This window comes from Clostridium sp. AM58-1XD (assembly GCF_003464085.1).
GTDB lineage: Bacteria > Bacillota > Clostridia > Lachnospirales > Lachnospiraceae > Lachnoclostridium_A.
Genome location: NZ_QSDR01000004.1, coordinates 115,343 through 173,013, shown reverse-complemented (window position 1 = coordinate 173,013; position 57,671 = coordinate 115,343). Strand labels below are relative to the sequence as shown.

The 57,671-nt window shown below is 46.6% G+C and carries 50 protein-coding genes, 5 pseudogenes and 2 riboswitches (2 of these 57 running past the window's edge); of the genes and pseudogenes, 47 read left to right on the top strand and 8 right to left on the bottom strand.

Annotated features, from left to right (window positions below; translation table 11 throughout):
* From DXA13_RS03670 to DXA13_RS03660, 3 genes and pseudogenes are all read right to left on the bottom strand, one after another.
* Nucleotides 1-478, bottom strand: the beginning of a protein-coding gene (locus tag DXA13_RS03670) for a 6-phospho-alpha-glucosidase (RefSeq protein ID WP_118241972.1). It extends 854 nt beyond the left edge of the window; 478 of the gene's 1,332 nt are visible here — the first part of the coding sequence; the start codon lies at nucleotides 476-478; the stop codon falls past the left edge of the window.
* A gap of 143 nt (nucleotides 479-621) precedes the next feature.
* Nucleotides 622-1,107: a hypothetical protein gene (locus tag DXA13_RS03665; RefSeq protein WP_118241971.1), complete on the bottom strand. Its 486-nt coding sequence runs from the start codon at nucleotides 1,105-1,107 to the stop codon at nucleotides 622-624.
* 51 nt (nucleotides 1,108-1,158) lie between these two features.
* Nucleotides 1,159-2,756, bottom strand: a pseudogene (locus DXA13_RS03660) (alpha-glucoside-specific PTS transporter subunit IIBC).
* A 344-nt stretch (nucleotides 2,757-3,100) separates the two neighbouring features.
* Here DXA13_RS03660 and DXA13_RS03655 point away from each other — a divergent pair.
* From DXA13_RS03655 to DXA13_RS03600, 12 genes and pseudogenes are all read left to right on the top strand, one after another.
* On the top strand, nucleotides 3,101-4,264 hold the full coding sequence (locus DXA13_RS03655; RefSeq protein ID WP_118241970.1) for a GGDEF domain-containing protein: 1,164 nt from the start codon (nucleotides 3,101-3,103) through the stop codon (nucleotides 4,262-4,264).
* Nucleotides 4,265-4,395: 131 nt separating this feature from the next.
* A complete protein-coding gene (locus tag DXA13_RS03650) occupies nucleotides 4,396-4,776 on the top strand; it encodes a VOC family protein (protein WP_118241969.1) in 381 nt (126 codons plus the stop codon).
* A 438-nt stretch (nucleotides 4,777-5,214) separates the two neighbouring features.
* Nucleotides 5,215-6,759: a ribosomal protection-like ABC-F family protein gene (gene abc-f, locus DXA13_RS03645; protein WP_118241968.1), complete on the top strand. Its 1,545-nt coding sequence runs from the start codon at nucleotides 5,215-5,217 to the stop codon at nucleotides 6,757-6,759.
* A 32-nt stretch (nucleotides 6,760-6,791) separates the two neighbouring features.
* Entirely contained in the window at nucleotides 6,792-7,253 is a 462-nt protein-coding gene (gene bcp / locus DXA13_RS03640; protein WP_118241967.1) for a thioredoxin-dependent thiol peroxidase, read from the top strand.
* 40 nt (nucleotides 7,254-7,293) lie between these two features.
* Nucleotides 7,294-7,794 carry a pyridoxamine 5'-phosphate oxidase family protein gene (locus tag DXA13_RS03635; protein ID WP_118241966.1) on the top strand — a complete coding sequence of 167 codons (501 nt, stop codon included), beginning with the start codon at nucleotides 7,294-7,296 and terminating at the stop codon, nucleotides 7,792-7,794.
* A gap of 269 nt (nucleotides 7,795-8,063) precedes the next feature.
* A complete protein-coding gene (locus DXA13_RS03630) occupies nucleotides 8,064-8,942 on the top strand; it encodes an AraC family transcriptional regulator (protein ID WP_118241965.1) in 879 nt (292 codons plus the stop codon).
* Between the two features lie 865 nt (nucleotides 8,943-9,807).
* Nucleotides 9,808-11,136, top strand: a complete 1,329-nt coding sequence (gene rsxC, locus DXA13_RS03625; protein ID WP_118241964.1) for an electron transport complex subunit RsxC — start codon at nucleotides 9,808-9,810, stop codon at nucleotides 11,134-11,136.
* A 15-nt stretch (nucleotides 11,137-11,151) separates the two neighbouring features.
* Nucleotides 11,152-12,147 carry an RnfABCDGE type electron transport complex subunit D gene (locus DXA13_RS03620; RefSeq protein ID WP_118241963.1) on the top strand — a complete coding sequence of 332 codons (996 nt, stop codon included), beginning with the start codon at nucleotides 11,152-11,154 and terminating at the stop codon, nucleotides 12,145-12,147.
* A 1-nt stretch (nucleotide 12,148) separates the two neighbouring features.
* Nucleotides 12,149-12,772 (top strand): RnfABCDGE type electron transport complex subunit G, encoded by a 624-nt coding sequence (locus DXA13_RS03615; RefSeq protein WP_118241962.1) that lies wholly within the window; start codon nucleotides 12,149-12,151, stop codon nucleotides 12,770-12,772.
* Nucleotides 12,773-12,783: 11 nt separating this feature from the next.
* Nucleotides 12,784-13,587 carry an electron transport complex subunit E gene (locus DXA13_RS03610; protein WP_118241961.1) on the top strand — a complete coding sequence of 268 codons (804 nt, stop codon included), beginning with the start codon at nucleotides 12,784-12,786 and terminating at the stop codon, nucleotides 13,585-13,587.
* Nucleotides 13,588-13,599: 12 nt separating this feature from the next.
* Nucleotides 13,600-14,188 (top strand): annotated as a pseudogene (locus tag DXA13_RS03605) (RnfABCDGE type electron transport complex subunit A).
* A gap of 15 nt (nucleotides 14,189-14,203) precedes the next feature.
* Nucleotides 14,204-14,995: an RnfABCDGE type electron transport complex subunit B gene (locus tag DXA13_RS03600; RefSeq protein ID WP_118241960.1), complete on the top strand. Its 792-nt coding sequence runs from the start codon at nucleotides 14,204-14,206 to the stop codon at nucleotides 14,993-14,995.
* A gap of 157 nt (nucleotides 14,996-15,152) precedes the next feature.
* Here the strand turns inward: DXA13_RS03600 and DXA13_RS03595 are convergent, their stop codons facing one another.
* Entirely contained in the window at nucleotides 15,153-16,292 is a 1,140-nt protein-coding gene (locus tag DXA13_RS03595; protein WP_118241959.1) for an alanine--glyoxylate aminotransferase family protein, read from the bottom strand.
* Nucleotides 16,293-16,425: 133 nt separating this feature from the next.
* Nucleotides 16,426-16,518, bottom strand: a riboswitch (glycine riboswitch).
* 255 nt (nucleotides 16,519-16,773) lie between these two features.
* Nucleotides 16,774-16,868, top strand: a riboswitch (glycine riboswitch).
* Nucleotides 16,869-17,012: 144 nt separating this feature from the next.
* Between DXA13_RS03595 and DXA13_RS03590 the strand changes: the two are divergent.
* The 3 genes and pseudogenes from DXA13_RS03590 (at nucleotide 17,013) to recQ (ending at nucleotide 21,069) form a co-directional block, all read left to right on the top strand.
* Nucleotides 17,013-18,379 (top strand): annotated as a pseudogene (locus tag DXA13_RS03590) (sodium:alanine symporter family protein).
* A gap of 33 nt (nucleotides 18,380-18,412) precedes the next feature.
* Entirely contained in the window at nucleotides 18,413-19,054 is a 642-nt protein-coding gene (locus tag DXA13_RS03585) for a hypothetical protein (RefSeq protein ID WP_118241958.1), read from the top strand.
* Nucleotides 19,055-19,233: 179 nt separating this feature from the next.
* On the top strand, nucleotides 19,234-21,069 hold the full coding sequence (gene recQ, locus DXA13_RS03580; protein ID WP_118241957.1) for a DNA helicase RecQ: 1,836 nt from the start codon (nucleotides 19,234-19,236) through the stop codon (nucleotides 21,067-21,069).
* A gap of 97 nt (nucleotides 21,070-21,166) precedes the next feature.
* Here the strand turns inward: recQ and DXA13_RS03575 are convergent, their stop codons facing one another.
* Nucleotides 21,167-22,807: a GGDEF and EAL domain-containing protein gene (locus DXA13_RS03575; RefSeq protein ID WP_118241956.1), complete on the bottom strand. Its 1,641-nt coding sequence runs from the start codon at nucleotides 22,805-22,807 to the stop codon at nucleotides 21,167-21,169.
* A 192-nt stretch (nucleotides 22,808-22,999) separates the two neighbouring features.
* On the opposite strand from DXA13_RS03575, the gene DXA13_RS03570 reads away from it, so the two are divergent.
* Both DXA13_RS03570 and DXA13_RS03565 read left to right on the top strand, forming a co-directional pair.
* The gene (locus tag DXA13_RS03570; RefSeq protein WP_243008951.1) at nucleotides 23,000-23,725 is read left to right on the top strand and encodes a YkgJ family cysteine cluster protein; all 726 of its coding nucleotides are present in this window, start codon (nucleotides 23,000-23,002) and stop codon (nucleotides 23,723-23,725) included.
* Entirely contained in the window at nucleotides 23,726-24,247 is a 522-nt protein-coding gene (locus tag DXA13_RS03565; protein WP_118241955.1) for a Gx transporter family protein, read from the top strand.
* Here DXA13_RS03565 and DXA13_RS03560 read toward each other — a convergent pair.
* Nucleotides 24,152-25,564: an MATE family efflux transporter gene (locus tag DXA13_RS03560; RefSeq protein WP_118241954.1), complete on the bottom strand. Its 1,413-nt coding sequence runs from the start codon at nucleotides 25,562-25,564 to the stop codon at nucleotides 24,152-24,154. The two genes, DXA13_RS03565 and DXA13_RS03560, sit on opposite strands and share 96 nt — an antisense overlap.
* A 157-nt stretch (nucleotides 25,565-25,721) precedes the next feature.
* Here DXA13_RS03560 and DXA13_RS03555 point away from each other — a divergent pair, with 157 nt between their 5' ends.
* The 12 genes and pseudogenes from DXA13_RS03555 (at nucleotide 25,722) to DXA13_RS03500 (ending at nucleotide 39,066) form a co-directional block, all read left to right on the top strand.
* A complete protein-coding gene (locus DXA13_RS03555; protein ID WP_118241953.1) occupies nucleotides 25,722-26,342 on the top strand; it encodes a hypothetical protein in 621 nt (206 codons plus the stop codon).
* 659 nt (nucleotides 26,343-27,001) lie between these two features.
* The gene (trpE, locus tag DXA13_RS03550; RefSeq protein ID WP_118241952.1) at nucleotides 27,002-28,483 is read left to right on the top strand and encodes an anthranilate synthase component I; all 1,482 of its coding nucleotides are present in this window, start codon (nucleotides 27,002-27,004) and stop codon (nucleotides 28,481-28,483) included.
* Entirely contained in the window at nucleotides 28,480-29,070 is a 591-nt protein-coding gene (locus tag DXA13_RS03545; protein ID WP_118241951.1) for an aminodeoxychorismate/anthranilate synthase component II, read from the top strand. Before trpE ends, DXA13_RS03545 begins: the two co-directional genes overlap by 4 nt.
* Nucleotides 29,063-30,082: an anthranilate phosphoribosyltransferase gene (gene trpD / locus DXA13_RS03540; RefSeq protein ID WP_118241950.1), complete on the top strand. Its 1,020-nt coding sequence runs from the start codon at nucleotides 29,063-29,065 to the stop codon at nucleotides 30,080-30,082. The genes DXA13_RS03545 and trpD overlap by 8 nt, the downstream gene beginning before the upstream one ends.
* Nucleotides 30,082-30,882 (top strand): indole-3-glycerol phosphate synthase TrpC, encoded by an 801-nt coding sequence (gene trpC / locus DXA13_RS03535; protein WP_181995513.1) that lies wholly within the window; start codon nucleotides 30,082-30,084, stop codon nucleotides 30,880-30,882. The genes trpD and trpC overlap by 1 nt, the downstream gene beginning before the upstream one ends.
* Nucleotides 30,879-31,568, top strand: a complete 690-nt coding sequence (locus DXA13_RS03530) for a phosphoribosylanthranilate isomerase (protein WP_118241948.1) — start codon at nucleotides 30,879-30,881, stop codon at nucleotides 31,566-31,568. The genes trpC and DXA13_RS03530 overlap by 4 nt, the downstream gene beginning before the upstream one ends.
* Nucleotides 31,507-32,691, top strand: coding sequence for a tryptophan synthase subunit beta (trpB, locus tag DXA13_RS03525; RefSeq protein WP_118241947.1), 1,185 nt, complete (start codon nucleotides 31,507-31,509; stop codon nucleotides 32,689-32,691). Before DXA13_RS03530 ends, trpB begins: the two co-directional genes overlap by 62 nt.
* Nucleotides 32,684-33,473 (top strand): annotated as a pseudogene (gene trpA / locus DXA13_RS03520) (tryptophan synthase subunit alpha). The gene trpB and the pseudogene trpA overlap by 8 nt, the downstream one beginning before the upstream one ends.
* Nucleotides 33,474-33,650: 177 nt before the next feature.
* Nucleotides 33,651-35,168, top strand: a complete 1,518-nt coding sequence (gene galT, locus DXA13_RS03515) for a UDP-glucose--hexose-1-phosphate uridylyltransferase (protein WP_118241946.1) — start codon at nucleotides 33,651-33,653, stop codon at nucleotides 35,166-35,168.
* Nucleotides 35,169-35,339: 171 nt separating this feature from the next.
* Nucleotides 35,340-36,206 (top strand): YitT family protein, encoded by an 867-nt coding sequence (locus tag DXA13_RS03510; protein ID WP_118241945.1) that lies wholly within the window; start codon nucleotides 35,340-35,342, stop codon nucleotides 36,204-36,206.
* A 32-nt stretch (nucleotides 36,207-36,238) separates the two neighbouring features.
* On the top strand, nucleotides 36,239-36,781 hold the full coding sequence (locus DXA13_RS03505; RefSeq protein WP_243008950.1) for a methylated-DNA--[protein]-cysteine S-methyltransferase: 543 nt from the start codon (nucleotides 36,239-36,241) through the stop codon (nucleotides 36,779-36,781).
* 578 nt (nucleotides 36,782-37,359) lie between these two features.
* Nucleotides 37,360-39,066, top strand: coding sequence for a DUF5722 domain-containing protein (locus tag DXA13_RS03500; RefSeq protein WP_118241944.1), 1,707 nt, complete (start codon nucleotides 37,360-37,362; stop codon nucleotides 39,064-39,066).
* Nucleotides 39,067-39,206: 140 nt separating this feature from the next.
* Here the strand turns inward: DXA13_RS03500 and DXA13_RS21465 are convergent, their stop codons facing one another.
* Together DXA13_RS21465 and DXA13_RS21460 are read right to left on the bottom strand one after the other, a co-directional pair.
* A complete protein-coding gene (locus DXA13_RS21465) occupies nucleotides 39,207-39,941 on the bottom strand; it encodes a hypothetical protein (protein ID WP_243008949.1) in 735 nt (244 codons plus the stop codon).
* Entirely contained in the window at nucleotides 39,911-40,891 is a 981-nt protein-coding gene (locus tag DXA13_RS21460; protein WP_243008948.1) for a hypothetical protein, read from the bottom strand. Before DXA13_RS21460 ends, DXA13_RS21465 begins: the two co-directional genes overlap by 31 nt.
* 505 nt (nucleotides 40,892-41,396) lie before the next feature.
* Between DXA13_RS21460 and DXA13_RS22735 the strand changes: the two genes are divergently transcribed.
* The 18 genes and pseudogenes from DXA13_RS22735 to DXA13_RS03415 all read left to right on the top strand — a co-directional run.
* Nucleotides 41,397-41,858 (top strand): hypothetical protein, encoded by a 462-nt coding sequence (locus DXA13_RS22735; RefSeq protein WP_347559679.1) that lies wholly within the window; start codon nucleotides 41,397-41,399, stop codon nucleotides 41,856-41,858.
* Between the two features lie 23 nt (nucleotides 41,859-41,881).
* The gene (locus DXA13_RS03490; protein WP_347559678.1) at nucleotides 41,882-42,826 is read left to right on the top strand and encodes a D-alanyl-D-alanine carboxypeptidase; all 945 of its coding nucleotides are present in this window, start codon (nucleotides 41,882-41,884) and stop codon (nucleotides 42,824-42,826) included.
* A gap of 75 nt (nucleotides 42,827-42,901) precedes the next feature.
* Entirely contained in the window at nucleotides 42,902-43,495 is a 594-nt protein-coding gene (gene rbr, locus DXA13_RS03485; protein WP_118241943.1) for a rubrerythrin, read from the top strand.
* A gap of 201 nt (nucleotides 43,496-43,696) precedes the next feature.
* Nucleotides 43,697-44,221, top strand: coding sequence for a PrpR N-terminal domain-containing protein (locus DXA13_RS03480; RefSeq protein ID WP_118241942.1), 525 nt, complete (start codon nucleotides 43,697-43,699; stop codon nucleotides 44,219-44,221).
* On the top strand, nucleotides 44,191-45,621 hold the full coding sequence (locus tag DXA13_RS03475) for a sigma 54-interacting transcriptional regulator (RefSeq protein WP_118241997.1): 1,431 nt from the start codon (nucleotides 44,191-44,193) through the stop codon (nucleotides 45,619-45,621). The genes DXA13_RS03480 and DXA13_RS03475 overlap by 31 nt, the downstream gene beginning before the upstream one ends.
* Nucleotides 45,622-45,978: 357 nt before the next feature.
* The gene (locus DXA13_RS03470; RefSeq protein ID WP_278287022.1) at nucleotides 45,979-47,691 is read left to right on the top strand and encodes an alpha-glucosidase; all 1,713 of its coding nucleotides are present in this window, start codon (nucleotides 45,979-45,981) and stop codon (nucleotides 47,689-47,691) included.
* The gene (locus DXA13_RS03465; RefSeq protein WP_118241940.1) at nucleotides 47,688-48,134 is read left to right on the top strand and encodes a tripartite tricarboxylate transporter TctB family protein; all 447 of its coding nucleotides are present in this window, start codon (nucleotides 47,688-47,690) and stop codon (nucleotides 48,132-48,134) included. The genes DXA13_RS03470 and DXA13_RS03465 overlap by 4 nt, the downstream gene beginning before the upstream one ends.
* 16 nt (nucleotides 48,135-48,150) lie before the next feature.
* A complete protein-coding gene (locus DXA13_RS03460) occupies nucleotides 48,151-49,656 on the top strand; it encodes a tripartite tricarboxylate transporter permease (RefSeq protein ID WP_118241939.1) in 1,506 nt (501 codons plus the stop codon).
* Between the two features lie 18 nt (nucleotides 49,657-49,674).
* Nucleotides 49,675-50,691 (top strand): tripartite tricarboxylate transporter substrate binding protein, encoded by a 1,017-nt coding sequence (locus tag DXA13_RS03455; protein WP_118241938.1) that lies wholly within the window; start codon nucleotides 49,675-49,677, stop codon nucleotides 50,689-50,691.
* Nucleotides 50,692-50,901: 210 nt separating this feature from the next.
* Nucleotides 50,902-51,432 carry a GNAT family N-acetyltransferase gene (locus tag DXA13_RS03450; protein ID WP_181995512.1) on the top strand — a complete coding sequence of 177 codons (531 nt, stop codon included), beginning with the start codon at nucleotides 50,902-50,904 and terminating at the stop codon, nucleotides 51,430-51,432.
* Between the two features lie 164 nt (nucleotides 51,433-51,596).
* The gene (locus DXA13_RS03445) at nucleotides 51,597-51,782 is read left to right on the top strand and encodes a hypothetical protein (protein WP_118241936.1); all 186 of its coding nucleotides are present in this window, start codon (nucleotides 51,597-51,599) and stop codon (nucleotides 51,780-51,782) included.
* Between the two features lie 47 nt (nucleotides 51,783-51,829).
* A complete protein-coding gene (locus DXA13_RS03440; RefSeq protein WP_118241935.1) occupies nucleotides 51,830-52,690 on the top strand; it encodes a metallophosphoesterase in 861 nt (286 codons plus the stop codon).
* A gap of 155 nt (nucleotides 52,691-52,845) precedes the next feature.
* A complete protein-coding gene (locus tag DXA13_RS03435) occupies nucleotides 52,846-53,643 on the top strand; it encodes a segregation/condensation protein A (RefSeq protein ID WP_118241996.1) in 798 nt (265 codons plus the stop codon).
* Between the two features lie 61 nt (nucleotides 53,644-53,704).
* Entirely contained in the window at nucleotides 53,705-54,673 is a 969-nt protein-coding gene (scpB, locus tag DXA13_RS03430; RefSeq protein ID WP_243008947.1) for an SMC-Scp complex subunit ScpB, read from the top strand.
* Nucleotides 54,660-56,791 (top strand): annotated as a pseudogene (nrdD, locus tag DXA13_RS03425) (anaerobic ribonucleoside-triphosphate reductase). Before scpB ends, nrdD begins: the two are co-directional and overlap by 14 nt.
* 19 nt (nucleotides 56,792-56,810) lie before the next feature.
* The gene (locus DXA13_RS03420) at nucleotides 56,811-57,158 is read left to right on the top strand and encodes a 4Fe-4S cluster-binding domain-containing protein (protein ID WP_347559677.1); all 348 of its coding nucleotides are present in this window, start codon (nucleotides 56,811-56,813) and stop codon (nucleotides 57,156-57,158) included.
* Nucleotides 57,155-57,301 (top strand): 4Fe-4S cluster-binding domain-containing protein, encoded by a 147-nt coding sequence (locus DXA13_RS22730; RefSeq protein ID WP_347559676.1) that lies wholly within the window; start codon nucleotides 57,155-57,157, stop codon nucleotides 57,299-57,301. Before DXA13_RS03420 ends, DXA13_RS22730 begins: the two co-directional genes overlap by 4 nt.
* 26 nt (nucleotides 57,302-57,327) lie before the next feature.
* Nucleotides 57,328-57,671, top strand: partial view of a deoxyuridine 5'-triphosphate nucleotidohydrolase gene (locus DXA13_RS03415; protein WP_118241934.1) — the 5' portion only. It continues 172 nt past the right edge of the window; only the first 344 of its 516 coding nucleotides appear in the window; it begins with the start codon at nucleotides 57,328-57,330; its stop codon lies beyond the right edge, outside the window.

Here is a 57,671-nt window from a genome sequence, read left to right as displayed (position 1 = left end):
TCAGCCTTCTGGTTGCTTCTGCGACGATCGCAGCAGGATTGGAGTAGTTCAGCATCCATGCATTTGGAGAGTATTTCTCCATGTAATCCAGGATTTCGATTACACCGCCGATCGATCTCATGCCATATGCCAGTCCTCCAGGTCCGCATGTTTCCTGGCCGAGAACGCCGTAGCGGAGCGGGATCTTCTCGTCTGTCTCACGCATTGCATATTTTCCTACACGAATATGAGCCAGAACGAAATCCACATCTGTAAATGCTGCCTCAGGGTCAGTTGTATAGCCGAATTCAATTTCCGGGGCATGCTCTTTCAGATAGATTTCGCATGCCTTTGCAACGGTTTCCTGTCTGTCTGCGTCATTGTCATAGAAACGGATTTTGCGGATAGGAAAACGGTCCAGATGATCTAAAAGCATGAGAACGATTCCTGGTGTAAATGTGCTTCCTCCGCCTGCTACTGTGATAGAATATTTTTGCATGGTAAATACCTCCTGATTATTTGATTTTTATTTGATGCAGCTGAAACAGCTGCTGGTCAGCATAACAATTACAATTAGATTTACATATGAAAGTCTTACTTTTGTTTATAGATGAATAAAAAGGGACATCGCTGTCTCGCGTTTTATGCGAGGCGAAGCTGGGCGAACATACATAGGGCTGCTATGGGAGCCATGGCAAGACAGCCGGAAAGATTGACGAGGAGTCTTGCTACTGTATATTCTTTTCTCAGAGATCGGATGGATGTATTGCATGATTTCTTCACATAGAAGAAAAGTGCCGTCATCATAACCGTATATGCCACATTCATCAGAATGGCCTCTACGGCGGTTATACCGATCAGAGTGACCAGGGCATATGCCTCATCGCCCAGAACCATCCGTTTTCTGGAATAATCCAGCAGATATGCCGCAAATGGATTCAGCATGGCAGCCAGGAAAGTGACTGCGGCAGCAGGATTTGCACTGATAAAGTCCGACGGTGTAAAGGAAGCCGGGCCGTTTCCAACACTGAAATATGCGAGACACATGAGTGGAGATACAGCGAGAAGAATCTCCGCAATGAGAAAGTAACGGTTCCGCTGACCTTGCATTTTTATGGTATCCTTCATGATATTCTTTCCTCCATATTTCTGCGCCTTTTGCGGCGTCTGATGAATGTATTATAAGAATGATTCGAATTCTTCTCTGACCTTGGCGACGGTCAGTCCAACGATTACCTGACAGTTTTTGCCTTTGAGAATGCAGCCGTGAGTACCGATTGCTTTAAAATATTTATCGTCCTGCACCAGGTTTTCGTTTTTTACATTTACGCGAAGCCTCGTAACACAGTTGGTTACATCATCGATATTGTCTTTTCCGCCGAGTGCTTCCAGAATTCTTGCTGCCAGACTGTCAGAAGAGGCTGCGGATGATCCCGTCCCTGCCGTATCTGCAGTGCCATTCTCCTGGCCGGCCTGCTTTTCTCTGTATTCCTGCTTAGAATAGAATTTAACATTTTCGGCGTCATCTTCTCTGCCGGGCGTCTTGAAGTCAAATTTCAGGATCAGGAATCGGAAGACAAAGAAGTAAATCGCTGTAAAGGCAAAACCGATTAAAAACTGTAAAAGGTATGTCTGCCAGTGTGTACCCATCAGAGGAATCCAGTTCAGAGCTGCGCATTCAATGGCGCCTCCTGCAAATATGCCTACGAGGCCTGCCATATAGGATACGGTGGCAAGAGTTGCTGCCAGAACCGCATGTACGACGAACAGGGCAGGAGCTACAAAAAGGAAGGTAAATTCAATCGGCTCTGTGACGCCGCATAAGATTGCGGTTAAAGTAATCGGTATTAAAAGTCCAGCAACTTTTTTCTTTTTCTCCGGCTTTGCAGTGGAATAAAATGCGAGAGCAATGCCTGGACATCCGAACATTTTGGAAAGTCCTGTAAGAGGGAAACGCGCTTCTGGTGCAAGTGACTTCAGAGATGCTGTTGAAGCTGCCAGCTCCGGGAGTTTGTTGGCCCAGTATGTATACAGACCGCCGGTAACGACTGCGGAATCATAATAAAATGGTGAATACAGGATATGGTGCAGGCCGAAAGGAATCAGAAGCCTTTCCATAAACATAAAGATCCATACGCCGACAGCCCCCGTTCCGGCGACAAAACCCTGGAACCAGAACATTCCCAGCTGAACTTTCGGCCAGACAAAGGCACATACGACAGCGGTAGGAAGCATAACGAAGAATCCGATAATCACTACAAAGGCTGAACCGCTGAAGGTTCCCATCCATTCGGGAAGGGAGGTGTCGAAAAAACGGTTGTGAAGAGCGATTACAATTCCTGAGACTCCAGAGCTCCGATCATTCCCATATCCAGTGTCTTGATATTGGCAATCATTGTAAGCCCGCTCGTTCCGCCGACAGCCTGAGAATAGTCAACGCCGAAGACGCCGCCCCACTGAGCCAGGATAGTGCTCAGGAAATAGTGGAAGGTCAGATAGAGGACGAGGGCCTCCATACAGCAGCGGGCATTCTGTTTCTTGGCCATTCCGATCGGAAGTCCGATGACGAACAGCAGCGGAAGCTGGTTGAATACGGTCCAGCCGCCCTGAAGAATGACATTCCAGCACTGATACCACATGCTGTCAGGTGAAGCAAGGCTTCCCATGATGGCCTCCGTGGTACACAGCGTTCCTACCCCGATACATACGCCGGCGAAAGCGAACAGAAGAACGGGTGTGAACATGGCCCCGCCAAATCTCTGAACCTTTTGCATGATATTAGCTTTCATAGTTTTCACTCCTTCTGGTTTATTTAGTGAATCTTTTATGCACGTGCCTTACAAGTGGAATCATAGCAAAAGGAGGGAAATTTTACAATATTTAACAAGCTTTTAGGAAGAAAGGCTGCAAAATGATAATTTGTAACAATATGCGGAATTTTTTAACACGTTCTGTAGATAGAATAAACAAATAAAGCTCGTAACAGGCAGTATATATTGTGCAGGATTTTAGGGGCGGAGCATTAAAATGATTTTTTGGAACAGGCATAATTTGATGGGACGAATTGTCTGATTTATGATAAAATAAAAATCATAGATTTTCACTTTTGAAAGGAGATGTTATGGACAGTCTGATTCCTGTTATCAACGATCTCAGCGTAATTATATTCGACCTTTTAATTTTTACCAGGATGATTTCACTGAAAAAGGACACAATGCTGTCCAAATGTATCATGTATATCGGCTGTACTCTGATTGTGCTCGCTTATTTCACTGCTGCTTATGTATATGAAATGCCCCCTTCTATATCATCTGCGGTTTTTATGAGCATACCCAGCCTGATTCTATTTTTTCTTCTTTCCCGTCATAAAGACTGCCGCTTTTTTATGACATTCTGTTTTGTGGATTCTGTTTCATTAATCGTTGCTTTTGTGGGGAGATATATAAGTCTGTTAACCTCAAATACTGTGGGAGTTGCTTCTATTGTTGTGACTGTTGCCACGTTTATCACAATTTTATATATAGGAAGGGATTATTTTAATCGGTATCATATGCTTTTGGAAGTAGTGAGTACCGGGTGGGGAGAGATGACGGTTTCCATGGCGTTGATTTATTTTGCGCTTGTATTCTTCGCCGCTTATCCGGAACCATTGGTTAATCGGCTGGAATATGCTCCTGTGTATCTGGTTTTTTCTTTAGTGGTTTTGTCTTGCTACCTGGTATTTATCAGATCAATAATAAAAACACGGCAGATTTACGTTCAGAACAAGCAGCTGGAGCATGAGAAAAGGATTTTCCATATAGCCTATTGGGATGTTTTGACCGGACTTATGAATCGTGCTGCCTACATTGAATGTGTGAATAAACTGGAAAGGGAACGGGAAAGCGATAAGAATCCCAGGAATACAGTCTGTCTGATGTTCGATCTGAACGACCTAAAACGGATAAATGATACGATGGGGCATCATATGGGAGATATTGCTTTGAAGTACGCAGCAGATGGGTTGAAGCTGGCTAATGCGAATAAGGAAGCGTATCTGTTCCGCCTGGGAGGAGATGAATTCTGTGCGTTGCTGCCGGATAGTTCTCAGGACGAGGCGGCTGCTTATATGGAAGCAGTTAGGGAAGAGATGAAAAAGCAAAGTGCGAAATCAGGTCTCAGCCTCTGTCTTGCGGCGGGATCAGCTATGGTTGAAAACGAGGGAGATGATACGATAGAAAAAGCATTTATGCGTGCAGATAAAAAAATGTATGAAGATAAGAAACGTCTGAAAAATGATCAGTAAAGTGAAATCAAATGCAGCAGTAAAGGCGCGGAACTAGTTGCTGCGGCTTGATCGGGAGGTCAAGGCGGAATCCGCTGTTTTATGAAACGAGGACACGGGCGAAATAAAAAATAAGTATAGGGAGAATGAGGATGAATTTAACACAGATTCACCATGTAGCTATTATCGTATCAGATTATAAGAAATCCAGGGAATTTTATGTAGATAAGCTTGGATTTCAGATAATCAGAGAGAATTACAGGGAAGACAGGGGGGATTACAAGCTGGATTTGAGGCTGGACGGCTGCGAACTAGAGATCTTCGGAATTGCCGGAGCTCCGGAGCGGCGGTCTTACCCAGAGGCATGCGGCCTCCGCCACCTGGCATTCAGGGTATCTGATATCGATCAAGCGGTAAAAGAGTTAAGTGATATGGGAATTGAGACAGAACCTGTCAGAACAGATGAGTTTACCGGCAAGAGGATGACATTTTTCTTCGATCCGGACAGGCTGCCGTTAGAACTACACGAGTAGGTTGACAAGATACCGCCAGATTAGTATAATGAAAAATAGTTACGTGCCGGAAAAGCGCGGAACTATTTGCTACGGCATTTAAATAATGAAAGAGAATGCGAGGTGTTGGAATGATTATTTCTTGTAAGTAATGGGTAACCAGAAGACAGATATGACCGGGCTGTATCCGATTAGATACCCCTTTATTTGTCGTACTTTGCAGGAAATCAATCATTCTTATACGATCTATACAATGACAGGAATCTTTCCGCATATTCTGCCCTTCTATATAGAAAGGCAGGAAAGATGTGGTATGGCGGAAAGGGTCTTCTCTGCTGATGGGGGATATCTGTTGTGTGTGAAGCTGCAAGAATGATGAATTCCTGCGGCTTTTCTGTTTTCTGCGGTATAGAGGCGCAGGGGACGGAAGATATTTGAGCAGGGAGGGATCTTTATGTCATTGATTCAGGTAAGCGCCTTACATTTGCATATGAAGGCAGTTACGATAATATTTTTGAAAATGTCAGTTTTCAGATCGATACGGACTGGAAACTGGGTTTTACAGGCAGAAATGGAAGGGGGAAAACGACGTTCCTCAAGCTCTTGATGGGCATGTATGAATATGAAGGCAGAATTACGGCCAGCGTGGATTTTGAATATTTCCCGTACCATGTTCCGGATGAAGAAAAGGATACGGTGGATATCGCCTGCGAGCTGAACCCCATGTGCGAGCTGTGGGAGCTGCAGAAGGAATTAGCCAGACTGGATGTGTCGGAGGACGTTCTCTACCGCCCGTTTTCCACGTTGTCATACGGTGAGAAGACTAAGACTCTGCTGGCCGTGCTGTTTTTAAAGGAGAATGCCTTCCTTTTGATCGATGAGCCTACGAATCATCTGGATGTGAAAGCACGCGAGACGGTGGGACGCTATTTGGACAGCAAAAAAGGATTTATCCTCGTATCACACGACAGAACGCTTTTGAATTCATGTACCAGCCATACGCTGGCTGTCAACAAGACGAACATCGAAGTCCAGAGAGGGAATTTTGCGTCGTGGTTTGAAAATAAAAAACGTCAGGATGAATTTGAAATCCATGAAAATGAAAAACTAAAAAAGGATATCCGACGCCTGACGGAAAGCTCCAGGCAGGCGGGACAGTGGGCGGACAATGTAGAAGCGACGAAAATCGGGAAAAAATCCAGAATTTATGAACAGTGCATGGATAACAGGGCTTATATTGGAGAGAAATCCAGAAGGATGCAGCAGAGGCGGAAAAATCTTGAAAAGCGGCAGGATAAGGCGATTGATGATAAGAAGAAGCTTCTTAAGAACATTGAAGAGGCAGAAGAACTGAAGCTTATGCCGGAACGATTTCATGGGGAAACTCTGGCGGTATTCCGGGATGTTTCCCTTGGATACGAGGGAGAAGATGAGTACAGGGAGGCGGCGTCAGGCCTCAGCTTTTCTATTATGCAGGGGGACAGGGTCGTTTTGGAAGGCCAAAATGGCTGCGGAAAGAGCAGTGTTTTAAAGCTTCTTCTGGAAACTGCCGGACAGAGCGGGAAAAAACAGGCGGAATTGGACGGAATGAAGCGGGGAGCGCTCTTAAACAGCGGGGTAATTACGACTGCCGCCGGACTTAAAATCTCCTATGTGCCTCAGTCAGCAGAGCATTTAAATGGAACACTGCAGGAATTTGCTGCTGAATGGGAGCTGGACGAGACGCTCTTTCTGGCTATTTTGAGAAAACTGGACTTTTCCAGGGTCCAGTTCGAAAAGAGGATGGAAGATTACAGCGAAGGCCAGAAGAAAAAGGTCCTTCTGGCTAAAAGCCTGTGCGAAAAGGCCCATCTCTATATTTGGGATGAACCGTTGAATTATATCGATATTTTTACGAGGATGCAGCTGGAAGATCTGATTCTGAAATATGCCCCAACCATGATATTTGTGGAGCATGACAAGGCATTTGCAGAGAGAGCTGCCACAAAACGGATCAGGCTTTAAAATTATCAAATAGAATGAAGGAGGAACACAAAATGTTGGAGCAGGGAACGAAAGCGCCGGATTTTACGCTGAAGGACAAGGATGGAAAAGAAGTGAGGCTTTCTGATTATCTGGGCAGAAAGGTGGTCGTGTATTTTTATCCGAAAGACAATACGCCTGGCTGCACGAAGGAAGCATGTGCATTTGCAGGAGCATTTAAACAGTATGAGCGGATTGGTGTGACGGTGATCGGTATCAGCAAAGACAGCGAGACATCGCACAGAAAGTTCGCGGATAAATATGAACTTCCTTTTATTCTCCTGTCTGATCCGGAACTGACTGCAATCAAAGCATATGACGTATGGCAGGAGAAGAAGCTTTACGGAAAGGTTTCTATGGGTGTCGTGCGCTCCACATATATTGTGGATGAGCAGGGAGTGATAGAAAAAGTATATCCGAAGGCAAAGCCGGATACGAATGCGGCAGAGATACTGGAATACCTGATGGAGAGCTGACCGGCCGAAGCAGCCGGACGTGGAGGAAACAAATTAGACAATGCGGAAAATGCGTCTGTGGAAAAGGGAAATTAATGACAAGGGAGAAATGATGAGTGTCATGGAAGAGTGCCAGGTACTTCGGATCGCTGCTCAGGATGAGGAAGGAATGTTTATTGTCCCTGTTAATTACGGCTATGAATGCAGGGAAGACGACGGAGAAAACCTGTCGCTGACATTTTACATCCATTCAGCCAAAGCCGGAAGAAAGGCAGAAGCATTCGATAAAAGCCCCGTGGTGGCTCTGGAGATGGACTGCGGCCATGAGATAATCAGGGGGGATTATACCTGTGACTATTCATTTGCCTATAGGAGTATTATGGGGAGTGGGAGGATCCGTCCGGTGACGGATAAAGCGGAAAAAATGCACGGACTCATTTTGCTGATGAAGCATGTGGATCCGAAAAGCGATCTCTGTTTTCGTGATGAGATGACAGAGGCGGTAAATGTATACAGAATTGATGTGGAAGAATTTACGGGGAAAATGAGGCAGTCCTGTTAGGAGTCGGACAGGGCCGGAGCATTTTTTACTTTCCAGTAAAGACTTTGTTCCCATAGCAGGGAGAAATGCCGGGTTATGTGCAGATTAGTGCATAGCCCGGCATTTCTTATATGAAACTATTGGAAAAATCTGGATCAGAATTCTTTGTTACTGATTTCAGCTTATGGTTGATATATAATTTTTATTGCGTTAAAGTTTACAAAAGAGGACATGAATAGAGGGAAATAAAGCCTTCGATTTACGTAAGCTTTCCACAAGGAGGTAACAGAATGGAATGGCTGAAAAATTTTAACAGCGCAGTGGATTATATTGAGAAAAATCTTGACAAAGAGATATCCTATGACGAAGCAGCCCGTACAGCCTGCTGCTCATCCTACTATTTTCAGAGGATGTTTTCCTATATTGCAGGCATTTCCCTGTCCGAGTATATACGCAGGCGGCGGATGACACAGGCTGCTTTTGAACTGCAGCAGTCAGAGAAAAAGGTTTTAGACATCGCCTTGAAATACGGTTATACGTCTCCGACATCGTTTAACAGGGCATTTCACGGCGTGCATGGGATTACTCCGACAGCTGCGAAGAGTACGGGAATCACTCTGAATTCCTATCCTGCGCTAAGTCTTTGCTTTCAGGTTACAGGAGGAGAAGCCATGGCTTATCGTATGGAAGAAAGAAGGGCATTCCGAATCGTCGGGATCAGGATTCCGCTGAAGGAAGACATGGAGGAAAATCAGAGGATCGTACCTCTTTTCTGGAAAAGCGTATGTGAGGAGAAGCGGTTCGGCCATATATGCAGTCTGTCTGACAGAACGCCGGGAGAAGTAATGGGCATTACTGTTTACAAAAATCCGGCCAGTATTTTTTATTATATTGGGGTGGAAACGGAGAAAGAGGTTCCAGCAGGCATGGATGAGTATGAGATACCAGCCGCCCTTTGGGCCGTATTCGAAAATGAGGGGCCGTTGAAAGAAAGCGTACAGAATGTATTCCGGAGGTTCTGCCGGGAATGGCTGCCATTTTCCGGGTATCGGTATGCAGGACTTCCGGATTTGGAGATTTATCCCATATGCGGCAGGGATATGTCAGGGGGCCATTCAGAAGTATGGATCGCAGTTCGAAGTGAGAAGGCGGATGAGAAGGCGGAATGAGTCGGCATGCTGCCTGGTGTCAGCTTCCGGCCGGCGTTTTAAAGACTTAATAAAAGGTGGAAGAAAGAAATCAGATTCAGAGCTGGAATTAATGAAAATAATATGCTGGCAGCTGCGGAATCGAACAGGTAAAACCAGAAAACGGCATAGTCGTATTCGATTATACGATGGATTGATGTTTCGTCAAAGAAAACGCAAAAAAAAGAAAAGGGCCTTTTTGCAGCACAGTGTCGACATACTGTCTGCAAAGCCCTTTTCTCATTCCGATTACAAACTCTAATTGCCAGTTAGATTGTAAATTGAAAATTACATCCCTAACGGGCAGGAGCAGAAGGCGGTGTGTGATGAAGTGTAATGCATTGGAAATTTCGTTTTTTTAATATGTGTGTGTTTGATGGTTTTTTTGCCTTCTAAACCTGTCTTTCAGGATTCATTTTCATCCGTTCAATATGTTAATGCACCAGCCGGAAATTTTATTGCAAAAAAAATAAAAAAATTTAAAATTATTTTTTAACTGTCCCGGACGACGGGAATATTCCTGCGTTTCTGCCCCATTTTCAGGGGACAGTCGGGAGTCTTTCAGCAGCTGCAGTGATTTCGGCAATTTTTTCTGTATAAGTATAGAAGGTTAAAAGGGACTATGAAAAGTACAGGGAGAATATTTGTCTTATTATTAACAATAAAAGGAGCAAAAAGAATACAAAAGTTTGTGGAGTATCCTAAAAATACCATAAAAATACTGTATACAATGTGAAAAAAATAATTGAGAATCACAATGAATTATGATATACTGTACAAGATGGCAAAACCGTAAATGATTTTGACCAAAAGAGTACAAGAAAGCGAAAGAAAGAGGGTTAGTTAGATGGGATTGGCTACATTTAAAGGCGGTATTCATCCTTACGAGGGAAAAGAACTGTCAGAGAGTAAGCCGGTGCAGGTATTAGCTCCGACGAGCGGAGAAATGGTATTCCCATTATCTCAGCATATCGGCGCTCCTGCGAAGCCATTGGTAGCAAAGGGCGATTATGTCCTTGCGGGCCAGAAGATCGCTGAAGCGGGCGGCTTTATTTCTGCCAATGTTATCAGTTCTGCATCCGGTACTGTTAAGGCGATCGAACCGAGAAGAGTACCGAATGGAGCGATGGTAAACTCGATCGTTATCGAGAACGATGGCGAGTACAAAACTGTAGAAGGCCTTGGAGATGACAGGGACTATACAAAGCTTTCCAAGCAGGAAATCCGTGATATCGTGAAAGAGGCAGGAATCGTCGGCCTCGGCGGTGCAGGTTTCCCGACAAACGTAAAGCTGTCACCGAAGGATGATTCCAAAATCGAATACGTTCTGGTCAACGGCGCAGAGTGTGAGCCGTATCTGACTTCCGACTACCGTATGATGCTGGAAGAACCGGAGAAGATTATCGGGGGCCTCAAGGTTATTCTTCAGCTGTTTGAGAATGCAAAAGGTGTGATCGGCATTGAGAACAACAAGCCGGAAGCGATTCAGAAGCTGACAGAAATGGTTAAGGATGAACCGAGAATTACCGTTTGTCCGCTCCTTACGAAGTATCCGCAGGGCGGTGAGCGTTCCTTAATCTATGCGATTACGGGAAGAAAGGTAAATTCTTCCATGCTGCCGGCAGATGCAGGCTGTGTGGTAGACAATATCGATACAGTTATTTCTATATATATGGCTGTATGCAAGACAACACCTCTGATGAGGCGTATTGTAACCGTAACAGGCGACGCAGTTGCAAATCCGCAGAACTTCAGCGTGAAGCTGGGAATGAACTACGAGGATATTCTGGCAGCAGCAGGCGGATTCAAGACAGAACCGGAAAAGATCATCAACGGCGGTCCTATGATGGGACAGGCTATGTTCGACCTTCATGCTCCTGTTATTAAGAACTCATCCGCACTTACCTGCCTGACTAAGGATGAAGTTTCCGCGAATGCTGAGACTCCGTGTATCCGCTGCGGCAAGTGCGTAAGCGTATGTCCAAGCCATATCGTTCCGCAGATGATGATGGATGCGGCAGAGAGAAATAACTATACGTTATTTGAAGGCTTAAACGGTATGGAATGTATGGAATGCGGAAGCTGTACGTTTATCTGCCCGGCAAAGAGACCTTTGACACAGGCGTTTAAGGAAATGCGTAAACAGGTTGCAGCAAACCGCAGAAAGAAAGCGTAAGAGGGGAGAAAAAGCATGAATAAATTATTGAACGTATCATCATCCCCGCATGTGAGAAGTAAGGTTACGACACAGAGCATCATGTTTGATGTGGCAATTGCAATGCTTCCTGCAACTGCGTATGGTGTATACAGATTTGGTTTAAGTGCATTAGTTACTTTAATCGCTACCGTACTTGCGTGTGTGGTCAGCGAATATTTATATGAAAAAGGTATGAAAAAGCCGATTACAATCTCTGATGGAAGTGCTCTTGTAACCGGTATGATTCTGGCTCTTAACATGCCTTGCGGACTTCTGCTTAAGCAGGTGGATCAGGGCTATGTATACCAGTGGAGCAATATATGGATTCCAATGCTGGGCGGCGTATTTGCAATTATTATCGTAAAACAGCTGTATGGCGGACTTGGTCAGAACTGGATGAACCCGGCTCTGGCAGCCAGATGTTTCCTTTTGATTTCCTTTGCTGGTAAAGTAAGCAACTTTGCAGATCCTCAGGTTATGGATGCGATGGCAGGCGCGACTCCTCTTGCAGTGATGAGAACAGCGGGAGCAGGAGCTGCAGCAGCACAGTCTGTTGATCTTCCGGCACTCTTTGTCGGCAACATCACCGGTACATACGGAGAGACTTCCGTGATCGCTCTGCTCATTGGCGCAGTTTATCTGCTTGCAAGAAAGGTTATCACCATTAAGATTCCGGGAACATATATCCTTTCCTTTGCAGTATTTATATTCATTTTTGGCGGATTTAATCCTTCATACGTACTGGCTCAGGTCTGTGCCGGCGGCCTTATCTTCGGTGCATTCTTTATGGCTACCGACTATGTTACAAGCCCGATTACACCAAAGGGACAGATCGTATTCGGTATCCTTTTAGGCGTTCTTACCGGTATCTTCCGTCTGTGGGGCGGATCTGCAGAAGGCGTTTCCTATGCGATCATCATTTCCAATATCGTAGTACCGCTTATTGAGAAATATACCCTTCCGAAAGCATTTGGAAAGGAGGGCAAGTAAGATGAAAAAAGGTGGATTTATGAAAGACGCCATGATCCTGTTTGTGATCACACTGGTTTCCGGTGTGCTTTTAGGAGGTGTCTACGAAGTTACAAAGAGCCCGATCGAAGCAGCTAACAAAGCTACCCAGATGGCAGCTTACAAGCAGGTTCTTCCGGAGGCGGCAGACTTTGACGATTCCAGTATGGCGCCAGCGGTTGAGAAGGCAACTGCTGACCTGGCAGGAATGTCGGATCAGTTCGGCAATGTATACGTAGACAGCGCGGCAGAAGCAAAAGATGCCAGCGGCGCTGTTATGGGTTACGTTGTTAACTCTACTTCCAAAGACGGCTTCGGCGGCGAAGTGAAGATTACTGTCGGCATTACGGCTGACGGAACAGTAAACGGAATTGCTTTCCTGTCCCTGTCTGAGACGCCAGGCCTTGGTATGAACGCTCAGAATGAGAGCTTCTACGGCCAGTTCGCAGGCAAGAACCAGAAAGCTTTAACAGTAGTGAAGGACAACTCAGGTGCAGCTGATAACGACAAGATCAACGCCATGAGTGGTGCGACCATTACGTCAAAAGCAGTTACAAACGCAGTAAACGCAGCTCTTTATTTTGCTGAAAACTGCGTAACACAGTAGGAGGTGGGATCATGAATAAATGTACAGAACGTATCTATAACGGTATAGTCAAAGAAAACCCAACCTTCGTCCTGATGTTAGGTATGTGTCCGACACTGGCTGTTACGACATCAGCCATCAATGGTCTGGGCATGGGTCTTTCCACAACGGCCGTTCTTGTTTTTTCCAACCTGATAATCGCAGCGCTGCGCAACATCATTCCGGACAGAGTCAGAATTCCGGCATTCATCGTTATCGTAGCCAGCCTTGTTACAATCGTTCAGCTGTTAATCCAGGGATTTGTTCCAAGCCTGTACGCTTCGCTTGGTATCTATATTCCTCTGATCGTTGTTAACTGTATTATTCTTGGCCGCGCAGAGTCATACGCTTCTAAAAACGGAGCTGTTCTTTCTGCATTTGACGGCATCGGTATGGGGCTTGGATTTACCGTAGGCCTTACATGTATCGGCATCGTCCGTGAGTTCTTAGGCTCCGGCGCATTCTTCGGCAATGGTTTTATTCCTGAGGATTTCCATATCTCTATCTTCGTTCTGGCTCCTGGAGCATTCTTTGTTCTGGCAGGACTTACAGCCCTTCAGAATAAGTTCAAGGCTCCGTCAGCGACCAATGGCGACGCTCCGAAATCCGAACTCGTATGCGGCGGAGACTGCATGCACTGTTCCGGACTTTCCTGCAAAGCCAACCATGAGGCGCTGGAAGAAGTGAGAAGAGAAGCAGAAGCAAAGGCACTTGCAGCTAAGAAGGCAGCTGCCGAGAAAGCAGCGGCAGCCAAAGCAGCAGCAGCTAAGGCAGCAGAAAACAAGGTTCAGGAATAGGAGGACAGATAGATGAAAGAATTATTACTGATTGCAATCGGCTCCGCCTGGTAAATAACGTTGTATTAAGCCAGTTCTTAGGCCTTTGTCCTTTCCTGGGCGTTTCCAAGAAGGTTGAGACTGCAGCCGGCATGGGCGCAGCGTAATCTTCGTTATTACGATTGCATCCGCAGTTACAAGCCTGGTTTATATGGCGTTTTTAAAGCCAACCGGACTGTTGGGAATTGATTTGACATATCTGCAGACCATCGTATTTATTCTGGTCATTGCAGCTCTTGTACAGTTTGTCGAGATGTTCTTAAAGAAGAACATGGTATCCCTGTATGAAGCACTTGGTGTATATCTTCCACTGATTACCACCAACTGTGCAGTACTTGGTGTTGCTCTGACAAACGTTCAGAAAGATTACAACTTTGTTCAGAGTGTTGTCAACGGTATCGGTATTTCCGTAGGCTTCACAATTGCTATCGTTATGCTGGCAGGTATCCGTGAGAAAATGGAATATAATGATGTTCCTCATACCTTTCAGGGTTCTCCAATTGTTTTAATTACCTCAGGTCTGATGGCAATCGCATTTTTCGGATTTTCCGGATTAATTTAAGGGAGGAGACGAAGGATGAATATTATAGCAATAGTGGCTGCAACAGCAGTCGTAGGTATTGTCGGTTTATTAATCGGCGTTTTGCTGGGTGTTGCCAGTGAAAAGTTTAAAGTAGAAGTAGATGAGAAGGAAATCCTGGTTCGTAACGAGCTGCCTGGCAATAACTGCGGCGGCTGCGGCTATGCAGGATGTGATGCCCTGGCGAAAGCGATCGCTCTTGGCCAGGCAGATGTAGGAGCCTGCCCGGTCGGCGGTGCTCCGGTAGCTGAAAAGATCGGCGCAATCATGGGTATCGCTGCAGGAAGCGCTGAGAAGAAGGTCGCTTTCGTTAAATGTAAAGGTACTTGTGATAAGACGAGAGTTCAGTACAGCTATACGGGAATTGCAGACTGCCGTAAGGCGTCGGTTGTACCCGGTTCAGGCGAAAAGGCTTGTTCTTACGGTTGTATGGGATATGGCTCCTGTGTAAAGGCATGTCAGTTCGATGCAATCCATGTTGTAGACGGTATCGCTGTCGTAGACAAGGAGAAATGTGTTGCCTGCGGAAAATGTACGGAAGCCTGCCCTCTTGGCCTGATCGACATGGTGCCTTACAGCGCAAAACACCTTGTACAGTGTAATTCCCACGACAAGGGCAAAGAAGTAAAAGAGAAATGTGACAACGGCTGTATCGGATGTACCTTATGTACAAAACAGTGCGAGTTTGACGCGATCCATATGGACAATAACGTAGCCGTAATCGACTATGAGAAGTGTACCAACTGCGGCAAATGTGCTCTTAAGTGTCCGACAAAGGTTATTCAGTAATTAAAAAACAGCAAATCATAAAAATCAAATTTTTAATCGTATTAATTCATCACACAAAAAAAGAGCTGCCGGGTGTTCCGGCGGCTCTTTTTGGCAATCGGTAGAAGGCGGTTACGATAGTTCGACTTTTTGAACTCCTTCATCGTTCGATCATATATTAAGCTGCTTCTTCGGAGGCCTGTTTCTCCAGGATTTCCTTCAGCGCCGTAAGAAGGCGGTCTACGCTTTCTTCGGTTGCGTTGTATCCCATAAGTCCGATCCGGATAATCTTGCCGGCCAGAGGGCCAAGTCCGCTGCTGACTTCGATGTGATACTTATTAAGGAGCTGTGCACGAAGATCGGCCTCGTCTACACCTTCCGGAACGACTACTGCATTGAGCTGAGGCAGGCGGTACTCTGGAGCTACGAGCATCTTCATGCCCATTTCATCCAGGCCCTTTACGAGGCGCTCATGGACAGACTGGTGACGTGCAAATACATGTTCCATACCTTCTTCGAGTACGTTGTAAATTGACTGATAGAGAGCATACATCATACTGATCGGAGCCGTATGATGGTATACGCGCTTGCTTCCGCCCCAGTACTGAGTCAGAAGATTCATATCGAGATACCAGTTGGGAACTTTCGTTTTGCGGTTATGGATTGCCTCCATGGCAGCGTCGGAAAATGTAATAGGAGAGGCGCCTGGAGGGCAGGACAGGCATTTCTGAGAGCCGCTGTAGCAGATATCTGCATGCCATTTGTCCACTTCCACAGGGATGCCGCCAAGGCTGGTTACAGCGTCTACTAAGTAAAGGCTTCCGGCTTCATGAACCAGCTGGCCGATCTCGCCTACAGGATTGCATACGCCGGTGGATGTCTCCGCATGAACGATGGCGACAATTTTATAGTGATCCTGGGCCAGGAGCTCTTTCACACGGTCAACCAGTACAGGAGTGCCCCATTCAAATTCTTCCTTCGTTACAACAGCGCCGAGGCGGCCCGCTACGTCAGCCATACGATTTCCGAATACGCCGTTTTCCAGAATCAGGACTTTGTCGCCTGCTTCTACGGTATTGACAAAAGCAGCTTCCATGCCGGAAGAGCCGGTGCCGGACAGAGGTACGGTAACCTCGTTTTTTGTCTGCATAAGTTGGCGGATGCCGTTTTTGATTTCTTCCATAATTTCGATGAAATAAGGGTCCAGATGGCCAAGCATAGTCTGGGAAAGGGCGCGGTAGGTAGAAGGAGCTACGCCGCTGGGGCCTGCGCCTAACAATAAAGTGCTCTGGATGCTGTCAAGATAATTCTTCTGCATGATTTTACGTCTCCTTTTTATTATGTATTAGATGTAATGTTTGGCCAAATGAAAAAAGAGCGGCTCATAAATAAATAGAGCTGCTCCATAAATATCCAAGATGCCGGAATAAAATACCGTCATGATAGTCCATATAAACAGCTCTGTCCTTTTGCCTGAGAGATTTGCGTGTAACACACTTGCACCTTCGGCACCCGTTTTTCAGGGATTCTCCAGAGTTCCATCCACATTACAGTCCTTTCCCAAGAGGGGAAACCTGAGAGTTTTACTCCTTCGGTGTGCACCTTAAATCCGATGCAGCTTTCCTGTAAGCTTCATTTGGCTTTATTTTGTTGCATCGAGTATAACGCAGGTGATCTGTTTTTGCAAGAGGGATTTATAACTTTTTTGAATTTTTTTACGCTCGAACCCAAAGTTGACTTATAAATCGTTCTATGTTATAGTAACGTTATTCCGTTCATAGAATAGAAATGAATACAGGAAGAATCTCTCTGGAGAGTCCCCGGCATGGGGCGCCGAAGGTGTACGGCAGAAAAGAGCTGCCAATCTCTCAGGCAAAAGGACAGGGTAATGTTCACTTTCTCAGAGGGCTGATAATTTATTTTATCAGCTTTTTTTCTTTGCCCTGAATGTGCGGGAATGGAAGGCGTGTGTACGTCAAATGAGTACATAATGAAAGGGCAAGGTGATAAGAATTAATGATATCAGGAGGAATAAAGTATGGAAACCGTTAGTCAGATTGTAAGCAATGCCAGTGATTTTTTATGGAATGTGGTTCTTATTATTCTGCTTTGCGGAACCGGTATTTACTACACGATTCGCTTACGATTTATTCAGGTACGAAAGTTTGGAGAGGGATGCCGCCAGGTGTTCGGCCACATGTGCTCAAGGGGGAAAAAAGGAGAATCAAAGGGTGAATCCGGGGAAATGACGCCTTTTCAGTCTGTAGCGACGGCGATCGCGCCCAGGTAGGAACAGGGAACCTGGCAGGCGCAGCAACGGCTTTGATCAGCGGCGGGCCGGGAGCCATATTCTGGATGTGGGTCAGCGCATTCTTTGGAATGTCCACCATATACGCGGAAGCGACTCTGGCACAGGAGTACAGAACAGTCGTAAACGGTGAGGTGACAGGAGGTCCTGTTTATTACATACGTGCAGCCTTTAAAGGGACGTTTGGCAAAATCCTGGCCGGCTGTTTTGCCGTCTTTATTATTCTGGCCCTTGGATTTACAGGAAATATGGTACAGTCCAATTCGATCGGCGCGGCTTTTACGGAAGTTTTTGAAGCGCACAATATCAATATTCCTCCGATCGCAGTTGGAATTGTATTGGCAGTCGTATGTTCCGTTATCTTTCTGGGAGGAGTTGACCGTCTTGCATCCGTTGTGGAAAAGATTGTGCCTCTGATGGCTGGAGTTTATATCATAGGAAGTCTTGTTCTGATCGGGCTTCATATTACGGCCCTTCCGGCGGCATTTAAAATGATCTTCGTAGGCGCGTTTCATCCGGAAGCTGTAGTGGGAGCCGGAGCAGGGATCGCTGTCCGGGAAGCGGTCCGCTTCGGCGTTGCCCGCGGCCTGTTCTCCAATGAAGCCGGTATGGGCTCCACGCCTCATGCCCATGCGAGAGCAAACGCTGAAAATCCTCATAAGCAGGGGCTGGCCGCCATGATCAGTGTATTTGTAGATACGTTTATAATTTTGAATCTGACCGTATTTTCCGTGCTGACAACAGGCGCTTTGGACAGCGGAAAAACGGGTACGGCTCTGACTCAGGCGGCGTTTATGACGAGTTTCGGCAGCTTTGGACTTATTTTTGTTGCCGTCTGCCTGCTGTTCTTCGCATTTTCCACGATTTTGGGCTGGCATTTCTTCGGGCTGGTCAATATGAAATACCTGTTCGGAGAGAAGGCGGCAGTGATCTATTCTCTTCTGGTGGTTGTATTCGTCATTGTGGGATCTGCTTTGAAAGTAGAATTGGTGTGGTCCATGTCGGATTTCTTCAACGGACTCATGGTAATCCCCAATGCTATCGCTCTCTGGGCTCTGAGCGGCGTAGTTGTAAAAATATGTAAGAAATTCAGTTAAGTATTATTAGTATCAGGAAGGCGGCAAAGGTTAATGATGATGAAAAGAAAATGGAAACCGTTTCTTGCAGCCGTTCTTACAGGCGCGGTGCTTATCGCTTCCGGCTGCAAAGGAAAGACAGAGAGTGGAAACGATGAGAAGGGCGGGACGAGTGAGGCGGTTCAAGACGATATTCCCCAATTGGAGGACGGCACCCTGGAAGGGAATGTTTTTACCAACAGGTGGGCTGATTTTGTGATCACCTTTCCAGATGATACGGAGTTCTGGAGTGAGGATGATCTGAGGGAGCAGGAAAAGCAGATTAAAGAATCCAATCCGTCCCTGAATGTGTTCAAATATGATTTTGCTGCTGTCGTCTCTGGAGAAAATATATTTGAATTGACATATGAAGGGATTGCAAAAGGCAGCACGCTGGAAAGCTATGTGAAGGAGACGGAAGAATCGCTTGAAGAAGCCGGTTATGCAATTGTGGATAAGGGCAGTATAAATCTGGGCGGCAGTGAGTATTCATTTGTCAGATCAGAGATGAAAATGGTAGAGGTTTCCTTTGGGTATGACTATTATATCAGGCAGGTGGATGACACCTATATGTGCCTTACCGTATTCTACAGGATGGATGACGGCAAGAAAATTCAGGATATTCTGGGAACAATGAAGCCCTGGAAAAAGAAATAAAGGCGCCTATAGTCAGGAAAAAGGTGTATGAAATAAAAAGTTAAGGCATTCGGCAGATGGGATCGGTTCGGAATTGATCTGCCGGATGTCTTTTCTGTTATGGAAAAATATCCGTTGAGATGATATGATAATAGGATATTAAAATTTACGGAAATTTAAAAGGAGAAGCAGATTATTCGATGGATAAATATCATGTACTGAAACAGTATTTTGGCTATAATACATTTCGCGAAGGGCAGGAAGCCTTAATTGACAGCATATTGGCGGGAAAAGATGTCTTTGGCATTATGCCTACAGGATCAGGAAAATCCCTTTGTTTTCAAATTCCCGCACTGATGATGGACGGGATTACACTTGTAATATCCCCGCTGATCTCCCTGATGAAGGATCAGGTGACGGCGCTGAATCAGGCAGGCGTTCATGCGGCCTACCTGAACAGCTCGCTTACGGCCAGCCAATATTATAAAGCGCTGGAATATGCGAAAGGCGGAAGATACCCGATTATCTATGTGGCGCCGGAACGCCTGGAGACGGATGGATTTCTCGATTTCGCGCTGCACACGAAAATTGCCATGGTGGCAGTCGATGAAGCTCATTGCGTCTCCCAGTGGGGGCAGGATTTCAGGCCCAGCTATTTAAAGATTGTTGATTTTATCAAAAAATTGCCGGAAAGGCCGGTTGTCAGTGCGTTTACGGCAACAGCCACAAAAGAGGTAAGAGAGGATATCATTGATATCCTTATGCTGCGGGAGCCAACGGTTGTAACGACTGGATATGACCGGCCGAATCTGTACCTGGAGGTGCAGGCGCCAAAAGATAAATATGCGGCATTGAAAAAGTTTGTGGAGACACACAGCGGCCAGTGCGGAATCGTATACTGCCTGACCAGAAAACTGGTGGAGGAAGTCAGTGACAGGCTAAAGGCAGACGGAGTTTCCGTCACCAGATACCATGCCGGACTGAGCGATACGGAGCGGCGCCAGAATCAGGACGATTTTATCTATGACCGCAGCCGCGTTATGGTCGCCACGAACGCATTCGGCATGGGAATTGACAAATCTGACGTGAGATTTGTCATCCATTACAACATGCCAAGGAGTATTGAAGCATTTTATCAGGAAATCGGAAGGTGTGCGAGAGATCAGGAACCTGGCGAATGTATTTTATTTTATAACGGACAGGATGTAATTACCAACCAGTTCTTTATCGACAATAACACAGATAATCAGGAACTGGACATGCAGACACGGCAGATCGTGGCCGGGCGGGACAGGGATCGGCTGCGTAAAATGACTTATTACTGTTTTACAACGGAATGCCTGCGTGATTACATCCTGCGGTATTTTGGAGAAGGCGGTTCCAATGCATGTGGAAACTGCATGAACTGTACGACTGAGTTTGAAACGGCAGATGTAACGGATGTTGCAAGAGCACTGATCGGATGTGTCAGTTTCTCCCATCAAAGATACGGCATGAATGTGATTATGGATACGGTCCATGGAGCGAATACTGTTAAAATCAGGCAGTACGGAATGGACGGCAGCCCTTATTACGGAACTCTGGCCAAGATTCCCTTATCCAGGTTGAGGCAGGTAATGAATTACCTGATGCTGCATGAATTTTTGACGGTTACGAATGATGAATATGCCATTGTAAAGCTGACCGGCAGGTCTGGGCACATTTTGGATGATGGCGAACCGGTAGTCATGAAGATGAAAAGAGAACAGGAGCAGCCGGCTAAAGAAAAAGACGGAAAGAAATCGAAGCAAACCAGAACGGCAGGGTATAGCCTTTCAGAGGCAGACGAGGCATTGTTTGAAAGGCTGAGAACTCTGCGCAGCGAAATTGCCAGGGAAGAAAAGGTTCCTCCGTATATTGTTTTCTCCGATAAAACCCTGGTACATATGTGCGGGGTAAAACCGAAAACAAAAGAGGAAATGATGACGGTAACAGGCGTGGGAGAATTTAAATTCCAAAAATACGGGGAACGTTTTTTGAAAGAAATCGGCAGATAAATACTGGTCTGCAAAATATACAGAGGATGCTTCAAAAGGAACGATCACCTGCACGCTCTGCGCACAGCTGGTTCAACTCTTGCAGCACCCTCTGTCTTTAATATACTTTGAATATCTTTTCCTCGAATTCGTCAGCAGGCATAGGACGGTCGAAATAGTATCCCTGAAGAAGAGAAAAGGGATATCTTTTTGTGATATCCAGAATCTCGGCGTTCTCTACGCCTTCGACGACTACGCGGATATCCAGCTTACGGCACAAATTTACGATACTTTCAATGATTGCCAGATCGACCGCATTGTCTTTGGTGAGATGCAGAATAAAGGAATGGTCTATTTTAACGGAATCGACCGGAAGATTGCGGATCAGAAGGAGCGTTGAATAAGCAATCCCGAAATCGTCCAGAGAGATACAGAACCCAAAGCTGCGTAGTTTTTTAAAGCACCCAGCCAGGGTGTCAAAATCGTCCACGTTTGAGCTTTCTGTCAGCTCGATGCACACGAAGTTGGGATTGATGCGGTATTCCTTTGCCTTCTGAATCAGATCGTCCACGAATTCAGGATCCTTAAACTGAAGGTAGGAAACGTTAAAACCTACCATCAGGCCGGGAAAATCCTTCTGCCATTTCTGCGCTTTTTTAAATACCTCATCCACAATCCACCGTCCTACGGCACAGATTTCACCGCTGAATTCCAGAAGTTTTATAATATCCCCAATAGCGACGGACGGGAGAGCGGGATCGGACCAGCGCAGCAGGGCTTCACAGCTTGTAACCTTATGCTGGGGAGTGCCTACCAGCGGCTGATAGTACAGCTGAAATCCCTCGAAGTGATTCAGAATCGATTTTCTGAGCGCTTGCTGAAGTTGAATGATATGATTATGGGATTCGGCAATCTTCTGTGAAAAAAATACGACATTGCCTCTGGCATTATGTTTTGCATGTTCCAGGGAATGCTCAAGACAACCTAATAACACATCTCTTTTTCCTCCGTTTTCAGGATAGAGCACCGCACCGCCGGAAATACCTAAATGTACGGGCTGGCCGTCCGGACCGTTCAGGTTCGCCGCCAGATGCTGAATGACTGTAAAGAGCTGCCTTGTGCTTTCGCGGGTGCCGCCTGGTAAGAGGATGATGAATTCATCTCCTTCCAGACGGTATACATATTGGTCTGGAGAACATATTGTTTCCAGCTTTCTGCTGAAATTATACAGAACCGTGTCGCCGAAGCTGTATCCGAATTTATTGATAATTTCCCGGAAATGATCCAGGTCGATCAGGAGAAGAGAACCGGATTCATTAGAAAAATCATGGTTATTGAATTCATAAATCGTCATCAGGTTCGTGAGTGGATCGTATTTATTTTTTGCGTCCAGCCGTGTCATGATACCGGCAAAGAGCTTTGGTTTCCCCTCTGGATTATAAATAAGAGTTCCGCGGCATTCCAGCCAGACGTATTCTCCATACCGGTTCATGGCGCGGTACTCACATTTATGATGATGCGTTTTTCCTGAGAAAACCTGAGCGAGATCCTCCGTGTATTTGGACCGGTCTTCCGGATGGATGCGGTGAAGCCAGATTCCGCCTGCGTCCGTCATGTATTCTCCGGGCATATCAAAATATTCGACCGCATTTTCAGACCACCGGGACAAGTCGGTTTTCATATCGCAGACATAGATGTAAACGTGATGAGAGGCTGTGGAAAATGCTTGAAATAAATCGTTATCCAGTATATCATTCATAATTCTACCAGTTTATTTGACCTTTCTTACAGAAATTGGTAAACAGGTTTCTAATACCTATTATAATAAAACAGGACGGGATATACAATCGGATTTCCATCTGGATATAAAATTGTTTTGGAGAAAACAGAATTGTAATGTACCGTTACTTAGAGTATAATTGCACTATATTGGACAAGGAAGGTTAGAATTATGGAATATCTAAACAACGGCGGCGGGATGACATCGGACGAAAGATTTTACGGGCTGAACGACATGGTAAAGGCCGGCTGCGGAGACTGTGAAGGCTGTTCTGCCTGCTGCCGGGGAATGGGCGCTTCGATCGTGCTGAATCCCTATGATATCTGGCTGCTTACGTCGAATCTTAAGACGTCGTTTGAAGGCCTGATGGCCGGAAAAATCGAACTGAACGTGGTAAACGGAATCATCCTCCCCAATCTGAAAATGGTGAAAAATGAAGAACGATGTGCATTTTTAAACGAAGAAAACAGATGTGGCATCCACTCGTTCCGTCCGGGAATATGCAGGATATTTCCTCTCGGCAGGGATTACGGCGGCAGGGGGATCCGGTATTTTCTGCTGGATGGCGCATGTAGGAAAGAAAATAAGACGAAGGTAAAAGTACGCAGATGGATCGATACGGAGAACGTGGGCAGAAATGAAGAATTTCTTGTCAGCTGGCACAGCTTTTTAAAAGGCCTCCAGGCCCAAATTATGCAGTCTGGGGATGAAACCTGGGTCAAAAACGCGAATATGTATGTGCTGCGGAAATTTTATTTGCAGCCATACGACAGGGAGGCGGATTTTTACGGCCAGTTTTATACGAGACTTAAAAAGGCTAAAGAAGAACTGGAAGTAAAAGGGGATTCTGGTTTAGGAATAAGCGTAGAGCCTGATTTGGGAAAGGAAACGGACTAAATGGGGAGAAGCAGCAGAGAACGGACTGAATTCATATCAAAATATGGTATGCTGATTGCGCTCGCATTTATTTTCAGTTATATAGAATCGCTGATCCCAATCCCGCTGCCTGTGCCGGGAATGAAGCTGGGACTGGCGAATCTGGTTACGATCGTAGGCCTGTATACGGTGGGGATTCCCGGAACGATTACTGTATCTCTCATCAGAATTGTTCTTGTGGGCATGACCTTTGGAAATATGTTCAGCATGTGGTACGGACTTGCAGGCGGCGCGTTAAGTCTCATTCTCATGATTGTGTGCAGGGCTGCCAAATGGTTCAGTCCTGTGGGAGTGAGCGTGGCGGGCGGAGTAGGCCATAACATCGGCCAGATTCTGATCGCGGCTTTCGTAGTGGAAAATAAAGGCGTGTTTTATTACCTGCCGGCTCTAATGGCCGGCGGAGTCGCCGCCGGCGCCGTAATCGGACTGCTGGGCGGAATGATTATCGTCAGAACGGAGCGCTTTTTCCGGTCTCAGGGATGAGTCGCCGCCATACATGAAAATGCAGATTACAGTTAGGATGGTTTCGATCACCGCCTGTGCTGCAATAACGCCATTTAACTTCCAGAAATAATTTAAAATAATTACTCCGGGAATGAATAATACCGCATTTCTTAAAACGGTAATAATCAGTGACTGAAAGGCCTTTCCCAATGCCTGAAAATAGCCTGTTACCATATTGATCACACCGAGCATAGGAGCTGATAAGCAGAGAATTTTTAAAAAGTAAGCCGTTTGTTCGATCAAAGCGCTGTCATTCAGGAATATTGAGGCAAAAAACTTTCCGAATAGAATAAAAACTGTCGTAAATGCGGCCCCTATAAGAATTCCATAGAGGATGGTGTATCTTACGACCCTGGACATATGCTGCTTTTTCTTTGCGCCATAGTAATAGCCGACCAGCGGAGTCACCCCTTGTGATAATCCAACTGACAGCAGAACCGGTATCATATCAAGTTTGTATGCGATGCCATAAGAAGCCACCGCATTAGAACCATAGATTCCGATATAATTATTAAGCACGATATTCGCAACACTCATAAGCACTGTAATTAAAGCGCCGGGAACGCCAATTCCCACCACATTTTTAATCATGTTCCTGTCAGGAGTAAAATATTGTGGGGACAGCGGCAGCAGTTCGTTTCCCCGTTTTCCCTCATGAATCATACAGACAATATAGTAAAAGGACGCGCATGCAAATCCCAGTGAGGTTGCCAGGGCGGCTCCGGCCGTACCCCAGTCCAAGAGGACGATGAAGATATAATCTAATATGATATTGATTACATTTCCCAGTATCAGACCGATGGTACTTTCCTTTATCAAACCGGCAGAGCGGAACAAATGTACAAATCCGTTGGCAAGCATAATAAAAGGCGCACCAATAAAAATATATGTAAGGTAGTCACATGTATAGGCAATATTATCGGCATCGGCGCCGGATATTCTTGCCAACGGCCGCAAAAAAACAAGTCCCAGGACAAGTGTGATTATACCGGCGGCCATCATTGCATACACACAAAAATTTATGGTTGCGCCAGCATCTTTTTTCTTCCCTTCTCCAATCAATCGGGCAATTACACTGCTTCCGCCCATACCAAAAATTCCAGCAATAGACATTACAATCAGTAATATGGGGGCGCATAAAGTTACGGCCGCTATCGTTGCAGGCTCCTTGGTCAAAGAAACAAAAAAGGTGTCGGCAATATTATAAATGAGGGTTGTAAGCTGACCCAGCATTGCAGGCAATCCCACTCTCATGATTGCCTTTGGAATATTTCTTTCTTCAAAAACAGATGTCATTTTCTTCTAACCTCCTTGAAATCGGAATTAGTATAATGTAAAATGATTTCAAAAAACAGGACATATGTCTTGTTGGGGAATTTATGGGAAATATGCAGAAAAAATACACAGGGAAAATGTATGGGAAGATATATAGGAAGGTTCATAGGAAAAATATATGGAAAAAATATATGATAAAAATAAAATAGCGCTTTGTATTGCCAAAAGCAAATATCAGGATGTTCTGAATACATTGGATGTGGAATTCTGCCTGATCCAATACGAGAAAGGGGAGCTGGTGACTTCGCCCTTTCAAAATGACTTGCTTTTTCAAATTATCGAACAGGGGTCTGTCAATATCTATTTTATCCGTGACGACGGCACGCGCTATTCCCTCTCAAGGGGCAATACGAATTATTTTCTCGGTGATATGGAAATATTTTACCCTGCGAACAACAATATCTACGCGGAAGCGGCTGAGAATCTGACATGTATTTCATTTTCAATTGATAAATACAAAGAAATTCTGCTTGCCAGCAATCAATTTCTACAGCTCATCTGCAATAGCCTTTCTACAAAAATTGCTGCAATCACAATCATTGATGCCGCCCCGGCGTCTTTGACAGAAAGAGCGATGACTTTTATGAAATACCGGGGCGGCGGGGTGCTGAAAGGGATCGAACAAACAGCCTTTCAACTTCACTGCAGCGCAAGGCAGCTTCAGAGAGTTATGAATCGTTGTGAAACCGCCGGTCTGGTCATAAAAACAGGAAAAGGGACGTACCGATTAATGGAATAGAAGAGGGGGAAGACAGGGTACCGTTTTCAGATTATAGGAGCCATAACATAATTTTATATAAGATAATCTTGACAAAGGCATGGCCATGATGGTATACTTTGAAAAATTCATAAAGCAACCAAAACCGTTGAAGTGGAGATAACGGCAGATGTGCACTTACAGAGAGCGCGGGAAGGTGGAAGCCGCGCAGAACGCAGTTTGTCAAATGGACCACGGAGGGCATGGTCAAAGGCCGTATCGGCTGAGTATTCCATGACGTAAGGCATGCGTTATTTGCCGGGAATATGTCAGTATTCTAAAAGTGTGTGGTAATTACCACAAAGCAAGGTGGCACCACGGGCATTGTTCATATTTTGTTTTTTCATTTATGACTTACAGGCTCGTCCTTGGCAGAAGTTTATTCTGCCTTGGGCGGGCCTTTTTTGCTTTCCAGGAAAGACCTTGTTCTTATAAAGTGCCTGATTGAAGGCGGTGACCTGACTTTGGAACGGGCAGGTGATCGCTTCCTAGAAAGTAAAAAACGCTCCGCTGAGGCGCAGGGTCTGACCCAGCGTAGTGCGGCCTCGCACGCAGCGAGGTCACTACGGCGGAAGGGAATTTAAGCCGCTGATGAATACACAAATACGGCATATGGATACGGTTTTGAGAAAGGAGCAGTTATGGCAAATATTCGTCCTTCGATAGAGGAATTTAACGGTTTTACAAGGGAGGGAAAGTATTCGGTAGTCCCGGTGAGCCGGGAAATCTTTTCGGATATCAGAACCCCGATGGAGGTTCTCAACATTTTGAAGCAGGTCAGCAGGCACGTCTATCTCCTGGAGAGCATGGAGGATTCGGAAAAATGGGGCCGCTATACATTCCTGGGATTTGAACCGGCGCTGGAATTCGTATGTGAGAACGGGAATATCAGGATCACGGCAGGCACCGTGCTGGAGATAGAGTCAGGTAGCCCAAAACAGTATATCCGCCACATTCTGGATGAGAACAGGAGCCCGAAGATTTCTTATCTGCCGCCGTTTACAGGAGGACTTGTCGGATATTTCTCCTATGACTACATCAAGTACAGTGAACCTTCCCTCTGCCTGGAAGGAGAGGATGAAGAACATTTTAAAGACGTAGACCTGATGCTTTTTGACAAGGTGATTGCATTTGACAACTTCCGCCAGAAAATCGTTCTGATCGCCAATGCAAAGGTATCAGAAGGAGAAGCAGGATACAGAAAAGCAGTTATGGAACTGGAATCCATGGGAAACTTGTTGCAGAAGACAGAGCCGAAGAAAGTAGAATCCGGCCGGAAGACGACGGAAATCAGGCCCTTGTTCAATAAAGTAGAGTACTGCAGGATGGTGGAGAAGGCGAAGCATTACATCTATGAAGGAGATATTTTCCAGGTGGTGCTTTCTAACCGACTGGAAGCGGAATTTGAAGGGAGCCTAATGAATACATACAGAATTCTTAGGACCACCAATCCTTCCCCGTACATGTTCTATTTTTCCAGCGACGATCTGGAAATCGCAGGTGCTTCTCCAGAAACACTCGTTAAGGTTATAGACGGAACGGTCCATACATTCCCGCTGGCGGGAACGAGGCCGAGAGGAAAGACGGAGGAAGAGGACCTACTGCTGGAAAGAGAGCTGCTGGCGGATGAGAAGGAACTGGCGGAACACAATATGCTGGTAGATCTGGGACGGAATGACCTGGGAAAAATCAGCAGCTTCGGAAGCGTAACGGTGGATAAATACATGGAGATACAGCGTTTTTCCCATGTCATGCACATTGGCTCCACCGTAAAGGGAGAGCTGAAAGAAGGCAAGACGGCGCTGGACGGAGTGAGCGCCGTACTGCCGGCAGGAACCCTTTCCGGAGCGCCGAAGATCAGAGCGTGTGAGATCATTCAGGAGCTGGAGCAGAACAAGAGAGGAATTTATGGGGGAGCCGTAGGGTATCTGGATTTTACGGGAAATATGGACCTTTGTATCGCCATCCGGCTGGCCTATAAAAAAAATAATAAAGTATTCGTCCGCTCAGGAGCAGGAATCGTTGCAGACAGCGTGGCGGAGAATGAATTTGAAGAGTGTATGAACAAAGCGAGGGCCGTTCTGAACGCGCTGGACCTGGCAGAGGAGGGAGAAGGACTATGATTTTACTGATCGATAATTATGACAGCTTTTCCTATAACCTGTATCAGCTGACAGGGTCCCTGAACCCTGATATCCGGGTGATCCGCAATGACGAGATGACGGTAGAGGAGATCGGAGAACTGAATCCGGAAGCCATCATTCTTTCACCGGGGCCGGGAAGGCCGGAAGGCGCCGGCTGCTGTATGGATGTAGTGAAGAAACTGGGAAATAAAATCCCGATCCTTGGTATCTGCCTTGGACACCAGGCAATCTGCGAAGCTTTTGGCGGAACCGTATCTTATGCAAAGAAGCTGATGCACGGAAAACAGTCGATCGTGACAGCAGTGGGAACAGAACAGGAGAAAAGCCTCTTATTGAAAGGGCTTCCGGAACAGTTTCCGGCTGCCAGATACCATTCCCTCGCAGCGGTGGAAGAAAGCCTTCCGAAAGAACTGAAGGTGACGGCACGGGCAGATGACGGAGAGATTATGGCGGTGCAGCATGAGTCATACCATATATATGGCCTGCAGTTTCACCCGGAATCAATCCTGACACCAGATGGAAAGAAAATGATAGAAAATTTTTTGGAGGTAGTGAAACATGATTAAGGAAGCAATTGCAGCCCTTGCAAAGGGAGAACATTTATCATACGAAGAAGCAGAAAAGGTTATGGATGAGATTATGAGCGGAGAAGCTACTCCGGTGCAGATGAGCGCGTTTCTCGTTGCCATGAGCATGAAGGGAGAGACGATTGAAGAGATCACAGCATGTGCAGCAGGCATGAGAAAACACTGTATCCGCCTTCTTCATGAAATGGATGTACTGGAAATCGTAGGCACGGGCGGGGACGGAGCGAATTCCTTCAATATTTCTACCGTATCTTCCCTGGTGATCTCAGCAGCGGGCGTTCCCGTAGCAAAGCACGGCAACAGAGCTGCTTCCAGCAAGTGCGGGGCGGCCGATGTGCTGGAAGCTCTCGGCGTAAATATTGTGGTTCCGCCTGAGAAAAGCCGGGAAATCCTGGAGAAAATCAACCTCTGTTTCCTGTTTGCCCAGAACTATCACATCGCCATGAAATATGTGGCTCCTGTGAGAAAAGAACTGAGCATTCGGACGATTTTCAATATCCTTGGACCGCTGGTGAACCCGGCCGGAGCCAATATGGAGCTTCTGGGAGTCTATGATGAATCTCTGGTGGTTCCGCTGGCAAAGGTGCTTAAAAATCTGGGGGTCAGAAATGCCATGGTGGTTTACGGCCAGGACAGTCTGGATGAGATTTCCATGAGCGCGCCTACAACCGTCTGTGAGGTAAGGGACGGAGAACTGAAATCATACGTGATCATGCCGGAGCAGTTCGGATTCAGCCGATGTGACAAGAAGGAACTGGAAGGCGGAACGCCGGAGGAAAACGCGGCAATCGCAAGAGCAATTCTAAGAGGAGAAAAGGGTCCTAAGAGGGATGCGGTTATCCTGAACTCGGCAGCAGCCCTTTACATCGCTAAAAAGGTAAATACGCTGGAAGAGGGAATCCGCCTTGCTGCGGAAACGATTGATTCCGGCCTGGCAGAGAAGCAGCTGACAGCCTTCATAAACCTTTCCAACAGCCGGGAGGAAGACTGATGATACTGGATGAAATAGCTGAGAGCACGCGAAAACGGGTAGAAGAACAGAAAAAGACCATAACTCCTGAAGAAATGGTCAAAATGGCGCTAGAAGCTTCAGGTCGGGATAAACGGGAGAAGTTTCTGTTTGAAAAGGCATTGAAAAAGCCAGGAATTTCCTTTATCTGCGAAGTTAAAAAGGCTTCTCCGTCCAAGGGGCTGATAGCGGAACATTTTCCATATCTGGAGATCGCAAAAGAATATGAAGCGGCAGGAGCGGATGCCATATCCGTCCTGACGGAGCCGGAATTTTTCCTGGGAGACAGCAGATATCTGAAGGAGATTGCAGAGACAGTAGAGATTCCGGTTCTCAGAAAGGACTTTACTGTCGACGAGTATCAGATATTTGAGGCAAAAGTCCTCGGAGCGTCGGCAGTCCTGCTGATTTGCGCCCTCTTGGACGAGGAGCGGTTGAAACGGTACAGAAAGATCGCTGAGAGCCTGGGAATGTCGGCTCTGGTGGAAGCGCATACGGAAGAGGAAGCGGAAATGGCCGTTCGTTCCGGAGCCAGGATCGTGGGGGTCAACAACAGGAATTTAAAGACATTTCACGTAGATAATGAGATCAGCACCAGATTGAGAAGACTGATTCCGCCGGAGCTGGTCTTCGTATCGGAAAGCGGAGTCCAGGGAAGGGACGATGTAAAAGCGGCCGAACAGTCTGGGGCCGACGCAGTGCTGATGGGGGAAATCCTCATGAGAAGCAGGGACAAAAAAAAGATGATCATGGTTCTGAAAGGAGAAGGTCAGGAACAGTGAGCACGAAGATTAAAATCTGCGGGCTGACCAGAGAAGAAGATATTGAAGCGGTCAACGAATTTCTGCCGGATTACATCGGATTTATATTTGCACAGAAAAGCAGAAGGTATGTAACACCTGGAAAGGCGGCATCGCTGGCGGCTCAAACCGCCCCCCAGATTCGCCGGGCAGGCGTGTTCGTCCGAGCAGAGATTTCGTTTATCATGGAAATTCTCGGTGCGGGAATCATTGACGTGGTACAGCTGCACGGTCAGGAAGAGGATTCATACGTAGAGAGCCTGAAACAGGCAGCCGCTTCTATCTCCCTGCAGAACAGCGGAAGAAAAATAGAAATCGTTCAGGCATTTCCCGTCCTGTCGGAAGAAGACGTCAGAAGAGCTGAGAGCAGCCGGGCGGACTATATTCTTCTGGACCAGGGGCCGGGCGGTACGGGAGTCTGCTTTGACTGGAAGATGGCAGAACATGTCTCGCGGCCGTTTTTTCTGGCTGGTGGGCTGAACCAGGATAATGTTGTGGAAGCAATTGAGCGGACGTCTCCGTATGCAGTGGATTTAAGTAGCGGCGTGGAGACGGACGGATTGAAGGATAAAGTGAAAATAGAAACGATAATCAGGAGGATTCGAAATGGAAAAGGGCAGATACGGTATCCACGGAGGACAGTATATACCGGAAACGCTGATGAATGAGATCATTCATCTGGAAGAAGCGTATGAACATTATAAAAACGATCCGGAATTCAACAGGGAACTGGATTTTCTTTTGAAAGAATATGCGGGTAGACCGTCTCTTCTGTACTATGCAGAGAAGATGACGAAAGATCTGGGAGGAGCAAAAATCTATCTGAAAAGGGAAGATTTAAACCATACAGGTTCCCACAAGATCAATAATGTGCTCGGTCAGGCGCTGCTGGCGAAGAAAATGGGAAAGACGAGAATCATCGCCGAGACAGGAGCAGGACAGCATGGCGTTGCTACGGCTACTGCAGCAGCTCTCCTGGGAATGGAGTGTGAAATTTTCATGGGAAAAGAGGATACGGACCGTCAGGCCCTCAATGTTTTCCGCATGGAACTTCTGGGAGCCAAGGTCCATCCTGTCACGAGCGGAACGATGACCTTAAAAGATGCGGTGAACGAAACCATGAGAGAATGGGCGACCAGAGTTCATGATACCCATTACGTGCTTGGTTCCGTCATGGGACCTCATCCTTTTCCGATGATCGTCCGGGATTTCCAGAGCGTGATCAGCAAAGAGGCCAGAGAGCAGATTCTGGAGAAGGAAGGAAAGCTTCCGGATGCAGTCGTTGCATGTGTAGGCGGCGGAAGTAATGCCATGGGAACCTTCTACAATTTTATTCCGGATGAATCTGTAAAGCTCATTGGATGCGAAGCAGCCGGACACGGCGTGGATACGGATCAGCATGCGGCAACGATTGCCAAGGGAAAGCTTGGCGTCTTCCACGGCATGAAATCTTATTTCTGTCAGGATGAACATGGACAGATCGCGCCTGTATATTCGATTTCTGCTGGCCTGGACTATCCGGGAATCGGGCCGGAACACGCATATCTTCACGATTCCGGCAGAGCCGAATACGTTCCGGTAAGGGATGACGAGGCGGTAGAAGCCTTTGAATATCTGGCGAGGACAGAGGGAATTATCTGTGCGATCGAGAGCGCCCATGCTGTTGCGCATGTGATGAAAATCGCTCCAAAAATGAAAAAAGACCAGATTATTATCATCTGCCTGTCCGGGCGCGGTGATAAAGATGTTGCGGCTATTGCAAGATACAGGGGGGTAAATCTCTATGAGTAAAATTAAAAATGCATTTGAAAATGGTAAAGCGTTTATTGGATTTCTGACCGCAGGCGATCCGTCGATGGAGATGACGGAAAAGCTGATTCTTGCCATGGATGAGGCGGGCGCGATCTGGTTGAGATCGGTATTCCATTTTCCGATCCGATTGCGGAAGGCGTAGTCATTCAGGAGGCGAATATCAGGCGCTGGCAGCAGGGGCGACGACGGATAAGGTATTTGATATGGTTTGCTCTCTGCGGAAAAAAAGCCAGGTACCTCTCGTATTTCTGACCTATTTGAACCCTGTATTTTTCTATGGTTATGACCGGTTTTTTGCCAGGTGTCAGGAGGTGGGCGTAGACGGGATTATTATTCCCGACCTTCCGTATGAAGAAAAGAGAGAAGTGTCTGATGTGGCCTCTCAGTACGGGGTGGATGTCATCTCTATGATCGCGCCGACGTCGGAACAGAGGATTAAGAAAATCGCTTCCGAAGCGGCCGGTTTTTTATACGTAGTATCCTCTATGGGTGTGACTGGCGTGCGGTCGGAAATCAAGACCGATCTGCCGTCCATACTGGCGGCAGTGAAGGAAGCTTCCAGCGTACCGGCAGCCGTGGGATTCGGAATCAGCACGCCGGAACAGGCAGAGAAGATCGCCGGTATGTGCGACGGAGTCATCGTGGGAAGCGCCATTGTAAAACTGATCGAAAAGTACGGCTGCGATGCAGAAGAACCGGTGCGTGAATATGTGAGGAAAATGAAGGCGGCTACTTGTGCAAACTCCCCTGAAAAGCTATAATGATATCTAGTAACTGAGGGTAGCGCAAAATTAAATGCGGGCATGTCTCCGATACCAGATTCCGTTCCGAGGCAGTGGCCAAGTCACTTTATCTGGTATCGGAGACATGCGTTTTACTTTTATGCAGTGCCCTGAGTGACGATATCTGAAAAGATGGAGAGAAGGAGAGGGGTACATATGGTTTACGATTCGATTAGAAAACTGGTACAATATGGCCTGAATACAGGATTGATTAAGCAGAAAGATGCAGTTTATTCCAGAAATATGATTCTGGATGTTCTTGGAATGAATGAATATGAGGAGCAGGAGCGGGAACCTGCGGCAGACGGGACGATCGATCTGGAAGAAATTCTGGAGGAGCTGACGGATTATGCTCACGAGTCAGGCGTACTGTCTGAGGACAGCATCGTATACCGGGATTTGTTTGATACAAAGCTGATGAACTGCCTGATGCCCAGGCCAAGCGAGGTGGCGGAAACATTCTGGAATATTTACAGGGAAAAGTCGCCGGAGGCAGCTACGGAATATTATTACAAGCTCAGCCAGGACTCCAATTATATCCGCCGCGGCAGAATTAAAAAGGATATGAAATGGGTGACCAGCACAAAATATGGTGATCTCGACATTACGATCAACCTCTCCAAGCCGGAAAAAGACCCCAAGGCGATTGCGGCAGCAAAGCTGATGAAGCAGAGCGGATATCCGAAATGCCAGCTTTGTATGGAAAATGAAGGATATGCAGGAAGAGCCGATCACCCGGCCAGAAACAACCACAGGATTATCCCCATAACGGTGAACAGCAGTGAATGGGGGTTCCAGTACTCTCCATACGTATACTACAATGAGCACTGCATCGTATTTAACGGAAAGCACGTGCCGATGAAAATTGACAGGGCGGCATTTGTAAAGCTGTTCGACTTTGTAAAACAGTTTCCCCACTATTTCCTCGGTTCCAATGCGGACCTTCCGATCGTCGGAGGCTCCATTCTGACCCATGACCATTTTCAGGGAGGTCATTATACATTTGCCATGGCAAAGGCTCCTATGGAAGAAAAAATTATATTTCCTGGCTTTGAACAGGTAGAGGCGGGAATTGTCAAATGGCCGATGTCCGTAATCCGTACGAGGTGCCGGGAGACAAAACCGCTGATCGAGCTGGGGGAACAGATTCTGAATATATGGCGTGGATATACAGATGAAGCAGCATTTATATACGCAGAGACGGAGGGAGAACCTCACAATACCATCACGCCGATCGCCAGAAAGAATGGTGAAATGTATGAGCTGGATCTGGTGCTCAGAAATAATATTACGACAGATGAATGTCCGCTTGGCGTATACCATCCACATCAGGAGCTTCACCATATTAAAAAAGAGAATATCGGCCTGATTGAAGTGATGGGACTTGCAGTTCTGCCATCCAGACTAAAGGATGAGCTGGCAGAGCTGGGCGAGTATATTCTGGATGGAAAAGATATCAGAAGCAATACAGAACTGGAAAAACACGCCGACTGGGTAGAAGAATTCCTGCCAAAATATGAGACGGTTACGAGAGAGAACATCGACGGAATTATGAGGGAGGAAGTGGGCCTCGTATTCGAGAGGGTATTGGAAGACGCTGGCGTTTACAAATGCACACCAAAAGGCAGAGAAGCATTTGGCCGTTTCATAAAGGAAGTCAGCGGCAGGCTATAATCGAAACCGCAGGCGAAGCCAGCTGCAGAACGGTATTATAATAAGAAGAAACACAGCAGACCAGCTATGAATCACAACTGCTGGGCTGTAGTCTTATCACAAATATTCCTGTTTGAAATTGTCGTATGAATGCTGTATAGTGTGGATGACAAGAAAGAGCAGGAGAGTGTGATGGAAACCAATAAAAGCAGCAGCTGGCTGAGAGAGATACAAAGTTACGGGATGATTACTATGAGCATGGTGCTTATGGTTGTAGGGGTTTATTTCTTTAAATTTCCCAATAATTTTTCTTTTGGAGGCGTAACCGGCTTCGCCTCGGTTGTAAGCCGGATGACGGGATGGTCTGCCGGAGATTTTACGACAGCGGCCAACATGGTGCTGCTTCTTATGGGATTTTTCCTCGTAGGAAAGAGCTTCGGGGTAAAGACGGTATATGCAACGCTCCTCATGTCGGTTCTTCTGAAAGTTTTTGAAAAGGCGTATCCCATGCATGGTCCGATGACTGGAGAGCCGCTGCTGGAACTGATATTTGCCATCCTTCTTCCGGCAGTCAGTTCAGCGATTCTGTTCCATATCGGTGCTTCCAGCGGAGGTACGGACATTATCGCAATGGCGCTTAAAAAATATACGAGCCTTCCCATTGGAACGGTGCTTCTCTTTGTGGACGCCCTGGCTGTCGCCGCCTCCTTTTTCGTTTTTGGTCCGGCTACAGGCCTGTTTTCCACCCTTGGCCTCATGGCGAAATCCCTTCTTATTGACAGAGTGATTGAGAGCATGAACCGGTGCAAATGCTTTAATATCGTGTGTGACAATCCGGAACCGATCTGCGGTTACATTATCCATGAGCTGCACAGGAGCGCTACGGTATATGAGGCGCAGGGAGCATTTTCCCATCATAAAAAGGCGGTAATTATGACTACGATGAAGGGATCCCAGGCTGTAAAACTGAGAAACTTTATCCGAGGCGTAGAGCCGGAAGCATTTATTCAGATATCCAATTCAAGTGAGATTATAGGAAAAGGGTTCCTGGCGTGGTAGTCCGGGGACCTTTTCATTTAGGAGGAACTTATGTGGTATACATCGTATTATCAGCACCGCTGGGAAGGCTTTTACTGGCAAGTGACGGAACGGCTCTTACAGGACTATGGATAGAAGGGCAGAAATACTATTGCAGCAGGCCGTCAGACATAGATGAAATGAAGGTAAAGGACGACCTGCCCGTTTTTTCCAATACAAAAGGCTGGTTGGACCGCTATTTTTCCGGAAAGAAACCGTGTGTATCGGAACTGACTCTTGCTCCGTGCGGAAGCGATTTTCGAAAGGCAGTCTGGGACATACTCTGCGAAATCCCATATGGTCAGGTGATTACGTATGGCGATATCGCCAGGCAGATGGCTGAGAAGATGAACAGAGAGCGGATGTCAGGACAGGCTGTGGGCGGAGCGGTGAGCCATAATCCGATCTCTATTATTATTCCGTGTCACAGGGTCGTAGGGACGAATGGAAGCCTGACCGGATATGCCGGCGGAATCGACCGGAAAATAAAGCTGCTGGAACTGGAAGGGGCGGATCTGTCCTGCCTATTCATACCATCCAAGGGAACGGCGCTTTGAATGAAAAAAGGGAACGATGCAGCCTGCCCCAGACCCATGAGTCCGGTTTGCGGAAATTTTTACTTTCCAGGAAAGACCTTGTGAAAATCCTTCCGGGGAGGGATTCTTTTTTTACATGTACTGAACAGCGGTCTTGTGTCATAGGATAAAAGAGAACAGGCTGCACTGAAACAGAGGGGAAACAGCTTGTAAATTCGTGAGGAAAGGGCGGAAAAGTGGAGAAAATATATATAAAATAGAAAAAATAAAATTAGCAAATTGTAAGTTTTTTCATAATTCCGTAATGAAATCGTTATTGAATGGCACAGTTGATTGATGTATACTTGGAAAGAAATAGTTGAATTAGCATCTAAACGGAAATAGCTGATGATGCAAGTATCACCAGCCATGAAAGTCGATTGCTCCGCGCTTTGCGCACCTGCAATCGCTGCCGGTATTCGTAAACCAGGCGATTGATCGCCCTGCTTACATATACTGGTTTGCCCATCCGATGTCCATATGTCTGTGCATGCAAGCATTGTGCGGATCCATGGCCGCCGTCCGGGACTTTCAAAGAAAAATATGGGAGGCAGACAGGAATGCAGAAAAAAAATAAGATACTGAGGGCAGCTGGTTTGCTCTGTGCAGCAGCTCTGTGCCTGGCAGGTGCGAAGGCAGGATGGACGGGCGGCAGCACGGAAATTGTTGCACAGGCGGCTGCCGATATCAGGACGACGGCAGCAATTACGTCCTGTACGATTGCTTCAGATAAGAATACAATTCAGATTAAGGCAGACAGCAACGGCGACATGAATGCGACGGATGGAAAATTTTATTTGTTTGAACTGAAACCGTACGAGAGCGGGATTGGTTCCAGACGTGATTTTCTCGCAACAGCAGGCGGCGGAAATTCAATGTCGTTTCAGACCACTCTGGATTACGGACAGGAGAGCGATAAGCTTTACAGCAGTTTCGTTGTAGCCGTATATGACGGTACACAGTTTATTACGGTCAGTGAGCCGCACTACATTACAAATCCCGAAATTATGGCGAAGAATCAGGCGGAGTTCAAGGACCCATCTACCAAAAAGGGACTGAATATTGAACTTTCCATGCTGTCCGATGCCTTTGACCTGGGTGTCAAGCATGTTGGTACGAATATCGCATTTCACCAGATTCTGGGTGAAGGGATTGATTTTACATATGACGGAAAGACTTATCATTTTAATAAAGGCGTAATCGAAGATTATGACAGGACGATCAGCGCTCTTTCCGGAAAAGGCATGACGGTAACGGCCATTATTCTGAATGGATGGAATGACGCTACACCGGACTTGATCTATCCCGGGACCAAGAAGTCGTCCAACGCCTTTTATTACCTCTTCAATGCGGCGACGGAAAAGGGATTTGACCAGACAAGGGCCATTATCGCATTTCTCGCTGACCGGTATGACGGTTCCAATCCGAATTATGGAAAGATTTCCAACTGGATCGTGGGAAATGAAATTAACAACCAGCAGTGGAATTATACGGGGGAATGGGATCTGACCAGCTATGTGAAGGCTTATCAGAAGGCATTCCGCGTATTTTACACGGCGATTAAGAGTACCAGCGCCAACGACAGGGTATATTTCTCACTGGACTATAACTGGAACAATCCGCAGGAAAAGGATGGAAAGCTGAAGTACGGCGGAAAGGAAATTGTGGATTCCTTCAATTCCATCGCCAACGACTGGGGACAGATTGATTGGGGTCTTGCATACCATCCGTATCCGTGTCCTATGACGGAACCGGAGTTCTGGGACGATGACAAGACTGGGCTGATTACAAATGATTTTAATTCCCCTGTGATCAACTTTAAGAATCTGGGTATACTGACGCAGTATTTCGAACAGACCGCTTTAAGAGCGCGTTCCGGAAATGTACGCCATATCATTTTGACTGAGCAGGGATTCACGGGTGTGGACGCGGCAAGAGGAGATATCCAGAATATCCAGGCAGCTGCATTTGCATATTCCTATTATCTGGTAGACAGCAATCCTTACATTGATGCGTACATTCTGAGCCGTCAGATCGACGCTCCTTCAGAGCGCAAGCTGAACCTTGGCTTTGGCCTTTGGGAATGTGACATGAACCAGCCAAACCAGATTGTGCCTACAAAGCGCAGAAAGATCTGGCAGGTCTTCCGGGATATTGATAAAAAGAAAGATACTCTGGAAGCTTCCGAATTCGCGAAGTCGATTATCGGAATCAACAAGTGGAGCGATGTAGTGCCGAATTTCAGGTGGAGAGCTCTCGAAAAATAAATACGGAATCAACATAATGATATAAAAAGACCATCTTTTGTCCGGCGGCTGTTGTGCCGCCGTTCAAAGGATGGTCTTTTTGCAGCAGCCTGACTGTAGAGAAAGAAAAAAGTCAGGCGCCGCGATTCATTTGATATCCGTTAATTCCATTCGACTACAAGGGCAGGAGCAGTATCAGGAGAATAACGGAAGCTGACATGGTCGCCGGAATTCAGGAACGGAAGCTTTTCGTTTACGGTAACAGGGGCGGTGTAGACTGTGGTGTCGCCTGTAAGGGTGAAATAATAACAGGTATTTCCGGAAACGACGACATCTCTGATCTCATCCAGCGTACCGCTCACTTCCTGGATATCTGAAGTTTCCCCCGTCTCCACCTCTTCCACGTTCAAGGTAGTGCGGTAAGCGCGTTTTGCTTCATCAATTGTCTGACCGGTGCCCACGATCTGATACTGCTCAACATCAACGAAGGCATACATCTTGACAAGGCCTGCATCGTCTTTCAGCGAGATGAAATAAGTCGGCCGGTTGGATACGTTCAGCAGGAGCGGGAAGGTAGCAATATATTTTAAATGCTGCACCTGACCCTGTGCCGATTCCATGGCAGAATATTCGGTTGCACCTGGGACGGTATAGAACCTGGTGTCTTTCGTTCTCAAATTGACGAGAACAAAGCCGATGTTGGACTGATCTGCAGTCACAGAGGACATGCCCGTATAAAGGTATACATCGTCGTCGATGGCAAGATAGTTGTATCCGTAAGTGGTACGGCGCACATTTCTCTGGCCGAACATGGAGTTGAAATAGCCGTTCTGGAATTTGCCGTTGTCATCCAGCTGCGTGATGATCAGGCTGATGTATAGAGCTGGTCGATCCACTGCGGAACCTCGTCTTTCGGATAGTACTGGCTTTCTCCGGTAACTGCATTGACGAGAACCGCACCGTTAATATCCTTGCCGTCCCACCAGCCGACACGGTAAGTGATGGTCGGTGCAACCCAGTAAGGCACGCCGTTGTCGTCGATTTCGAAAGAGACCGTATCGAACATCTTGGTTGGGTAGGAGAAACGAAGATAGCGGTAGATATTGCGAAAAAAGTATTCGCCGGGAGAGTATTTCATTCCTGATTCCAGCCACACCAGATTTGTTTCCTGAGTAACCATGTCCACCGTAATGTACGCCGGAAGGCCTTTCTTCATATTAAAAAACCATTTGATCGGATCGGCATATGTCAGCGGTGTGACGCGATACGGAGAACCTTTATAGTTGATCTGTGTATAGTTGCTTTCAATTTCAAACTGAGAAACCAGTTCGGTCATTTCACCCAGTTTCCTGTTGCCCAGGCGGAAAGCCGTATCTCTGTCTACCACGGGGATCTGGGACATGCTCAGCTCTGAAATATCCGAAGTAAAATCACCGTCGCTAATCGTAATCAGGTCTCTGTACCGGGAAGCATTAAACAGCTTGATTCCGAAGAGGGAAACGATGAATGAAAATGCTGCCAGGATCAGGATCAGAGCAAGTCCGTATTTGATCGGTTTTGCAATGGCGGCACGATCGGTCGTACCGGATGACTTTTCAAAGGTAAAGCGGCCGGTAACAGGATCTCTGGATGCCCGCATACCGCCATGACCGAGCCCTTCCAGAAAGTTTTTCACATAAGTGAGGAAATTGACCACCAGGATGATCAGTATACTGATTATCAAAAAGGTGATGAATTTCCTGTCCCTCAGATTCAGTGCAGGCAGAGTTGTATAAAACACCAGGAAAATCAACACTGCTGATACGAGAATCCGAAGCAGGACAGATGATATTTTTTTGTTTTTCATTTAGCAGCCTCCTGTGCAAATATTAACGTTTATTGTATCATTATTTCCCATTTACATCAAGGAATTCCTTGGGAACACCAGGAATGCAGTGAATTAAAAAGCAAATGTGAAATCAAAATGTTAAAAATGTAAGAAAGTTGTAGTATTTAGAAAAAGAAAATTATGGTATAATGTGCACGTAAGCATCGAGCCGGGCTGGATTATACGGGAAAGTATTTGCGTCATGCTTGCATGTAAGCAAATACTTTCCCGCATAATCCAATTGGGCGACAGCCCGTGACCGAAATGAAGCGAAGCGGAATTGAGGTCACAGCCCGTGGAGGGAAGCGACAGTCCGTGACCGAGGGAAGCGAAGCGGAGCCTCGGTCAAAGCCCGTGGAGGGAAGCGATAGTCCGTAACCGAGGGAAGCGAAGCGGAGCCTCGGTCACAGCCCGTCGAAAAAAGCGCCAGCCCCCCGGCCGGAATTACATAACGAAACAATTTGAATGTCAGGAGATTTTGCGGATGAGAAAGTTTAAGATACTTGCAGCAGTAACTTTGTGTTTGACACTGGCGATGGGGCCGGCAGCGTATGCTCAGCCGACACCTGACAGTAATGGTATGGTTATAGACAGCACCGGCCCTTCCGGTGAAGATCTGGACGAGCCGGATGAAGAGGCCCCTGGTTTAGCCGCCGGAGGGAATCAGAGTCCTTCCCAGCCGTCGGGGACCGGGACAGATTCCGCCACTGCGGCGAACGGCAGCGTGTCAGGAACGGTTGCTCAACCGACAATCCAGTCGGAGGGGGCCGTACTTATGGATGCCGCTACAGGAACCGTTTTGTATGGAAAAAATGAAAATACGCAGTTTTATCCGGCCAGCATTACGAAGCTGATGACAGGGCTTCTGGTAGTGGAAAACTGCAGTCTGGATGATAAAGTTACTTTTTCCAAATCGGCTACAACGAATCTGGAATCAGGAGCGTAACGCTGAACCTGACAGAGGGCGATGTGCTGAGCGTGAACGATTGTCTTTACGCACTGCTTCTGAAGTCTGCCAATGAGGTGGCAAACGGACTGGCGGAAAAGGTATCTGGAAGTGTAAGTGCATTTGCAGATAAAATGAATGCAAGGGCGAAAGAGCTGGGATGTAAAAATACTCATTTTGTCAATCCCAACGGACTGAACAGCACGGAACACTACACGACGCCATATGATATGGCTCTGATCGCCAGGGCTGCATTTTCCAACGATACTTTGAGAAAGATTGATTCCACGCTCAGCCATAAGATTCCTGCTACAAAGAAGGTAAATCAGGAACGGACAGTTACAATGGGCCATAAGATGTTCTATTCTACGGATTCCAGATATTATCCGGGAATTATCGGAGGAAAGACGGGATACACTTCCAAAGCCGGCAATACCCTTGTAACAGGTGTAGAACGGGACGGCGTAAGGCTGATTGCAGTTGTTATGAAGAGCAAGGGAACTCATTATGCGGATACAAAAGCCCTTTTGGATTACGGCTTTGCAAACCGTGATAAACTCCTGGCTGCTGGCGGACAGCCGTCCGTCGGCGGTCCGTCTAATCCAAATCCGTCAGGAAGTGAAGGAACGAACAGCAGCGCGCCCACAGCAGCAGCGCAGTCGGGAAGCTGGCTGGTCGAAGGAGAAAACCGTTACTACATAAAAGAAGACGGTACAAAGGCGGCAGGAGAGTGGATGGAAATTGGAGGAGAGGAGTACTGGTTCGATGCAAATGCTGTAATGGCTACGGGATGGCGCCAGTTCACCAACGGCGACTGGTACTATTTCGGCACAAATGGCGCAATGGTAAAGGATCAGTGGGTACAGAACACAGGCAAATGGTTTTATCTTGGAAAGAGCGGAACGATGCTTAAGAATACCACGACTCCGGACGGCTATGAGGTAGGAGAAAACGGAGCCAGAAAGTAAGAAATGCTGGTATAAAATCCCTGTATTGTGGAACATTAACCATGAATGGAAAATACAATACAGGAGGTATAATATATGGCAGACTTTAGAAGCAGTGAGACAGCTAAAAATCTGATGCGTGCATTTGCTGGCGAAAGTCAGGCGAGAAACCGTTATACTTTTGCGGCATCTATGGCAAAGAAAGAGAAGCTTCCGGTTATCGAGGCGGTATTTCAGTTTACAGCAGGTCAGGAGAAGGAGCATGCAGAGATTTTCTACAACTACCTTTCAGAGATGGCCGGAGAGACAATTCATATTGACGGAGGATATCCGGTGGATATTTATCCTCAGACACTGGATTTGTTAAAGGCAGCAAGACATAACGAATATGAAGAGCATGATGTGGTTTACAGCCAGTTTTCAGAAATCGCAAGACAGGAGGGATTCGCGCAGATCAGCAATACCTTCCATATGATTGCTGAAATAGAAAAGGTTCATGGCGACCGTTTTCAGCTGTTTGCCGATTATATCGAGCAGGATAAACTGTTTGTTTCCGATGTGGAAACAGGATGGATGTGTTTAAACTGCGGATACGTCTTTACGGGAACAAGGGCTCCAGGCGTCTGCCCGGTGTGCAGCCATGAACAGGGATATTTTATCCGCCTGGAACTGGCGCCCTATGTAAAATAGGAAAAAATAAAAATAGCTTAAAAGCAGCCGGCAGGGACATGGAGGATTTCCTCATCTCTGCCGTTTTGCATCTGTCGGCGGAACATATTGCGGAATATATATCAAGGATTGCCACGCCTTTTGATATAAGGTATATTTAAGATCAGGGCAGAACGGAACAATCCGTATGTAAAATATCAATGAGAGAAGGCAGAGAGGTTAATGATTAAAATACTGTTTGTTGCTCCTTATACGGAGTCAATTCCTTCCATACAAAATATTATATCCGGAATCAATTATCCTGCGGACGTTTCATTCGATGTCATCCACGTAAAAGGGGAAATTGTAAAGAGCAGCGAAAATTGGGATGCGGATATTGTAATAGCCAGAGGGCTGGGCTACCATCTCCTGAAAGAAAAACAGCGGCATTTCCAGGTGATATCCATAGGCGTTACCGGTTACGACCTGATGAAAGTAGTGCAAAGGTGCGTAGAAACATACCACCCGAAGCGGATCGGGCTGTTTTTAGCTGAAAATATCTATTCGGACATCCGTTTTATCAGCGATATTTTCCACGTGGATATCGTAAGAGTTTCGATTACGAGCGATAAAGAAGTAGAGGAAATGTATGAAAAACTGCGAAGGGATAAGGCGTGCGACGCGATCATCGGAGGAATGACGGTTCTGCGTTTTGCCAGAGGGATCAATTTCCCTTTATGCGCCTTCAGACAGGGGAGGAGGCCGTAAAACTTGCCATCGGGGAAGCTCTGATTGCGGTAGAAGCCATGAAACATGAAAAGCGCAGAAATGAGCTGGTCAATACAATGGTGGAATCGATAGAAGGCGGTATTATAGCTGTGGACTCTCAATGGGGCGTGTACGCCATGAATGAAATATGTGCAAAGATGTTCCACGTTCAAAGAAACAATGTACTGGGAATGAAAGCGGCTGATTTTCTGCCTCCTGCAGTATTGGAAAACCCTTCATCTAAAAACGAAGAACTGATCGTTAAACAGGGAAAAAGGCAGATATTGGTAAGTAAAAAGCCTTTTATGGTAGACGGCAGCCAGGAAGGATCGATTATTACATTTCAGTATGTAGACAGGATTCAGAATACCGAGATCAGCGTCAGAAAAAAATTAAACAGCAAAGGGCTGGTAGCAAAATACAATTTTTCCGACATTATCGGAACAAGCGAAGCGCTTCTTAAAACGATTCATTATGCCAAAAAATTTGCGCTGACGGAGAGCGATGTCCTGATTACCGGGGAGAGCGGGACGGGAAAGGAATTGTTCGCTCAGAGTATACATAATTACAGCAATCGTTTCCAGCAGCCTTTTGTGGCATTTAATTGCGCGGCAATTTCTGAAAACCTGATTGAGAGCGAATTGTTTGGATATGTGGACGGCGCCTTTACAGGAGCGGCAAAGGGGGGAAAGACGGGGCTGTTTGAACTGGCTCACAAGGGCACGCTGTTTATGGATGAAATCGGAGAGCTGCCGCTGCCCCTGCAGGCCAAGCTTCTTCGGGTGCTTCAGGAAAAAGAAGTCAGAAGAATCGGAGACGACAGGATGATTCCCATTGACGTGAGGATTATTGCGGCCACAAACGTCAATCTTCAGGATAGGGCCAGGTCAGGTGAGTTCAGGGAAGACCTGTATTACAGACTGGATATACTGAACCTTCAGATTCCGCCTCTGCGAGAGAGGAAGCAGGATATTCGAATGTTGGCAGAGAACTTTATCACGAAATCAGATGAATCAGGAAAAACAGTACTTGGCAGAGAGGCATTAAAGAAACTGGAAGACTACTCCTGGCCGGGCAATATCAGACAACTCAGGAATATATGCGAACGCCTTTGCGTGCTGGGCGGCGGACGGGAAATTGACGGCCTCGATACAGAGCATGTGATGGGGCGTTTGTTCGAGACTTTAAGCCCGGTGGATGGTGAAATACATGACGGAAATGATACAAAGGAGAAGCCGGCGGCAGTAACGGGTATCCATGGCGAAAACCTGACTGAGGAGGAGCAGGCAATCGCAATGATAGTGCAAAAGAAAAAAACAAAGGCGGAGCTGGCAAAAGCTCTCGGCATGAGCAGAAGCACACTTTGGAGAAAACTGAAGGAAAGCCAAGGCAAGACATAAATAATTCACTGCAAAACAAAATCAAAACAGAAATGACACAAATGTAAAACAAAAATAAAACAAAATTGAGTTCGAAATAAGACAAAAGTAAAATAATAGGCTGAGATGATCCGTAATTACCTTGCTGCGCGGAAAGTCTCAGCCTTTTACTTTATGGAAAATAAAGCATTTGCGTCTAAAAAACTGTGATTTTAATATGCAAAAACTGTTTTTAAATAAATTATGACAAATTGGCACAGGATTTGCTTTATTAAATGTTATAGTGTTGAGGTCAACGGATTTATGACTTCATGATACCGGCGGATTGCGGTATCTTATGATAATTATAAAATAATGATAAGGTATGAGGTGCTTGAGTTGAATAGACAAAAGGAAAATAAAGAATTAAAGAGGGCCTGGTGGAAAGAATCGGTTGTATATCAGATTTATCCCAGAAGCTTTATGGATAGCAATGGAGACGGTATAGGAGACATACCGGGAATCATTTCAAAGCTGGATTATCTGAAAGAGCTGGGTATCGACGTAATCTGGCTGTCTCCCGTGTATCAGTCTCCCAACGCCGACAACGGTTATGATATCAGTGATTACCGGCAGATTATGAAGGAATTTGGAACCCTGGAAGATTTGGAGCGTCTTATTGACGAGGCTCATAAGCGGTCGATAAAATTAATTATGGACCTGGTAGTAAACCACACGTCTGACGAACATCCCTGGTTTGCAGAGGCGAGAAGCTCAAGGGACAGCCCTTTCAGGGATTACTATATTTGGAAGGACGGGATTCCGGGGACCCTGCCCAATAACTGGGAGTCTCATTTTTCCGGAAGCGCATGGGAGTATGACGAAGCATCGGGGCAGTATTATCTTCATATTTTTTCTACAAAACAGCCAGATTTGAACTGGGAGAATCCTGATGTGAGGAAAGAAGTCATGGAAATTGCCAGATACTGGCTGGATAAAAAGATTGACGGCTTTCGGATGGATACGATAAACTTTATCTCCAAGGTTCCCGGATTTCCCAGCGTACCGGATGCAGAAGGGCTGGTGCGGGGTCATGATTACTATATGAATGGTCCAAAGGTACATGATTACCTGAAAGAATTAAACCGGGAAGTCCTGTCACACTATGATATTATGACTGTAGGGGAAACTCCCAATGTTACGCCGCAGATGGCTTTGGAGTACGTCGGAGAGGACAGGGGAGAACTGAATATGGTATTTCAGTTTGAACATGTGAATGTGGACAGCGGCAAGAGAAATAAGTGGGACATTGTCCCCTGGGATTTAAAAAAGTTTAAGTCAATCATAGTAAAATGGCAGAAAGACATCTACGGAAAAGGATGGAACAGCCTATATCTGTCCAACCATGATCAGCCAAGGAGCGTGTCGCGGTTTGGAAATGACGGCGTCTATCACGATGAAAGCGCAAAAATGCTGGCGACCATGATCCACACCCTTCAGGGAACGCCTTATATCTATCAGGGCGAAGAACTGGGGATGACGAATGTGAAATTTCCGGATATTACATATTACAAGGATATACAGATACTAAACCTTTACAGGGACATGACGGAAAAAGGTTTTCAACCGGAAGAGATTATGAGGAGAATCTATTATAGAGGGAGAGATAACGCCAGAACTCCGATGCAGTGGAACAGCAGAAAAAACGCAGGCTTTTCAGAGGGAACGCCATGGTTATCGGTGAATCCTAATTATAGGGAAATCAATGCGGAGGACGAGATGCGGGATTCCGGCTCCGTACTGAGGTACTATCAAAAACTGATACGCCTGCGCAAAGAATACAAGATCATTGTATATGGAGACTTTAAGGAGTATGAAGCGGAGAGCGAAGAGGTCTTTGTGTATGAAAGAAATTATCAGGGGCAGAAACTTCTTGTTGTTCTGAATTTTAAGGATAAGACGCCGGAATTAGAGAACAGGACAGGAAGACTTCTGGATGAAGCGGAGATACTGATATCCAATTATCCCGCCGTCTGCCGGGAGGAGAAGATTTTGTTAAGGCCCTATGAAGCGAGAGTATATTACTGGAAGAATCAGGAGGAGAAGGGATGAAAAAAATAAGCTGCCGTTTCTGGATGGGAATTGCTACGTTGGCGATGGCAATTGTGTGGATATATCTTGGAATCAGCAAATACGGACTTTGGAAAGAGGGAGACGGCCCGCTGTCAGGTTTTTTTCCGGTTGTTGTCGCCGTAGTACTGGCCTGTGCCAGCATTTTTACGATCAGGCAGAGTTTTAAAGAAGAGGCTCCTGTATTTGAAAAACAGGCCATTTATGTGATAGCCGGGATCTGCTTCGTTCTGGCCGGAACATGGCTGGTCGGTCTGCTTCCCGTACTGCTGATTTTTTATATCGGCTGGCTGGCTTTGATTGAGCGGATGCCGGTAAAGACGATCATAATTGCCACAGTTGTGATGACGGCCATCGTCTACGGAACATTCGCAGTGTGGCTGAAGGTTCCGTTTCCGGAAGGACTATTATTTGAAATGATATAACGAGGAGGTGGTATCAATGGATTCTTTAACGTTACTGTTTCAGGGATTTGGCGTGGCGCTTCAGGCGAATAATATTGGAGCCGCGCTGTTAGGAGCGGTACTCGGCCTGATCGTTGGGGCTATGCCAGGAATCGGTTCCCTGGCCGGATGCGCCCTGCTGCTTCCGCTGACATTTAAATTCAATCCGGTCACGGCCATTATTATGCTGGGAGCAATTTACTATGCCAATATGTTCGGCGGAGCGTTCAGTGCTATATTGATTAACATTCCGGGTGACGCCCCGGCGGTCATGACGGCTCTGGACGGATATCCTCTGGCCAGGAAGGGTTATCCGGGAAAGGCGTTGTTTGCGGCCAATATGGCTTCTTTTATGGGCGGTTTGATCGGTATGGTAATCCTGGTATTTATCGGACCGGCGCTGGCGAAGTTCGGTTTGAATTTCGGCCCTTCCGAGATGTCTGCCATGATGCTTGTAGCCATGACTTCGATCAGCTGGCTGGTAGGGGAAAATCCCCTAAAAGGGATTGTTTCTACCTGTATTGGGATTATGATCGCCACCATGGGAATTGACATTGTATCCGGCACAATCCGGTACGATTTCGGAAATGAATACCTTTTGGGAGGGATTAATTTTATCCCCCTTGTAATCGGATTCGTAGGGATGGCTCAGGTTTTTGATCTGGCGGTTGCAGACAGGAGTAAAAAAGCAGATGATTCCATGGCGAAAAATCTTACATTGAGGGGAAGCCTCCTTTCGGCCAAAGAGATGAAACGAATTCTTCCTCCGGTTTTGCGGTCGGGATTTTTGGGAACTTTTATAGGATTTCTGCCGGGAGCAGGAGCTACGACCGGTTCCTTTCTGGGATATGCCTTACAGAAAAAGTTTTTTAAAAATGAAGTGCCTCTTGGAGAAGGAGCAGTCGAGGGGATTGCCGCTTCTGAAGCCGCTAATAATGCGGCGGCCGCAGGCGCCTTTGGCCCTTTGCTTTCCCTGGGGATTCCGGGAAGCGGAACGACGGCGGTACTCCTTGGAGGGCTGATGATGTGGGGATTGAATCCCGGTCCCATGCTGTTTTCCAGCGAACCGGAATTTGCCTGGGGACTGATTGCTTCTCTGTTTGTGTCGAATTTTATTGCGGTCATGATCGCCCTTGTTACGATCCCTTGGCTGATTAAGCTTCTCATGGTTCCGGTAGGAGTCATGATCCCGTCTATCATTACAATCTGTTTCGTCGGCTCATATGCCACGAGTAACTCCATGTTCGGAGTTATTATCATGATAGCCGGAGGGATATTAGGATATTTGTTTAAAAAAATGGATTATCCCGTAGCGCCGCTGCTTCTCTCCTTTATTCTGTCGTCTACGCTGGAAACGAATATCAGGAGGACAATGATCATTACACAGGGAAGCCTGGGAATTTTCTTCCGCCGCCCCATCAGTTTGGTGCTGATGATCATATTTTTCATTATTATAGGCGTACCGCTGGTTAAATCAATCATGAAAAAAGTTAAAAAAATATAATTTAGGAGGAAATTTATTATGACAAAGAAAGTATACTTATGTGTGGCGGCGATGGTGCTGTCAATGGGGCTTACGGCATGCCAAAGCCAGGGGACGAAGGGTACGGAACAAACTGCTGGAAGTGGAAAACAGGAAACACAGGCGGAAAAGGCAGAGGAATTTAAGCTCAGTGGCAATGTGGATTTTCTCGTAAGCTCAAAGGCCGGCGGGGGAAGCGATATCTTTACGAGAACGATCACCGATATTGCAAGCGCTAATAAGTTGGTGGACGTGCCCTTTATTGTAAACAACCTTCAGGATGGAAACGGACAGATTTCCAGAAGGCAGGTGAGCACCGCTAAGAATGTGGATTCCACACTGCTTTGCTTCAGCGCCGGAGACCTGGCGGCCATGCTTTCCAACGGCGGACTGACGATGGAAGACTTTACTCCTGTAGCAATTCTGGCTGCGGATAAACATCTGGCATTCGTTAACACAAAGAACGAGTATAAGAGTTTTGAAGAGATTGTAGAAGCGGCGAAAAGCGGTACGAAGATCGCTGTGGGAGGAACGGCCAGCGATGAAAAAGCGGTATTTGAGCTCCTTGCCGAGGAACTGGGATTAAAGGATCAGTTTTCATACATCGTTTACGGATCGTCTTCCGAGACCATTACCGCGCTCTTAGGGGGGCATATCAATATAGGGATTGCCAAGCCGGCGGCTTCTAAGGAATATGTAGAGGCAGGAGACATTGCCCCGGTAGTTGCTTTCAGTACGGAACGGTTTGCAGCTCCTTTTGAGGAAGCGCCTACGATGGAGGAACTGGGATATAATAACGTAGAATATCCGGTATGGCGTGGCGTAATCGGTCCTAAGAATATGACTGCAAAAGGCCTGGAATACTGGAGCGGCGTGCTTAAAAAGGTATCGGAAACAGAAGAGTGGAAGACGAATTATCTGGATAAAAATCTGCTGGTAAGCCAGTTTGAAGACCCGGAAACCACGAAGCAGACGATGCTGGATACGGAAGCGACGACGTTAGAATCCATGAAATAAAAACGCAGCGCACAGCTGACATATAAATTGCCCTGGGCCCGCTGATTAACGGCAGCCTGGGGCATTTTGCATCCTTGAAGGCAGTGGTTGTGAGGGCAGGCGCAGGAAGAGGATGAAGTCTATCGTTTTTTCCAAAGGTTACTGAAATTGTGGTAAAATGTAAGTAACAAAGAGGCAAGCCGGAAGTTTATGAAGGAGGAGGTACCAGATATGCAGGGTACGGTTAAGATGGAAACAGAAAGACTGATTTTGAGGCGGCATGAACCTGGGGATGGGCAGATCTTGCACATGCGTTTCGGCAGAGACAAAGAAATGTATGAGTATTCTGGTTGGAATCCGTACAAGACAGAGGAAATGGCTCAGGAAACAATCCGTCATTTTATAGATAACTACAGCAATCCATGTTTTTATGGCTGGGCCATTCAATTCGAAGGTCAGCTGGTAGGGACAATTGGCGCTTATGACTATAAACAGAACGAAGACAGGATTGAGGTTGGAATAAGTATCGTACGCGGCAGCTGGGGGAAGGGATTTGCAAGCGAGGCATTACGGCGTGTCATTGTTTATTTGACGGAAGAGGAGGGGATATCCGTTGTTACGGCCTGGTGTGCAGAAGAAAATATTGGTTCCAGGCGGGCCATGGAGAAAGCGGGAATGGTTCAGACAAGCTTTGAAAAAGGCGCTCTGACGATAAATGAGAAAACATTTGGGAAGTTAAATTTTGAATATCACGCAGTTTGATGATTTCCGGCTGATCAAGACGTGGTAAAAGCCGATAGGGAATGGGAAACGGGGTGAAACGGTCTGTAGGCCGCCTCTGTTTACTGGGAAACCCCTTGTCCTCGGAAGGAGAATCCTGTATACTTGTAATCAGTTTTTAATAAATACGGAAGAGGAGAGATAGAATGATTGCGGATATGATTCTGAATATTATGTTAATCGCGGCAGGGGCAGTTATGGTATTCTGCCCATATGATAAAATCAAGGCGGTCTTTCCGAGAGCAAAATCGGAAATATTAGTAAAGATTCTCGGTCTTGTTGTCATGGGCGTAGGTGTTTTTGCGGCGGCGGCAGAATTTTTTGCTTCATAGAAAAGATGTTGTTCCATAACGAATATTTTAAAACAGGCGGGTAATTTATGTGGAAATGGATCATCGGAGCAGCAGCGGCGGGCGGAATCGGCGGTCTGCTCCGTTCAGAATATGAGAAACGTCATTTTTCCGTAGAGGAGTATGAAATCTGCTCTCCAAAGATAAAAAAGGACAGGACGGCCGTGTTCCTTTCCGATCTGCACGATCAGGAATTCGGTACATACAATGAAGAACTCCTGGAAGCGATCGATGCAGTGAAACCTGATCTGATATTAATCGGCGGAGATATGATGGTCTGCAAGGGAAAGCAGAGTGTGGAAATAGCGGAAAGACTGACAAAACAGCTGGCGAAGAAATATCCTGTATTCTATGGGAATGGAAATCATGAGCTGAGGATGAGAAGGGAAACGGACGTCTACGGAAGGCAGTATGAAACATACAGGAGAGAACTGAAGAAGGCTGGCGTTGTGTATCTGTCGGATGACAATGCAGCGGCATTTGATGACATCGCTGTTGCAGGGATCGATCTGCCGGAGAAATATTACAGGAAGTTTTCTCATGATGTTCTGAAGGCCGGAGACATTAAACGGCGTATCGGAACGGCGGAAAGAGAGCGGTTTCAGATTCTGCTTGCCCACTCTCCAATGTATTTTCAGGCGTGCAGGGAATGGGGAGCCGACCTTACGCTGTCAGGCCATTTCCATGGCGGAACGATCCGCCTTCCATGGCTGGGTGGGCTTATGACGCCTCAGTTCCAGTTTTTCTTCCCCAGATGCGCCGGAGAATTTGAAGAAGAGGGCAAAAAAATGATCGTAAGCCGTGGGCTGGGCACCCACTCCATACGGATTCGATTTAACAACAAACCACAAGTGGTTGTGGTAAGAATGAAAAACAAGACTATATTTTGATATTTTATAATAATTTGTGTATTTACAGAAAAGGGAAACTTTGCTATACTGTGAAGGAGCGCTGCCGGGAGACCAATCAGGCAATGCTCCTTCATTTTCTGTAGAGGAGGAAATGAAGCCGTACATACATTGGCATGAATAAAGGAAATGAAAAAATGGGGATTTCTTATAAACTGGAGAACTTTGAAGGTCCGCTGGATCTGCTGCTCCATTTAATTGAAAAGAATAAGGTGGACATTTATGATATCCCGATCTCGGAGATAACAGAGCAGTATCTGGAATATGTGAGTCATATGGATTCAGAAGACTTGAATATAGTCAGTGAATTCCTCGTTATGGCGGCTACTCTGATCGATATCAAGGCCAAGATGCTCCTTCCGGCTGAAGTCAATGAGGAAGGCGAAGAGGAAGATCCAAGAGCGGAACTGGTCGCAAGGCTCCTGGAATATAAGATGTATAAGTATATGGCTCTGGAACTGAAGGACAGGCAGTTTGATGCAGACCGGGTCTTTTATAAGAAGCCGACCGTACCAAAGGAGGTTGCCAGATATGAACCTCCGGTGAATCTGGACGAGATGCTCTCAGGACTGACGCTGGCAAAACTCCAGAGCATTTTTGAGTCGGTGATGAAACGGCAGGAGGAGAAAATCGATCCGGTGCGAAGCAGATTCGGCACGATTAAGAAAGAGCCGGTAAGTCTGGAGGACAAGATTACTTCTGTAATGTCTTACGCCAGAAGGAACAGGACATTCAGCTTCCGCGGCCTTTTAGAGAAGCAGACGGACAAGCTGGAAGTGGTAGTGACATTTCTGGCTGTGCTGGAACTGATGAAAATAGGTAAGATTCACCTGACGCAGGAGAATATATTTGATGATATGTACATCGAAACGCTGGAACCGGAAGGCGAAGAAGGCGAGCTGGACCTGGAAGGACTTGATGATTTCAGTCTGTGACGGCAGACATGGCCAGTGGCAAAACGCAGTGTTTTGAGGGATTTAGAATGGGAGAAGCAATATGGGCGAGTGGTACGAGGACGAAGATGAATTTAATATGGAAGAGGTCATGGCCCGCCATGAATCCATGGAAGAAGAACTGGAAAAAGAGGCGCTGAACCAGCTGAAGGAAGAAACGGCAGTCAAAGAAAAAGCTGCTGACGGAGAGGCGTTTACGGCTAAAGGAGAGACGGCGGCCGAAGAAGAATCTGCGGCTGAAAATGAGGCGGCAGTTGAAAACGAGTCCGCGGCCAGGAAAGGGATTTCTGTTATGGATGAACTGCCGCCCGCAGATTATCCGGAGGAGGAATGGGAAGCTGTCCTCGAAGCCGTCCTTTTCACCATGGGAACATCGGTATCGCTTAAGCATCTGGCAGCAGCGATTGGGCAGGACATGAAGACGGCGTGGGCCGTTGTACAGCAGCTGAAAAGGCGGTATGACGATGAGAAGCGCGGCATGCAGATCATAGAACTGGAAGACAGCGTGCAGATGTGCACACGCGCCCGATTTTATGAAAACCTGATCCGGGTGGCGGCGGCGCCGAAAAAGCAGGTACTGACAGACGTAATGCTGGAAACGCTTTCCATTATTGCATATAAACAGCCGGTTACAAAGGCAGAGATCGAAAAGATCAGGGGTGTGAAATCCGATCATGCGGTGAACAGGCTAATTGAATACAACCTGGTTTATGAAGCAGGCCGATTGGATGCCCCGGGCCGGCCGGCCCTGTTCGCTACGACGGAAGAATTCCTGCGGAGGTTCGGAGTCGGCTCTGTAACCGATCTTCCGGAGCCTGATCCGGAGCAGGTGGAGGAATTCCGCCAGGAGGCAGAAGAGGAGCTTCAGTATACATCAGAAGAAAAAGAAAATCAGGCATTAAAAGAGGCTGCGGCAGCAGAAGACATCATGATAGAAGACAGCAGTACAGACGACACCATAACAGACGACATCATAACAGATGACAGGAGGAATGAAGATGAAATGCGTTGAAATAAAAGTTGTAAAGAAAGACGGTACAAGAGAGGACTTTAATATTAATAAAGTCGTAGTGGCAGTGAATAAATCGGCAGAACGTGCGATGATCCGCTTTTCCCAGGCAGAGCTTACATTTATCTGCCAGTTCGTAGAGGAAAAGGCGGAAGAGCTGCAGGCGGGTGAGATTCAGATCGCCCAGATGCACAATCTGGTGGAAGGTGCATTGGAACGGGTGAATCCCCAGGTGGCAAAGAGCTACCGGGATTACCGCAATTATAAACAGGATTTCGTACGCATGCTGGACGATGTCTATAAAAAGAGCCAGTCCATCATGTATATTGGCGATAAGGAAAACAGCAATACGGACAGCGCTCTTGTTTCTACAAAACGCAGTTTGATCTTTAACGAGCTGAACAAATCTCTTTACCAGAAATTCTTTATGACGGTTGAGGAGCTGCAGGCATGCCGCGACGGATACCTTTATATTCATGATATGTCGGCAAGGCGCGACACGATGAACTGCTGTCTGTTTGATGTGAAAAATGTTCTGACAGGCGGATTTGAAATGGGAAATCTGTGGTACAATGAGCCGAAGACGCTGGATGTAGCCTTTGACGTAATCGGTGACATCGTTTTAAGCGCCGCCAGCCAGCAGTATGGAGGCTTTACCGTACCGAGCGTGGAAGAAATTCTGGCTCCCTACGCTGAAAAATCATATGCGAAGTATACAGAGAAATATATGGATCTGGGCCTTTCCAAAGAAAAATCTGAGGAAGTAGCATGGCGGATGTGCAGAGAGATATGGAGCAGGGATTTCAGGGATGGGAATATAAGTTCAATTCCGTCTCCTCCAGCCGCGGGGACTATCCGTTTATCACAATGACCGCCGGTACGGGAACGAGCCGTTTTGCAAAGATGGCTACCATTACCATGCTGAAGGTACGCAGGGACGGCGAGGGGAAATCCGGCCATAAAAAACCGGTTCTGTTTCCGAAAATTGTATTTCTGTATGATGAAAATCTGCATGGACCGGGAAAGGAACTGGAAGATGTATTTGAAGCAGGAATTGAATGCTCCAGAAATACTATGTATCCAGATTGGCTGTCGCTTACGGGAAAAGGATATATTTCCAGCATGTACAAAAAATATGGAAAGATCATTTCGCCTATGGGCTGCAGAGCCTTTCTTTCTCCGTGGTATGTAAAAGGCGGAATGAATCCGGCGGATGACAAGGACGAGCCGGTGTTTGTAGGACGATTCAATATCGGCGTAGTAAGCCTTCACCTTCCGATGATTCTTGCCAGGGCGAGGCAGGAGAGCCGGGATTTCTTTGACGTGCTGGATTATTATCTGGAACTGATCCGGCGTATCCATGTCCGTACATATGCGTACTTAGGGGAAATGAGGGCGTCTACCAACCCGCTGGCCTACTGCGAAGGCGGATTTTACGGAGGAAATCTTGGGCTTCACGATAAGATTAAGCCGCTGCTTAAGACGGCTACCGCCTCATTCGGTATTACGGCATTCAACGAGCTGCAGAGGCTTTACAATGGAAAATCGCTTGTGGAGGACGGCCAGTTCGCCCTTGAAACGCTGGAACATATCAATAAAAAGGTAGAAGAATTTAAAAAGGCGGACGGGAATCTGTATGCTATTTACGCGACCCCGGCAGAAAATTTATGCGGTCTTCAGGTAAAGCAGTTCCGTAAAAAGTATGGTATTATAGAAAATGTATCAGACAGAGAATACGTGAGCAACGGTTTCCACTGCCACGTAACTGAAGATATTACGCCGATTCAGAAGCAGGATCTGGAATACAGGTTCTGGGAGCTTTCCAACGGAGGAAAGATCCAGTACGTGAAGTATCCGATTAATTATAATACAGAGGCAGTTAAAACACTGGTACGCCGCGCCATGGAGATGGGATTTTATGAAGGAGTCAATCTGTCCCTGTCTTATTGTGACGACTGCGGCCATCAGGAGCTGGATATGGACGTCTGCCCGAAATGCGGCAGCAGAAATCTGACGAAGATTGACAGGATGAACGGTTATCTCAGCTATTCCAGGGTTAAGGGCGATACAAGGCTCAACGAAGCCAAGATGGCAGAGATTGCTGAGAGAAAAAGCATGTAGGGAAGGACTTTGATGAAAAATGCGTTATCATAATATTACGAAAGACGATATGCTTAACGGAGACGGACTGCGGGTCGTTCTCTGGGTGGCAGGCTGTCTGCACGGTTGCAAAGGCTGTCACAATCCGATTACATGGGACGTCTGCGGCGGCATACCTTTTGACGAGGCCGCGAAGAAGGAAATATTCGATGAACTGGAGAAACCATATATTTCAGGAATTACCATGAGCGGAGGCGATCCGCTCCATCCGGACAACAGGAAAGAGATCGGAGAGCTGATCGAAGAGATCAAGCAGAGGTATCCGTCTAAAACCGTCTGGTATATACCGGTTATTTGTGGGAGGAAATCGAGAATCTCAGCTGTGTGAAAAAAGCAGATGTGGTAGTAGACGGCAGATTTGTGGAAGAACTGAAGGACGCAAGGCTTCACTGGAAGGGAAGTTCCAACCAGCGGGTAATCGATGTGCCGAAGACGGTTCATGAAGGAAAAATCGTTATTTACGAAGAATGAGAAGGACAGAAAGAGGGAAAATAGAGATGAGAAGAATTGCAAAGTTTGAGAAAGTAAGCTTCGGCCAGTTTAAAAAGGACTGGGAAGACACATTTCCCGGAGTTACCGAAGACGAGATAGAGAGAATCTATGACGGCATTCAGATGCCTTCCAGAGCCACGTCAGGGTCGGCCGGTTACGACTTTTACACGCCGGCTGCATTTTCTCTGAAACCGCAGGAAGGAATTAAAATCCCCACGGGTATCCGGGCCCGTATGGAAGAGGGATGGGTGCTGAAAATTTATCCCAGAAGCGGCCTGGGCTTCAAGTTCCGCCTTCAGCTCAACAATACGGTAGGAATCATCGACAGTGATTATTACAATTCCGACAA

Coding starts and splice junctions, on each gene's coding strand:
- DXA13_RS03665 (WP_118241971.1), bottom strand. CDS start 1,107: ATGAAGGATACCATAAAAATGCAAGGTCAGCGGAACCGTTACTTTCTC.
- DXA13_RS03655 (WP_118241970.1), top strand. CDS start 3,101: ATGGACAGTCTGATTCCTGTTATCAACGATCTCAGCGTAATTATATTC.
- DXA13_RS03650 (WP_118241969.1), top strand. CDS start 4,396: ATGAATTTAACACAGATTCACCATGTAGCTATTATCGTATCAGATTAT.
- bcp (WP_118241967.1), top strand. CDS start 6,792: ATGTTGGAGCAGGGAACGAAAGCGCCGGATTTTACGCTGAAGGACAAG.
- DXA13_RS03635 (WP_118241966.1), top strand. CDS start 7,294: ATGCGGAAAATGCGTCTGTGGAAAAGGGAAATTAATGACAAGGGAGAA.
- DXA13_RS03630 (WP_118241965.1), top strand. CDS start 8,064: ATGGAATGGCTGAAAAATTTTAACAGCGCAGTGGATTATATTGAGAAA.
- rsxC (WP_118241964.1), top strand. CDS start 9,808: ATGGGATTGGCTACATTTAAAGGCGGTATTCATCCTTACGAGGGAAAA.
- DXA13_RS03620 (WP_118241963.1), top strand. CDS start 11,152: ATGAATAAATTATTGAACGTATCATCATCCCCGCATGTGAGAAGTAAG.
- DXA13_RS03615 (WP_118241962.1), top strand. CDS start 12,149: ATGAAAAAAGGTGGATTTATGAAAGACGCCATGATCCTGTTTGTGATC.
- DXA13_RS03610 (WP_118241961.1), top strand. CDS start 12,784: ATGAATAAATGTACAGAACGTATCTATAACGGTATAGTCAAAGAAAAC.
- DXA13_RS03600 (WP_118241960.1), top strand. CDS start 14,204: ATGAATATTATAGCAATAGTGGCTGCAACAGCAGTCGTAGGTATTGTC.
- DXA13_RS03595 (WP_118241959.1), bottom strand. CDS start 16,292: ATGCAGAAGAATTATCTTGACAGCATCCAGAGCACTTTATTGTTAGGC.
- DXA13_RS03585 (WP_118241958.1), top strand. CDS start 18,413: ATGATGATGAAAAGAAAATGGAAACCGTTTCTTGCAGCCGTTCTTACA.
- recQ (WP_118241957.1), top strand. CDS start 19,234: ATGGATAAATATCATGTACTGAAACAGTATTTTGGCTATAATACATTT.
- DXA13_RS03575 (WP_118241956.1), bottom strand. CDS start 22,807: ATGAATGATATACTGGATAACGATTTATTTCAAGCATTTTCCACAGCC.
- DXA13_RS03570 (WP_243008951.1), top strand. CDS start 23,000: ATGGAATATCTAAACAACGGCGGCGGGATGACATCGGACGAAAGATTT.
- DXA13_RS03565 (WP_118241955.1), top strand. CDS start 23,726: ATGGGGAGAAGCAGCAGAGAACGGACTGAATTCATATCAAAATATGGT.
- DXA13_RS03560 (WP_118241954.1), bottom strand. CDS start 25,564: ATGACATCTGTTTTTGAAGAAAGAAATATTCCAAAGGCAATCATGAGA.
- DXA13_RS03555 (WP_118241953.1), top strand. CDS start 25,722: ATGGAAAAAATATATGATAAAAATAAAATAGCGCTTTGTATTGCCAAA.
- trpE (WP_118241952.1), top strand. CDS start 27,002: ATGGCAAATATTCGTCCTTCGATAGAGGAATTTAACGGTTTTACAAGG.
- DXA13_RS03545 (WP_118241951.1), top strand. CDS start 28,480: ATGATTTTACTGATCGATAATTATGACAGCTTTTCCTATAACCTGTAT.
- trpD (WP_118241950.1), top strand. CDS start 29,063: ATGATTAAGGAAGCAATTGCAGCCCTTGCAAAGGGAGAACATTTATCA.
- trpC (WP_181995513.1), top strand. CDS start 30,082: ATGATACTGGATGAAATAGCTGAGAGCACGCGAAAACGGGTAGAAGAA.
- trpB (WP_118241947.1), top strand. CDS start 31,507: ATGGAAAAGGGCAGATACGGTATCCACGGAGGACAGTATATACCGGAA.
- galT (WP_118241946.1), top strand. CDS start 33,651: ATGGTTTACGATTCGATTAGAAAACTGGTACAATATGGCCTGAATACA.
- DXA13_RS03510 (WP_118241945.1), top strand. CDS start 35,340: ATGGAAACCAATAAAAGCAGCAGCTGGCTGAGAGAGATACAAAGTTAC.
- DXA13_RS03500 (WP_118241944.1), top strand. CDS start 37,360: ATGCAGAAAAAAAATAAGATACTGAGGGCAGCTGGTTTGCTCTGTGCA.
- DXA13_RS21460 (WP_243008948.1), bottom strand. CDS start 40,891: ATGAAAAACAAAAAAATATCATCTGTCCTGCTTCGGATTCTCGTATCA.
- DXA13_RS22735 (WP_347559679.1), top strand. CDS start 41,397: ATGAGAAAGTTTAAGATACTTGCAGCAGTAACTTTGTGTTTGACACTG.
- rbr (WP_118241943.1), top strand. CDS start 42,902: ATGGCAGACTTTAGAAGCAGTGAGACAGCTAAAAATCTGATGCGTGCA.
- DXA13_RS03480 (WP_118241942.1), top strand. CDS start 43,697: ATGATTAAAATACTGTTTGTTGCTCCTTATACGGAGTCAATTCCTTCC.
- DXA13_RS03475 (WP_118241997.1), top strand. CDS start 44,191: ATGCGCCTTCAGACAGGGGAGGAGGCCGTAAAACTTGCCATCGGGGAA.
- DXA13_RS03465 (WP_118241940.1), top strand. CDS start 47,688: ATGAAAAAAATAAGCTGCCGTTTCTGGATGGGAATTGCTACGTTGGCG.
- DXA13_RS03460 (WP_118241939.1), top strand. CDS start 48,151: ATGGATTCTTTAACGTTACTGTTTCAGGGATTTGGCGTGGCGCTTCAG.
- DXA13_RS03455 (WP_118241938.1), top strand. CDS start 49,675: ATGACAAAGAAAGTATACTTATGTGTGGCGGCGATGGTGCTGTCAATG.
- DXA13_RS03450 (WP_181995512.1), top strand. CDS start 50,902: ATGCAGGGTACGGTTAAGATGGAAACAGAAAGACTGATTTTGAGGCGG.
- DXA13_RS03445 (WP_118241936.1), top strand. CDS start 51,597: ATGATTGCGGATATGATTCTGAATATTATGTTAATCGCGGCAGGGGCA.
- DXA13_RS03440 (WP_118241935.1), top strand. CDS start 51,830: ATGTGGAAATGGATCATCGGAGCAGCAGCGGCGGGCGGAATCGGCGGT.
- DXA13_RS03435 (WP_118241996.1), top strand. CDS start 52,846: ATGGGGATTTCTTATAAACTGGAGAACTTTGAAGGTCCGCTGGATCTG.
- scpB (WP_243008947.1), top strand. CDS start 53,705: ATGGGCGAGTGGTACGAGGACGAAGATGAATTTAATATGGAAGAGGTC.
- DXA13_RS03420 (WP_347559677.1), top strand. CDS start 56,811: ATGCGTTATCATAATATTACGAAAGACGATATGCTTAACGGAGACGGA.